50 protein-coding genes, 1 pseudogene and 1 other annotated feature (1 of these 52 running past the window's edge) are annotated in these 57,671 nt (G+C 45.6%); of the genes and pseudogenes, 38 read left to right on the plus strand and 13 right to left on the minus strand.

The genetic code is table 11. The features are described 5' to 3' along the window. The 3 genes from AMS66_RS33650 to AMS66_RS10885 all read left to right on the plus strand — a co-directional run. Nucleotides 1-968, plus strand: a 968-nt coding sequence (locus tag AMS66_RS33650) for a glucose PTS transporter subunit IIA (protein ID WP_236703334.1), incomplete at its 5' end; no start/stop codon positions are given. Between the two features lie 50 nt (nt 969-1,018). Further along, a complete protein-coding gene (locus tag AMS66_RS10880; protein ID WP_053780810.1) occupies nt 1,019-2,482 on the plus strand; it encodes a glycoside hydrolase family 1 protein in 1,464 nt (487 codons plus the stop codon). 124 nt (nt 2,483-2,606) lie between these two features. Beyond that, on the plus strand, nt 2,607-3,200 hold the full coding sequence (locus AMS66_RS10885) for a 5' nucleotidase, NT5C type (RefSeq protein ID WP_053780811.1): 594 nt from the start codon (nt 2,607-2,609) through the stop codon (nt 3,198-3,200). 37 nt (nt 3,201-3,237) lie between these two features. Here the strand turns inward: AMS66_RS10885 and AMS66_RS10890 are convergent, their stop codons facing one another. Then, on the minus strand, nt 3,238-4,113 hold the full coding sequence (locus AMS66_RS10890) for an AraC family transcriptional regulator (protein ID WP_053780812.1): 876 nt from the start codon (nt 4,111-4,113) through the stop codon (nt 3,238-3,240). A 138-nt stretch (nt 4,114-4,251) separates the two neighbouring features. On the opposite strand from AMS66_RS10890, the gene AMS66_RS10895 reads away from it, so the two are divergent. The 19 genes from AMS66_RS10895 (at nt 4,252) to AMS66_RS10980 (ending at nt 29,377) form a co-directional block, all read left to right on the plus strand. After that, nucleotides 4,252-6,966 carry an alpha-L-rhamnosidase gene (locus AMS66_RS10895; RefSeq protein WP_053780813.1) on the plus strand — a complete coding sequence of 905 codons (2,715 nt, stop codon included), beginning with the start codon at nt 4,252-4,254 and terminating at the stop codon, nt 6,964-6,966. 620 nt (nt 6,967-7,586) lie between these two features. After that, a complete protein-coding gene (locus AMS66_RS10900; RefSeq protein WP_053780814.1) occupies nt 7,587-9,113 on the plus strand; it encodes a helix-turn-helix domain-containing protein in 1,527 nt (508 codons plus the stop codon). Nucleotides 9,114-9,156: 43 nt separating this feature from the next. After that, nucleotides 9,157-11,001 carry a sensor histidine kinase gene (locus AMS66_RS10905; protein WP_053780815.1) on the plus strand — a complete coding sequence of 615 codons (1,845 nt, stop codon included), beginning with the start codon at nt 9,157-9,159 and terminating at the stop codon, nt 10,999-11,001. Continuing rightward, nucleotides 10,973-12,511, plus strand: coding sequence for a response regulator transcription factor (locus AMS66_RS10910; protein ID WP_053780816.1), 1,539 nt, complete (start codon nt 10,973-10,975; stop codon nt 12,509-12,511). Before AMS66_RS10905 ends, AMS66_RS10910 begins: the two co-directional genes overlap by 29 nt. Nucleotides 12,512-12,629: 118 nt before the next feature. Next, the gene (locus AMS66_RS10915; RefSeq protein WP_053780817.1) at nt 12,630-14,306 is read left to right on the plus strand and encodes an ABC transporter substrate-binding protein; all 1,677 of its coding nucleotides are present in this window, start codon (nt 12,630-12,632) and stop codon (nt 14,304-14,306) included. A 140-nt stretch (nt 14,307-14,446) separates the two neighbouring features. Then, complete coding sequence (locus tag AMS66_RS10920; protein WP_053780818.1) at nt 14,447-15,412, plus strand: ABC transporter permease; 966 nt, start codon at nt 14,447-14,449, stop codon at nt 15,410-15,412. A 113-nt stretch (nt 15,413-15,525) separates the two neighbouring features. Then, the gene (locus AMS66_RS10925; protein ID WP_236703354.1) at nt 15,526-16,365 is read left to right on the plus strand and encodes a carbohydrate ABC transporter permease; all 840 of its coding nucleotides are present in this window, start codon (nt 15,526-15,528) and stop codon (nt 16,363-16,365) included. Continuing rightward, nucleotides 16,366-17,922: a glycoside hydrolase family 43 protein gene (locus tag AMS66_RS10930; RefSeq protein ID WP_053780819.1), complete on the plus strand. Its 1,557-nt coding sequence runs from the start codon at nt 16,366-16,368 to the stop codon at nt 17,920-17,922. Between the two features lie 63 nt (nt 17,923-17,985). Next, a complete protein-coding gene (locus AMS66_RS10935) occupies nt 17,986-19,008 on the plus strand; it encodes an endo-1,4-beta-xylanase (RefSeq protein WP_053780820.1) in 1,023 nt (340 codons plus the stop codon). An 80-nt stretch (nt 19,009-19,088) separates the two neighbouring features. Further along, the gene (locus AMS66_RS10940) at nt 19,089-20,075 is read left to right on the plus strand and encodes a glycoside hydrolase family 43 protein (protein WP_053780821.1); all 987 of its coding nucleotides are present in this window, start codon (nt 19,089-19,091) and stop codon (nt 20,073-20,075) included. Between the two features lie 234 nt (nt 20,076-20,309). Then, on the plus strand, nt 20,310-20,486 hold the full coding sequence (locus AMS66_RS31705) for an S-layer homology domain-containing protein (protein WP_160319682.1): 177 nt from the start codon (nt 20,310-20,312) through the stop codon (nt 20,484-20,486). Nucleotides 20,487-20,751: 265 nt separating this feature from the next. Further along, on the plus strand, nt 20,752-21,207 hold the full coding sequence (locus AMS66_RS10945) for a putative immunity protein (protein ID WP_053781040.1): 456 nt from the start codon (nt 20,752-20,754) through the stop codon (nt 21,205-21,207). Nucleotide 21,208: 1 nt separating this feature from the next. Further along, nucleotides 21,209-21,736, plus strand: coding sequence for a GNAT family N-acetyltransferase (locus AMS66_RS10950; protein ID WP_053780822.1), 528 nt, complete (start codon nt 21,209-21,211; stop codon nt 21,734-21,736). A 151-nt stretch (nt 21,737-21,887) separates the two neighbouring features. Next, entirely contained in the window at nt 21,888-22,976 is a 1,089-nt protein-coding gene (locus tag AMS66_RS10955; RefSeq protein ID WP_053780823.1) for an acyltransferase, read from the plus strand. A 180-nt stretch (nt 22,977-23,156) separates the two neighbouring features. Next, nucleotides 23,157-23,717, plus strand: a complete 561-nt coding sequence (locus AMS66_RS10960) for a DEAD/DEAH box helicase family protein (RefSeq protein ID WP_053780824.1) — start codon at nt 23,157-23,159, stop codon at nt 23,715-23,717. 23 nt (nt 23,718-23,740) lie between these two features. Further along, nucleotides 23,741-24,046: a DUF456 domain-containing protein gene (locus tag AMS66_RS10965; RefSeq protein WP_053780825.1), complete on the plus strand. Its 306-nt coding sequence runs from the start codon at nt 23,741-23,743 to the stop codon at nt 24,044-24,046. 733 nt (nt 24,047-24,779) lie between these two features. Continuing rightward, entirely contained in the window at nt 24,780-25,619 is an 840-nt protein-coding gene (gene licT / locus AMS66_RS10970) for a BglG family transcription antiterminator LicT (RefSeq protein ID WP_053781041.1), read from the plus strand. Between the two features lie 364 nt (nt 25,620-25,983). Continuing rightward, entirely contained in the window at nt 25,984-27,900 is a 1,917-nt protein-coding gene (locus AMS66_RS10975; RefSeq protein ID WP_053780826.1) for a beta-glucoside-specific PTS transporter subunit IIABC, read from the plus strand. A gap of 34 nt (nt 27,901-27,934) precedes the next feature. Continuing rightward, a complete protein-coding gene (locus tag AMS66_RS10980) occupies nt 27,935-29,377 on the plus strand; it encodes a 6-phospho-beta-glucosidase (RefSeq protein ID WP_053780827.1) in 1,443 nt (480 codons plus the stop codon). Nucleotides 29,378-29,636: 259 nt separating this feature from the next. On the opposite strand, the gene AMS66_RS10985 is transcribed toward AMS66_RS10980, so the two are convergent. Beyond that, a complete protein-coding gene (locus AMS66_RS10985) occupies nt 29,637-30,797 on the minus strand; it encodes a S8 family peptidase (RefSeq protein WP_053780828.1) in 1,161 nt (386 codons plus the stop codon). Nucleotides 30,798-31,069: 272 nt separating this feature from the next. Between AMS66_RS10985 and AMS66_RS10990 the strand changes: the two genes are divergently transcribed. The 4 genes from AMS66_RS10990 to AMS66_RS11005 all read left to right on the plus strand — a co-directional run bounded on the left by AMS66_RS10990 (nt 31,070) and on the right by AMS66_RS11005 (nt 33,469). Further along, the gene (locus tag AMS66_RS10990) at nt 31,070-31,543 is read left to right on the plus strand and encodes a GNAT family N-acetyltransferase (protein ID WP_236703336.1); all 474 of its coding nucleotides are present in this window, start codon (nt 31,070-31,072) and stop codon (nt 31,541-31,543) included. A 297-nt stretch (nt 31,544-31,840) separates the two neighbouring features. Next, the gene (locus AMS66_RS10995; protein WP_053780830.1) at nt 31,841-32,701 is read left to right on the plus strand and encodes a Cof-type HAD-IIB family hydrolase; all 861 of its coding nucleotides are present in this window, start codon (nt 31,841-31,843) and stop codon (nt 32,699-32,701) included. A gap of 33 nt (nt 32,702-32,734) precedes the next feature. After that, nucleotides 32,735-32,995: a hypothetical protein gene (locus tag AMS66_RS11000; protein ID WP_053780831.1), complete on the plus strand. Its 261-nt coding sequence runs from the start codon at nt 32,735-32,737 to the stop codon at nt 32,993-32,995. 291 nt (nt 32,996-33,286) lie between these two features. Continuing rightward, complete coding sequence (locus tag AMS66_RS11005; RefSeq protein WP_053780832.1) at nt 33,287-33,469, plus strand: YjfB family protein; 183 nt, start codon at nt 33,287-33,289, stop codon at nt 33,467-33,469. Between the two features lie 131 nt (nt 33,470-33,600). Here the strand turns inward: AMS66_RS11005 and AMS66_RS11010 are convergent, their stop codons facing one another. The 4 genes from AMS66_RS11010 to AMS66_RS11025 form a co-directional block, all read right to left on the minus strand. Further along, entirely contained in the window at nt 33,601-34,341 is a 741-nt protein-coding gene (locus tag AMS66_RS11010) for an HAD family hydrolase (RefSeq protein WP_053780833.1), read from the minus strand. Between the two features lie 71 nt (nt 34,342-34,412). Continuing rightward, nucleotides 34,413-35,462 (minus strand): zinc-dependent alcohol dehydrogenase, encoded by a 1,050-nt coding sequence (locus AMS66_RS11015; protein WP_053780834.1) that lies wholly within the window; start codon nt 35,460-35,462, stop codon nt 34,413-34,415. Between the two features lie 34 nt (nt 35,463-35,496). After that, nucleotides 35,497-36,735 (minus strand): aspartate aminotransferase family protein, encoded by a 1,239-nt coding sequence (locus AMS66_RS11020; RefSeq protein WP_053780835.1) that lies wholly within the window; start codon nt 36,733-36,735, stop codon nt 35,497-35,499. Nucleotides 36,736-36,824: 89 nt separating this feature from the next. Continuing rightward, the gene (locus AMS66_RS11025) at nt 36,825-38,033 is read right to left on the minus strand and encodes an MFS transporter (protein ID WP_053780836.1); all 1,209 of its coding nucleotides are present in this window, start codon (nt 38,031-38,033) and stop codon (nt 36,825-36,827) included. Between the two features lie 347 nt (nt 38,034-38,380). Here AMS66_RS11025 and AMS66_RS11030 point away from each other — a divergent pair, with 347 nt between their 5' ends. Further along, a complete protein-coding gene (locus AMS66_RS11030; RefSeq protein WP_053780837.1) occupies nt 38,381-39,409 on the plus strand; it encodes a nitroreductase family protein in 1,029 nt (342 codons plus the stop codon). Nucleotides 39,410-39,506: 97 nt separating this feature from the next. Here AMS66_RS11030 and AMS66_RS11035 read toward each other — a convergent pair whose 3' ends face one another. After that, on the minus strand, nt 39,507-40,391 hold the full coding sequence (locus tag AMS66_RS11035) for a hypothetical protein (protein ID WP_053780838.1): 885 nt from the start codon (nt 40,389-40,391) through the stop codon (nt 39,507-39,509). Between the two features lie 199 nt (nt 40,392-40,590). Here AMS66_RS11035 and AMS66_RS11040 point away from each other — a divergent pair, with 199 nt between their 5' ends. Further along, nucleotides 40,591-41,283, plus strand: coding sequence for a pseudouridine synthase (locus AMS66_RS11040; protein WP_053780839.1), 693 nt, complete (start codon nt 40,591-40,593; stop codon nt 41,281-41,283). Between the two features lie 161 nt (nt 41,284-41,444). Here the strand turns inward: AMS66_RS11040 and AMS66_RS11045 are convergent, their stop codons facing one another. The 3 genes from AMS66_RS11045 to AMS66_RS11055 all read right to left on the minus strand — a co-directional run bounded on the left by AMS66_RS11045 (nt 41,445) and on the right by AMS66_RS11055 (nt 44,539). Next, the gene (locus AMS66_RS11045; RefSeq protein ID WP_053780840.1) at nt 41,445-42,368 is read right to left on the minus strand and encodes a DMT family transporter; all 924 of its coding nucleotides are present in this window, start codon (nt 42,366-42,368) and stop codon (nt 41,445-41,447) included. Then, nucleotides 42,365-43,216 (minus strand): AraC family ligand binding domain-containing protein, encoded by an 852-nt coding sequence (locus AMS66_RS11050; protein ID WP_053780841.1) that lies wholly within the window; start codon nt 43,214-43,216, stop codon nt 42,365-42,367. Before AMS66_RS11050 ends, AMS66_RS11045 begins: the two co-directional genes overlap by 4 nt. 198 nt (nt 43,217-43,414) lie before the next feature. Continuing rightward, nucleotides 43,415-44,539, minus strand: coding sequence for an NADH:flavin oxidoreductase (locus tag AMS66_RS11055; protein WP_053781042.1), 1,125 nt, complete (start codon nt 44,537-44,539; stop codon nt 43,415-43,417). A 226-nt stretch (nt 44,540-44,765) separates the two neighbouring features. Here AMS66_RS11055 and AMS66_RS11060 point away from each other — a divergent pair, with 226 nt between their 5' ends. Then, nucleotides 44,766-45,362 (plus strand): TetR/AcrR family transcriptional regulator, encoded by a 597-nt coding sequence (locus AMS66_RS11060; protein ID WP_053780842.1) that lies wholly within the window; start codon nt 44,766-44,768, stop codon nt 45,360-45,362. 60 nt (nt 45,363-45,422) lie between these two features. On the opposite strand, the gene AMS66_RS11065 is transcribed toward AMS66_RS11060, so the two are convergent. Then, nucleotides 45,423-46,676: a cytochrome P450 gene (locus AMS66_RS11065; protein ID WP_053780843.1), complete on the minus strand. Its 1,254-nt coding sequence runs from the start codon at nt 46,674-46,676 to the stop codon at nt 45,423-45,425. 183 nt (nt 46,677-46,859) lie between these two features. Between AMS66_RS11065 and AMS66_RS11070 the strand changes: the two genes are divergently transcribed. The 3 genes from AMS66_RS11070 (at nt 46,860) to AMS66_RS11080 (ending at nt 48,977) form a co-directional block, all read left to right on the plus strand. Beyond that, nucleotides 46,860-48,017: a YhgE/Pip domain-containing protein gene (locus tag AMS66_RS11070; protein WP_053780844.1), complete on the plus strand. Its 1,158-nt coding sequence runs from the start codon at nt 46,860-46,862 to the stop codon at nt 48,015-48,017. Nucleotides 48,018-48,091: 74 nt separating this feature from the next. After that, nucleotides 48,092-48,637: a PadR family transcriptional regulator gene (locus AMS66_RS11075; protein ID WP_053780845.1), complete on the plus strand. Its 546-nt coding sequence runs from the start codon at nt 48,092-48,094 to the stop codon at nt 48,635-48,637. Nucleotides 48,638-48,677: 40 nt separating this feature from the next. Beyond that, nucleotides 48,678-48,977 carry a Dabb family protein gene (locus AMS66_RS11080; RefSeq protein ID WP_053780846.1) on the plus strand — a complete coding sequence of 100 codons (300 nt, stop codon included), beginning with the start codon at nt 48,678-48,680 and terminating at the stop codon, nt 48,975-48,977. 144 nt (nt 48,978-49,121) lie between these two features. Here AMS66_RS11080 and AMS66_RS11085 read toward each other — a convergent pair. Then, nucleotides 49,122-49,738, minus strand: a pseudogene (locus AMS66_RS11085) (YczE/YyaS/YitT family protein). A gap of 248 nt (nt 49,739-49,986) precedes the next feature. On the opposite strand from AMS66_RS11085, the gene AMS66_RS11090 reads away from it, so the two are divergent. The 6 genes from AMS66_RS11090 (at nt 49,987) to tyrS (ending at nt 57,370) form a co-directional block, all read left to right on the plus strand. Then, entirely contained in the window at nt 49,987-50,787 is an 801-nt protein-coding gene (locus AMS66_RS11090) for an HAD-IIB family hydrolase (protein ID WP_053780847.1), read from the plus strand. Nucleotides 50,788-50,867: 80 nt separating this feature from the next. Next, complete coding sequence (locus AMS66_RS11095) at nt 50,868-51,506, plus strand: sugar O-acetyltransferase (protein ID WP_053780848.1); 639 nt, start codon at nt 50,868-50,870, stop codon at nt 51,504-51,506. Nucleotides 51,507-51,884: 378 nt separating this feature from the next. Beyond that, entirely contained in the window at nt 51,885-53,201 is a 1,317-nt protein-coding gene (locus AMS66_RS11100; protein ID WP_053780849.1) for a nucleobase:cation symporter-2 family protein, read from the plus strand. Between the two features lie 341 nt (nt 53,202-53,542). Then, the gene (locus tag AMS66_RS11105; protein WP_053780850.1) at nt 53,543-55,012 is read left to right on the plus strand and encodes a protein adenylyltransferase SelO; all 1,470 of its coding nucleotides are present in this window, start codon (nt 53,543-53,545) and stop codon (nt 55,010-55,012) included. A gap of 96 nt (nt 55,013-55,108) precedes the next feature. Continuing rightward, nucleotides 55,109-55,570 carry an Imm63 family immunity protein gene (locus AMS66_RS11110; protein WP_053780851.1) on the plus strand — a complete coding sequence of 154 codons (462 nt, stop codon included), beginning with the start codon at nt 55,109-55,111 and terminating at the stop codon, nt 55,568-55,570. A gap of 198 nt (nt 55,571-55,768) precedes the next feature. Beyond that, nucleotides 55,769-55,990, plus strand: a binding site (T-box leader). A gap of 120 nt (nt 55,991-56,110) precedes the next feature. Then, nucleotides 56,111-57,370, plus strand: coding sequence for a tyrosine--tRNA ligase (tyrS, locus tag AMS66_RS11115; protein WP_024630487.1), 1,260 nt, complete (start codon nt 56,111-56,113; stop codon nt 57,368-57,370). 155 nt (nt 57,371-57,525) lie between these two features. Here the strand turns inward: tyrS and AMS66_RS11120 are convergent, their stop codons facing one another. Beyond that, nucleotides 57,526-57,671: the 3' portion of a YxcD family protein gene (locus AMS66_RS11120; RefSeq protein WP_024630486.1), read on the minus strand. 133 nt of this gene lie beyond the right edge of the window; the window shows 146 of its 279 coding nt (coding positions 134-279); the start codon falls outside the window, past its right edge; the stop codon is at nt 57,526-57,528.

Raw genomic sequence — 57,671 nt, forward strand, 5'->3', positions numbered from 1 at the left:
CATTAGGCTTTGACAAATTCCTGCCACTGACGTTCATCTCCAACATGGGTCAAGCAGGAGCGACTTTGGGCGTATTCTTCCGTGCGAAAGATAAAAAACTCAAAACGGTTGCATTATCCACCAGCTTCACAGCTCTCATGGGTGTAACCGAACCGGCAATGTATGGCGTAAACATGAAATATAAAAAACCGTTTGCCGCAGCCATGATTGGTAGTGCGGTAGGTGGGGGCTTCGCTCTTGCATTTGGAGCCAAAGCTTATGTGCTTGCAGGTAACGGTGGTCTTCCAGGTCTGCCTTCCCTGATCGGACAAACCTTCTGGTACTCCCTTGGTGGCATGATTCTTGCCTTTGTAGTCGGTGCAATCATGTCTACGGTGTTTGGGATTAAGGAAGAAGAAGGTGACGCCGAGTCATTGGCTCAATTTTCACCAGGTGCTTCTACTGCACAAGCGGCTGCACCTTCCAGCAATGCTGCAACCGTAAACGTGGACGATATGGGTGCTCCAACACCAACAAGTGATGCGGTAGCTGTTGCACCGATGACGGGGAAAGCGATCGCACTTAAAGAAGTCAATGATCCAACGTTTGGCGATGAATTGATGGGTAAAGGCGTGGCATTTGTTCCAACGTTGGGCGAACTGGTGTCACCTGTTACGGGCACGATCATGAATGTGTTCAAAACGAAACATGCAATCGTGGTCCGCAGTGATAACGGAATGGAGCTTCTGATTCATGTTGGGATCAACACTGTGAAACTGCGCGGTCAGTATTTTGAAGCCCATGTTGCTACGGGGGCACGTGTACAGGCCGGAGACAAGTTGCTCACGTTTGAACTTGATCAAATCGCGAAAGAGTATGACATAACAACGGCCATGGTCGTTACGAATACAGCTGATTACAAGCAGGTTCTGCCTGTGAAATTGGGTGCAATTACGACGGGTGAAGAAGTATTGCAAGCTGAAATTTAAAGCCTAAAGACAAACTAAAGACAGCATCAATAAGAAGAGGAGAGATACGCATGATCAATCGACAAGGGTTTCCAGAAGGTTTTCTGTGGGGCGGCGCAATTGCCGCCAACCAGGCTGAAGGTGGATTTGATGCAGGGGGTAAAGGCTGGTCCACGGCGGATATGGTTCCTTATTTTGAGAAGAAGGATTACACCAACCTTAGAGAACTGATGCACGTGACCAGTACAACGGTTGAGAAAGCGATGGCTCACCACAGTGCGAAGGGATACCCGAAGCGTTACGGTATTGATTTTTATCACCGCTTCAAAGAGGACATTGCGTTGTTCGCCGAGCTGGGCTTCAAGACATTTCGTCTTTCCATCAACTGGCCGCGTATTTTTCCGAATGGGTACGATGCTGAGCCCAATGAAGAAGGGTTGCGTTTCTATGATGAAGTGTTCGACGAATTGCGAAAGCACAACATTGAACCTCTCGTGACGCTCTCTCACTATGAAATGCCGATGTCATTGGTATTGAAGTACAATGGCTGGGCAGGGCGGGAAGTTATCGGACATTTCGTAAGATACGCCGAGACCGTAATGAATCGCTATAAAGCCAAGGTTAAATACTGGCTGACGTTTAATGAGATCAACACAACCATTATTGAGCCATTCACGGGCGGAGGCATCATTGAAGATCGTGTCGATAATGTGATGCAAGCTTCCTATCAAGCACTTCACCATCAGTTTGTTGCCAGCAGTCTGGTAACACAGAAGGCGCGTCAGATTAACCCTGAATTCCAGATTGGTTGTATGCTTGCGCGCATGATTCACTACCCGGCAACGTCGAAGCCGGAGGATGTATTGCAAGCTCAGATTGATAACCAGCTGAATTTACTGCATACCGATGTACAGGTGCGAGGCAGTTATCCAACCTTCATGGATCGTTATTGGGCTGAGCATGGCATTTCCATTGCGATGGAACCTGAAGACAAAGCCATTCTGAAAGAGCATACGGTTGATTTTATCTCGTTCAGTTATTATACGTCTTTGGTATCTGCAGTAAATCCGGAGGAATATGGGGTAACTGGAGGCAACCTGTACAGCACAATTAAGAATCCGAACCTGGAGCGTACAGAATGGGGCTGGCAGCTTGACCCGATTGGCCTTCGTGTGGCATTGAAAGAGCTGTATGATCGTTATCAGCTGCCATTGTTTGTAGTGGAAAACGGACTAGGCGCCAAGGATACGGTAGAGGCGGACGGTTCCATTAACGATGATTATCGGATTGATTATTTGAGAAAACATATTACACAAATGAAAGAAGCAGTCATGGATGGGGTAGACCTTATGGGTTATACCAACTGGGGGGCAATTGATATCATCAGTGCGTCCACTTCGGAAATGTCCAAGCGTTATGGCGTAATTTACGTCGATCAAGACGACAATGGACAGGGCACGTTGGATCGCTATAAGAAAAAGAGCTTTGGTTGGTATCAGAACGTCATTGCTACGAATGGCGAAGATTTGGATTGATTTCGGGGGCAGCCCTTGCGCAGCAGTTATTGCAGCGCAGGGGCCGCTTTTTATTTTGAACTCAAAAAGGATAGCGCTGTTACATCGATGATGATATACTGTGATCCTATTGGAGGGGATAAAGATGAAGAAGCCTATTATTGCTGTAGATATGGATGACACCATATGTCATCTGGTCAAGCGTGCCATATATCACAATAACATCAACTTTCCAACCCATCCGCTGCGATATGAGGATATGATTCATTGGGACACATCCCATATGCGCCATCCGGAATGTACGCACGATGTATTTTACGGTCGGCAAGGGCTGTTTGAGGAACTGGAGATTTATGACGAATATGTTGTAGAAGAGGTGGAAAAGCTCCACCAAGCCTACGATCTGCTTATACTAACGGCAGCTGAACCCAAAACGGTTGTTGAGAAGTGGAATTGGCTCCAGAAGCATATGCCATACATATCTCCAGAACAGTTTATAACCTGTAAACGGAAGAACTTGATTAACTTCGATCTGTTAATTGATGATGGAGCGCATAACCTGATACCGGCGATGAATGACGGGAAAAAAGTCATTTGTATCCCTCATCCATGGAATGTAAACGAGCGGGAGCAACATCAGTTTCCGTTAATGACCTCATGGAAAGGTGCAAAGGCTTATGTGGATCGTCTGCTCGAAACAGAACATGCAGAGAGCAAGCTTGATCCTGTAAGGAGATGACCCTTGGGAAAGGAACAGAAAGCAGGAACACTTAATTCTATGGTTCAGCTCTGAAGTTCCTGCGATAGCCCTGCGGGGTTTCTCCCGTAATTCGTTTGAAGACGGCGTAAAATGAATCTACATCCCGATAGCCTACAAGTTCAGCGATAAAACTGATTTTATGTTGTGAATTCTTCAGCAATTCACAGCTTTTTTGTATGCGCAAATGTTGCAGATAGGCACCAAATGTCCGCCCGGTATGGGTCACGAACATACGTCCAATATGTCTTTCGCTCCAACCAGAGATATTCACGAGTTCGCTTAGACGGATTCGTTCGTTAACATGTTGGTCCAGGTAATGAAGAATGTGTTCCATATCAGTTGTATTTTCCTTCTCATTGCAGGTAGCTTGATAGATATGTCTGTAAGTCGTTACGACGAGTTGGCTAACGAGCGTATACAGGATCGTGGAAGAGCCGATTCTCGGAATGGCAGATTCGCGGTACAGCTTCACCATTAATTCTTCCATCCGTTGGCTGTAGTCTAGGATGGATACATAAGGAATTTGATTCTTTTCCAGGTCTGTCAGATGGTTTCGAATCTCCGCCTCCTGAATCATAATGGACAGGGTGTGGATCAGTTCGGAATTGAACAGACAGTTATAGATAATGAGTGGATGCTCTGATACATTTGCTGTAGCCGGGCGGAATACATGAGGAACGCCGACCGGATTGACAAATAACATCCCTTTGTGTACCGGAATAATATCTTCACCAATATGATGAAAGCCCTTTCCTTCTGCCACATAACTATACTCAACAAACTCGTGTGCGTGAAAGGGGACCACAAAATCCTCGGAACATCGGTTCACGAACAGCTTCAGATTATTCTGGAAAAAGGATTCGCTCTTGAACAGTTGTACGGTTGGATTCACGAGATAGCCTCCTCAGTTGGGAATGACCAGATTACCGGGTTAAACAGTCCTCATCGCCGGGTATTTCCGATCACAGAATCGATATAATTATATCGTAACCTTGAATTGGAAACCACGATGGAAAGGGATGTTTCTCTGATGTTGACCGTAAGTCATCTGCGTTGTGAGTATAAAATAAATCCGATTGGACTAGATATCACGTCTCCCAGGATAAGCTGGCATTTGCAATCCGATCGCAGAAATTGTGTACAGTCAGCTTATCAAATTCAGTTGTCACGGACGGAAGTTTTTGATCAGGTTGAATGGGATTCCGGCAAAATGAGCTCTGACCAGTCCATTCATGTTGAACTGGATCAGTGGATACCCGAAGCGCGAACCCGCTACTATTATCGCATTCGTGCCTGGGATCGTGCAGGAGATGAATCGAACTGGTCGGAGACAGCGTATTTCGAGACGGGATTCATGGGAAGTGAAGATGCCTGGCAGGCGGAGTGGATCACAGTCGATCCTTCTTCACAGCAGGATGAGTCTTGCCCACGACTGCGTACCTTGTTTGAACTGAAAAAGCCTGTCGCGTCGGCAAGAATATATGTGACTGCACTTGGATTGTACGAACTTCATCTGAATAATCAGAGAGTGGGCGAAGCATACTTCACCCCGGGCTGGACCAGTTATAGTAAGCGATTGCAATATCAGGTCTATGATGTGACCAATCAGCTTCAGAATGGACAGAACCTACTCGGTGCTTATCTGGGTGATGGTTGGTATAAAGGACATTTGGGATGGGATAAGGGGCAGAATATCTACGGAGCAGACCATGCTTTGTTGCTGGAACTTCATGTTCAGTATGGGGATGGTTCGGAAGAACGCATTGTATCCAATAAAGACTGGGAGAGTGCGCCCAGTGCCATCCGCATGTCCGATATCTATATGGGTGAAACGTACGATGCCCGCCTAGAGTCCGAATGGACAGATTCATCCTCAGTAGTATGGTCACCCGTACGCGTGTTGGATCATACGAAAGAGATTATTGTTGCTCAGGAGAATGTCGCGGTAACAAAAGTACAGCAGCTGAACCCGATTGGTTTGCTGACAACGCCTCAAGGAGAGCGTGTGCTGGACATGGGGCAGAACATGGTCGGCTGGGTGAGATTCAGCATTCAGGGTGAGTCGGGTCATACAGTTGAATTACGACATGCCGAGATTTTGGATCATGCAGGTAATTTTTATACAGAAAATCTCCGCAGTGCCACCCAGTGTATTCGCTATACCCTAAAAGGCAACGGTGTGGAGACGTATGAGCCGCATTTTACGTTTCAGGGATTCCGTTATGTGAAGCTCATCGGGTTCCCGGATCACGTCAACCTGGAGGATTTCACAGGAGTTGTACTGCATTCCGATATGGAGCATACAGGTAGCTTTAAGACCTCAAGTCCGCTCGTGAATCAGCTTCATCACAATATATTGTGGGGGCAAAAAGGGAATTTCGTTGACGTACCGACAGATTGTCCGCAGCGTGATGAGCGGCTGGGCTGGACGGGAGACGCTCAGATGTTTATTCGAACCTCTTCATACCTGATGAACACGGCGCCTTTTTTTACCAAATGGCTCAGGGATCTGCAGGCAGATCAGGGAGAGGATGGAGGCATTCCTTTCTATGTTCCTGATCTGAGGAGTTCAACGTCAGAGGGATGGGGAGATACCAGCCATTCTTCAGCCGCCTGGGGTGATGCTGCTGTCATCTGTCCATGGACGATCTACGAGATGTATGGGGATGTCAGGCTGTTGGCTGAGCAATATGACAGCATGAAGCGCTGGATTAATTACATCCATGCTCAGGGGGAGAATCCATATCTGTGGAATACAGGTTTCCACTTTGGCGATTGGCTCGGGCTGGATTCCAAGCCGGACAGCTATATTGGGGCTACAGACAAGGATTTTGTAGCGACAGCATTTTATGCCTACTCTGTTTCTCTAACAAGGAAAGCGGCTGAGGTGTTGGGGAAGGCGGAAGATACAGTGTATTATGATAATCTGCATGACAACATTGTTACTGCATTTCAAGATGAATTCGTGACACCTGCGGGCAAACTTGCAGTCCCCACACAGACGGCGCATATACTTGCTTTGCATTTTGATCTATTGGATGCTACAGCTCGGAAACGTACTATTGATCAATTGGGGAAACTGGTCGCGGACGCAGGAAACCACTTGACCACCGGTTTTGTTGGAACACCTTATCTGAATCCGGTATTGAGTGATACGGGACATCATGATCTGGCCTATACGCTACTCTTTCAGGAAGACTATCCATCCTGGTTATATCAAGTGACAAAAGGCGCGACTACGGTTTGGGAGCATTGGGATGGAATCAGGGAGGACGGCAGTCTGTGGAGTGCTGATATGAATTCATTCAACCATTATGCATATGGCGCCATTGGCGAGTGGTTATATCGTTATGTTGCTGGGATTAATACGGATGAACAACAGCCTGGCTTCCACGTCGTGCACATCGAGCCCAAACCAGGACCTGGGCTGGAGTGGGTGGAAGCGAGTTTTGAAACGATGTATGGTTCTGTTACATCAAACTGGTATCGTCGTGAAAATAACGAGATAGAAGTTCAGGTGACCATTCCTGCCAATACGACGGGCACGGTTCTTCTTCCTGGAGCAGATGCGCAGACGGTTCTGGAGAACGGGAAACCTTTGAACCAAGTATCGGATATCCATGAAATTCGAGCGCAGGGAACGGATGTGCAGATTGCTCTGGGATCAGGAAGCTACCAATTTACGTATCTAGCTGCTGTGTCTGAGAAAGAAATTGATGCGCAGCAACCTGGACAGACTGGGTGATGTGGCAGGGCGAACCTACAGTTTGACCGGTCTACAGGAGTCGATTCAGAAGATTGTCATAATAATCCCAATGACCCAGATTTCGAGGATCATTGGCTTGCACTGCGGGATTTTCAAAAATTCTATCATTTCCACGATTCGCAATACTGGAGCAGATAATGTGATTATATCATTAGGTTAGCCAGATACAACGGGCTAGCCTTTTGGCTATTCCTTGATCCGAGCTGCCCTCTGGCACGGATCGAAGGGATTTAATTGTTCAAAGGCCGTAAGATGAGGGACAATACCGAAAAAAGCTATATAAGAGTAAAGCTTTGCATACTAAATCAAGTATTGTCTATTGTATAAGAGCTAAAAACTCTAGATAATTAAAAGGGTACACTTTTCCAGAGGTGAAGTAGTCGATAGTGTTGAAAATCGATGGCATGAATGGCAGCTTGCTTCCTCTTTCACTGAAAGTTGAAGATGTCAAAGGGAGAAAAATGATTTTTATTTACCAGGTTAAAAGATAAGCATCATATAATAGTAGTGATTTGAAACGAAATGAAACGTGATGAATCCGCTCTTGAACGCAATACAACACAACACAAGCCTCATTCAATTGGAAGGAGAAAACCTGAATGATGAATGTTTTATTGGTGGATGATGAGCCATGGGTGCTGGAGGGCATGCGAACCATGGTCAATTGGGACAAATACGGTTTTCGAATCTGCGGAGAGGCCGAGAACGGAAATGCTGCCTGGGCCATGATTAAGGTTCTTCATCCTGATCTGGTGTTTACAGATATTCACATGCCTTCCGTGAGTGGCCTTGAACTGATTGACCGTTCAATGCACGAGCTGACCAAACCACCGCGATTCGTCATATTAAGTGGATACGATAGCTTCGAATATGCGAAAACGGCGCTGGAACAGCGTGTGGAAGACTATTTGCTCAAGCCTATAGATGAAGTTGAGATTGAAACCATATTGGAGCAGATGGGTCGTAAAATTCAGGAAGAGCATGCTTCAGAGGAAATGCATCAACGCGAGCGTGCCTTATATGTAAATTGTTTGTTCAACCGCCTGCTTCAGGGTGAAAACAGCAGTGACCTGGAAGCGGAAGTGGAAGGAATGCTGGTAATGGAAGGTCATGAGAACATGGCCTGTCTTCTGTTTGAAATAGATACTGGCAAAGAGGACGTGCAAGCACGAGTGCGCGATCTTGCTGAGGCCCATTGGTCCGAACCCTTTACGGATGCAGAAGGAAGAATTGGCGTTTTTGCCGCTGAAATGAAAGGTTCCCTGGAACTGCTTGAGACGTTGGGGGAACGTCTGTTTGAGATCTACTCTGCTCAAACGTCAATCATTGTAGCATTCGGACAGCACTCAGGCGGAGCAGGTGCTATGCGGACAGCGTATGATAAAGCCTTATCTGCACTGAAATGGAAGCGTTATCAGAAGAAGAGCGGTATTGTTCATTATCAGGATTTGCCATTAAATGAGGGCAAAGCGAGTGTGAATCAAAAAGCTTTGACGAATCTGCTGCAGACGATTTTATCCGCCGAACAGGACAGATTGGAAGGTGAGGTGCTCGCGCTGCTTATCAATCCTGCCTCAGGGCTGCCTATGTCGGATGTAGAATACGTTCGGGTTCAATTGCTTGCCCTTGAAATGGGTGTTCTGAAGCAACTGAAGGAGCTAGAGGGGGATGTGGACAGCTTCAAGCAGCACATTCAAAATACATTGGGTGGCATTACCGGAATCGGTTCTTATCCTGAACTCCGGGAATATGCGCTCATATTAAGCCTCAACGCTTTAAAGGTATTGCAGGAACAGCGAAAAGAAAAGGAATGCAGCACGATTTTTCGTGTGGTGCAGTATGTCAATCAGGAGTTTCGTGAGAAGTTGCAGCTTCAGGAACTTGCACAGAAATTTCATATGAATGCCAACTATTTGGGGCAAGCGTTCAAGCAGCAGACTGGCAAGGCATTTCGAGAGTATTTGAATGATAAACGGATTGAGGAGGCAAAGCGGCTATTGCGCCAAAGCCGTTTCAGCATTGCAGATGTCGCAGTGAATTCAGGGTATCCCAATGCCGACTATTTTGTAAGTCAGTTCAAGCGAATGACTGGCATGGCTCCTTCGGCATATAGAAAACAACAATGAATTCGACTTGAAAAGTAACGAATGAAGGATGGAGATAGCAAAGATGTTTAGAAAATTCCGATTTCCCAGCATCGTGAACGATATTCCTTTGAACTACAAGTTTATGTTGATATATGTTATAGGGATTTTGCTACCCATCATAGTGAGCAATTATTTGTTCATGGATCGCATGTCCGTGCTGATCAAGGAGAGGGAGGAGCAAAATTTGCAAATATCGCTGGAGCGGGCCAGAAAGGACATTCACACCATGATTGACGGCGGGATAGCTGTCAGTCACACCTTGATTACGGACAAGCTGTTATCTGAATCCATGGATCGGGTGTACAACGGCCAATTGGATTTCTACAGCACGTTCGATGAGCAGCTTCGCCACAGGGTGACTTCCTATATGCCCGTGAACAATCAGATTCAGCGCATCGGCATCTACACGGACAATCCCACCATTGTGCCCGGAGGGGATTATTATGTGCTGGACGAATCGACGCGCTCCAGCAACTGGTTCAGGCCATGGGAAGCGGCTGGAGAATCATTAAGTGTGCTCGCTTACCGGGATCAGGCCGCGAATGACCAGGCGGCGACATCCTCATATTTTAGCGTTATCGAAAAAATGGACTACTACAACGAGGACAGCTCTTACCAAAAGCTGGTGCGCATTGATTTTTACATTAATCGGTTCTATGACGTGATTGCGAGAGAGAAAAGTTCGCTGGATCTGTATCTGGTCAACGCTCAGAATCAAATCATCGTGGCCGCGGATGACAAATATCAGGGCGAGGTAGACAGTCATTACGCGTTGTTTGATATGAGCAAGGCCGCAGACAAGGACCTGCATATCGTTCCTATTGGTAATGCCAGTTATGTGAAAGGCTGGAAGCTGATTGGGGTGCCCCAGGAAACACGTGTCAAACAAGCGATGCTGTCCATGCAGCTCTATTTCGGCATGCTCGCCGGCATCATTACTTTGATTACCTCCATCTTCATCTATGTCATGCTGCGTTCATATAATTATCGGGTGAAGCGTCTGTCCAGGCATATGCAAAAGGTAGGGAACGAGAAATTTGATCTGATCAACATTGATGGCGGGCAGGATGAGATAGGTCATCTGATTCGCAATTTCAATATGATGACTGCTCAGATCCATTCCCTGATTAATAATGTGTACAAGCTTGAAATTCAGCAACGGAGCCAGGAGGCTGAGCGCGTTCGCGCTGAATTGAATTTGCTGCAAAGCCAGATGAATCCCCATTTTCTGTTCAATACGCTCAATGCGTTGCTTGTGGTCAGCACCAAAAACAATTATGCGGATGTCAAAGATATTATCAAGGACCTGTCCAAGCTGCTTCGCCGTCTGTTGAATTGGAAGGACGACGTGGTCACGTTGGAAGAGGAAATGAGCTTTACGGTCATGTATCTGGGCATTGAAAAATTCCGTTTTCGAGACAAGTTCGAATATTACATTGACATCAGCGATGAGGCGAGACAGTATAAAATTCCCAAAATGAGCATCCAGCAATTGGCTGAGAATGCCTGCAAACATGGCATACAGGCTATTGAGGGACTTGGCTATGTGAAGATTCGAGCGGAAGTGGTGAGCGATCGTCTGCGCGTTGTTGTATCCGACAATGGCAAGGGCATGGACAAGGAGCGGTTACAGGAGGTTCTGTATCATATGCGAAGCAAGGAGGAGAGCGGGGGGAGCAATATTGGCATACGCAACGTATATCGCCGTCTTGAATTGTATTATGACGATAAAGTGAATTTTAATCTGGTGAGTACAATGGGTGAGGGGACAGAGGTGTCCTTCGAAATTCCATTGCAACTGCTGGACGACGATCAGGGTGGAGAGGGAGGCAGGGACAATGGCATTCAAAGTGCTGCTGATCGATGACGAGCCATGGGCGCTGGAGGGCTTGCAGCTCTGGATTCCATGGGAAAATCTTGGCTTTGAGGTGTGCGGCTTGATCGGAAACGGTGCAGAAGGATTGAAACAAATGGAAGAGCTGAAGCCGGATCTTGTTATGGTTGATATTCGTATGCCAGTGATGGATGGACTGGAGATGATTGAAGAATGGCGACGCAGAGGGAACTGGTTGACCAAATTCATTATACTCACGGGGTACAGTGATTTCGAGTTTGCACGAAAGGCTCTTAAATTCAAGGTTTCCGGTTATCTGTTAAAACCATTAGATGAGGAACAGGCAGAGTCCGAGGTACGCAGAATGGGTCTGGAACTGATCAAGGAGCAAGAGCAGCTATATATTGGACAGATTGCATTAAGAGAGCAGGAAATGTTGACGATGAAGCAGACTTTATTGGGCAAAGTGCTGTCTGCAGAAGGTGCTGAGCTAATGGAGTCTCTGTCCCGGTCAGCTGAAGCCTGGAATGTATGCCTGGTTCAGGTATCCGAAGAGGAGTATGGCCGGTGGAGCAGCCTTGCTGCGGAGGTTCTGAACGGACCGAATGTCATCTATATAATTCGTATGCGAAATGATCTTGTATCCATTGTGTTCGGCGATGTTTCCCCTGACCCTCAGGGAACGAGCGGAAAATTAAGAAAACAATTAGAGGCACTGGCTCGCCGTCTGGTGAGCTTTCGTACATATATGGCCATAGGCACTACGGAATTCTCCCTTAATCGCATTAGCAACTCCCGAATAACAGCAGAGAAAGCGTTGCTGCACGCCTTTTATGAAGCCGAATGGAACGGCATTATGGAATATACCTTTCTCCAGAACCATAATTTTCAAAGGCACTACAATCAGGTTGAACTGTCTGAGCACGTACTGGGGGCATTTCAGCTTATTGATTACGCCTCCTACCGGTCTGCAGTGGAATTTATTGAGCAGTCCTTCCGCCAGACCCGTGTCCACCCCGATGAAGTCCGAAAATTCGTAATTTATCTTCTTCATGAAATACGGGCGTACATGGGGGCACAAATGGCAGAGAATTCAGAACATTCCTATCGCTTGTTCGAGATTCCTGATCTGGATGAAGCGTTGCTTACCTTTGAGGATTGGATTCGGATGCTGCATTCATGCGGCAAAGTCTGCTTTGAGCTTTTGCTCAAGGAAAATACCTTTGAGGCGCAAGGGATTGTACAGGACATCAATGATTATATACATGTGCATTTTCGGGAGGGTTTGACTATCAAGCTGCTGGCCGAACGATTTTTTCTACATCCGGCCTACTTGGGACAATTATTGATACGCAAAAATGGAATGGGTTTCAATGAACTGCTGCATAATCTGAGAATTGAGGAGGCTTGTCGACTGCTCCAGATGAATCAGTATAAAAATAGCGAAGTGTCGGAAAAGGTTGGATACGCCAGCTATAATCATTTTCTAAAACAATTTGAGAAGCGCATGGGCATGTCTCCGAACGAATACAAGAAAACCTGAGCTTTTCCCGGAAAGAGCTATAATTCGAATATAGTTTCCATAGTGCTATAAATTTATAATGAAATTATTCAAATGAAAGGGCTTTCATTGAAGTGAGATCAAACTATGGAGGTGCTTTATGGGGGACAGTAAAAAAACATTTTTTCGTATGGGAGCAACACTTTTGCTAGCAATGAGCGTTGTCCTTGCGGGCTGCTCAGGCGGCAATGAGCCAAGTAATGGAGAGCAGAGCAGTGCAGGCAGTGATGTTGGGCCTGACAATCCGGTAGAAATATCGGTATTCCTGAACGAGGCCGGACAGCAGCCAACCGCTGACAACAAGATTTACAAGAAAATAAAGGATGAGCTTGGCGTTACATTCAAATTCGAATTTTTGGCCGGTGACAAAAACCAGAAGCTTGGGGTCATGATTGCCGGAGGTGATTATCCGGACCTAATCTCTGCGGACACCAAACTGACAGCAGCCGGTTCGGTCATTCCGCTTGAGGATCTGATTGAGGAACACGCACCTAACTTGAAGAAGCATTACGAGAAATACTGGAACCAGATGAAGGACCCTAACGATGGACATATCTACTACCTGCCCAACTACGGCGCATACAACGGTGAAGTAGCAGATACCTATTACAGCGGACCAGCCTTTTGGATTCAAAAGGCCGTGCTGAAAGAGTTTAATTATCCAACTCCAAAGACGCTGGACGAATACTTTGACTTGATTGCTAAATACAAAGAAAAGTATCCAACCATTGACGGCAAGCCGACGATTGGCTTCGAGGTGCTGAATTATGACTGGAAGAACTGGGGACTGCTGAACCCTCCGCAGCATTTGATTGGTCATCCGAACGATGGCGGCGTGGTGGTAAACGATGGCAAGGCCGAGATCTTTGCTGACAAGGATTATGCCAAAACATACTATCAGAAACTCAATGAAATCAATGCCCAAGGCCTGCTCGACAAGGAAGCGTTTGCGCAAAACTACGATCAGTACATGGCCAAATTGTCCAGCGGTGCAGTACTTGGCATGTTCGACCAGCATTGGAACTTTGGCAATGCAGATGATTCTCTGAAAACGCAAAATAAAATCGAACGCACGTATGTCGGCTTCCCGCTGGTATACGACAGCAGTACAAAGGACTACTATCGCGATCGCGCAGCGCTGAACCTGAACAACGGCTACGGTATTACCGTAAGTGCCAAGGACCCTGTGAAAATTATTAAAGCGCTCGACAAACTGATGGAAGAAGACTGGCAGAAAACACTCACTTGGGGCGTAGTGGATCAGGACTATTACGTCAATGAAGAAGGCCGTTTCATGAAAACGCAAGAGCAGCGCGACAATGCCGCGGATGCGGCTTGGAAGCTGGCTAACAAAGCAGACGCGTTCTATGGAACTGCACCGAAGATTGAAGGTTATTTCAGCGATGGCAATGCCACTTCGGCAAGCAATCAGCCGGAAGAATATCAGACCAGCTTGAAACCGTTTGATAAGGAAGTACTGGATGCATATGGATTCAATAGCTTTGTGGATTTCTTCAGTGATCCACCGGAGAATCCGATTTACTACCCGGCTTGGTCTGTCGACATCGTCGAGGGTTCTCCAGCCAAAATTGCCAACACGAAGCTGAATGAATTGTCCACTAAATACTTGCCGAAAGCGATTTTGGCCAATACATCCGAATTCGATAGTGTCTGGAGTGAATACGTTTCCGAAATTCAAAAGCTCGACATTAAAGCTTTCGAAGACCGTATCAATGAAGTATTACAGTGGAGAATCGATAGCTGGTCCGTGAAATAAAGTAATTTCCGTCAGGAAGGAAGGTTTCCCTCCTTCCTGATTTTGCGAAAACATGTTGCTGGAATCAATCTGTCATCGTGGAAGATACGTTGCTCGACGTTCTTCCTTTCATTATAAAGATGGATAGGGAGTTTGATATTATGGAGGAAATTGTAGTGGGAACCAAGCCGCTCAGTCCAAAGAAAAAACGGAAAAATAAGCGGCTGACCTGGCAAAACATCAAAGCACAGAGACAACTCATATGGATGTCTGTTCCTCTGCTTGCATACATTATCACCTTTGCTTATGTGCCTGTCTGGGGCTGGACGATGGCCTTTCAGGACTACAAGCCTGCAAGAAGTTTCTCGCAGCAAACATGGGTGGGATTCAAGCATTTTCAATTTTTGTTCACTGATGATAACTTCCTGCGTGTGCTTCGTAATACGCTGGCCATGAGTGTCATCAACCTGATATTAGGTTTTGTAACCGCCATTATTCTGGCCCTTCTGCTCAATGAGATCAAAAAGGTGATGTGGAAGCGGACCGTGCAGACGATCTCTTATCTGCCGCACTTTTTATCGTGGATTATCGTTACCGGCATCGTGGCGACATCGCTCGCTTCCGATGGTATTGTCAACGATATCCTCATGAAGTTGCATTTGATAAATGAGCCCATTCTTTGGTTGACAGAAGGAAAGTATTTCTGGGGGGTCGTTGCGGGCTCTCATATCTGGAAAGAAGTTGGCTGGAACACGATTATTTACTTAGCGGCCATAGCCTCTATTGATCCTGCGCTGTATGAAGCATCTGATATTGATGGGGCCAATCGCTACCAAAAAATGTGGAACATCACATTACCGGGGATCAAGCCTACTATTGTCATCCTGCTGATTATGTCAATCGGGCATATTCTGGAAGCGGGCTTCGAGGTTCAATATTTGCTGGGCAACGGTCTGGTTGTTGACTGGTCGGAAACGATTGATATTTTCGTCCTCAAATACGGGATCGCCCAGGGCAACTACTCGTTGGCTACTGCCGGCGGCATATTCAAAACGGTAGTCAGCATTACCATGTTACTCCTCGCGAATTGGACGGCCAAGCGGCTTGGGGAAGAGAGGCTGTTATAATGACGAAAAAAACACCACTTCTTGGTTCAGGAAATACAGCGGCGCTTTCCACTCGCCACTCTGGTGACAGGGGCATTGAACCGGTCTTGTTTAACACCTTCAATACGATTTTCATGATTTTGCTGGTCATTGTTACGTTGTACCCGTTTCTGAATACTATTGTTGTTTCATTTAATGCAGGGAACGACACGATCCGGGGAGGACTGTATTTATGGCCCCGCGATTTCACGTTGCAGAATTACAAAGCCGTATTTGCTTCAGGTACAATTTATAACGCGTTTTTGGTTTCCGTGGCACGTACGGTACTGTCCACCTTGCTTAATATATTCCTGACCACAATGCTGGCGTATACACTGAGCCGGCGGGAATACCTTTTCCGCCGGCTGATTACAACCATTTTTGTACTGACCATGTATTTCAACGCAGGGCTTATTCCGGGGTACTTCCTGATGAAGGACCTGCATTTGATCAATTCCTTCTGGGTGTATGTCCTGCCATCGCTGATCAGTGCGTTCAACCTGATCGTTATTCGTACTTATATCTACACGATTCCAGAAAGCTTGATCGAATCGGCCAAAATCGACGGTGCGGGAGATTTCAGAATTTTCTGGAAAATTATCTTCCCACTATGCAAGCCTGTGCTGGCAACCATTGCACTGTTCGTTGCAGTAGGCGCGTGGAACTCCTGGTTCGATGCTTTTCTGTACACGTCCTCCCGCCAAGAACTGAGCACGCTGCAATATGAATTGATGAAGCTGTTATCCTCCAGTATGAATGCAAACAGCAATCCTTCGGTGGCCAACGGCGTGGGAATGGAGCACTCAACACAAGTCACACCAATATCCATACGGGCAGCGATTACGATTGTTGCTTCGGTACCGATTCTGCTCGTGTATCCGTTCATGCAAAAATACTTTGTCGTCGGACTTAATGTTGGGAGTGTGAAGGAATAGATGCCACAGCTTCAATCGCATACGATCCGTTATGCCAATCCGATCCTTCCCGGATTTTATCCCGATCCGAGCATCGTAAGGGCGGAAGACTATTTTTACCTCGTTTGCAGTTCGTTTGAGTATTTTCCCGGAGTGCCGATTTTTCGGAGCAGGGATCTGATTCATTGGGAACAGATCGGCAACGTATTGGATCGCATCAGCCAGCTTGATTTGACCGATCAGAAGAACTCGGACGGAATTTATGCTCCTGCGCTTCGTTACCATGAGGGCACGTTTTATATGATTACGACAGCTGTGAGAGGCATCGGCAACTTCTACGTTACGGCAACCAATCCTGCCGGACCGTGGTCCGATCCGATACGCATTCCATACGGGGGCATCGACCCGTCGCTGTTTTTTGACGATGACGGCAAAGTGTATGTTACCGCCCAGCAAGGTGCGGATTACAATTCTCACGCCATTCAGTACGAGATCGATATTACGACGGGAGAGGCGTTATCCGAACCGCAAGTCGTATGGCATGGGGATGGAGGGCCATGGACCGAAGGGCCGCATCTGTACAAAATCAATGGCTTGTATTATATGATGTCCGCTTCCGGCGGGACAGCCAAGGAGCACCGTGAGATCATCGGGCGAAGCGATCGACCTTATGGTCCATTTGAACGCTATCCCGACCCCATTCTGACCCACCGCCATCTGAATCATCCCATTCAGTATTTGGGTCATGCCGATCTGGTGGAGGATCATCACGGCGAATGGTGGGCCGTATTCCTTGGTGTTCGATTGACCAAGGACAGATACAGCGTGCTTGGACGAGAAACGTTCCTCGCACCGGTCGTTTGGAACGATGGCTGGCCGCACATTGACAACAATGAAGGAACGGTAAGTCTGGACATGGCGGTTCAGCGCTTGCCGTTGACAGCGCCTTCTACGCCGGAGAACCATGCAGCAATTGTATTGGGCCGAGACGACTTTAATGAAGAACTTGGGCCGCAGTGGCTATTCGTGCGCAATCCGTCAGATAGAGCATGCTCGCTTACGGAAAAACCAGGTTTTCTGACATTGTATGGTGAGGAGACAGGTCTCGGGGAGGTTGGTCAGATCACATTTGTTGGCCGGAGGCAGCAGCATCTTCATGCCAGCTTTACAGCTTGCATGTCATTCATTCCGGTCTCCGATGGAGAAGAAGCGGGATTATGTATCCGCCGGGATGAAGATGCGCACTATGAGCTTGGCGTAAGACGGTCAGGAGGCCGAAATGTGATTTTTGCCCGCCTGACGGTGCGCAGAGAGTCGCTGATTGTGTACGAAAACGAGACTAAAGCGGAGCAGCTATTGCTTCATATCGAATCGACAGAGAAGGAATACAAGTTAGCTTGTTCAGAGGATGGACAGAACTGGTTAAGCTTGGGTTCAGGCTCGGCGCGTGCAATATCTCCAGAGGATTTTGTGCATAAAATGTGCTTTACCGGAGCAGTGGTAGGGTTATATGCTACTGGCAATGGTCAGGCAAGCAAGACTCCTGCACGCTTCGATTGGTTCGAGTATGAGATCTAGTTCGGCAGTAATGGGCGGGAGTTATAGGTATGGCAGTAAACGGTAATATAGAGGAGGGAAATCATGACCCAGTTGCGAGCAGAGGCCCCATTGAAGATATTGTACAAGGATGCTTTTCACATAGGAGCAGCAGTGAATCCGATAACGATCGAAAGCCAGCGTTCATTGCTTGCATATCACTTCAATAGCTTAACGGCAGAAAATGAAATGAAATTCTCCAGCGTGCATCCGCAGGAGGAGTTGTACACGTTTGAGAATGCAGATGTCATAGCTGCATTCGCCAGAGAGCATGGCCTGGCGCTACGTGGTCATACGTTAGTCTGGCATAACCAAACTCCGGATTGGCTGTTCGAGAATGAAACTGGTGGACTGGTGGAACGCGGTGTATTGCTGGAGCGATTGAAGGCACACATTCAGACTGTCGTTAGCAGATATAAGGATGTTATCTATGCATGGGATGTAGTGAACGAGGTTATTTCCGATGATGCAGATGACCAGAACGCATACCTGCGGCCCTCTAAATGGCTGGATATCGCCGGAGAGAATTTTATTGCCAAAGCGTTTGAATTCGCCCATGAAGCAGATCCGCAGGCACTTTTGTTCTATAACGATTATAACGAATCCGATCCGCATAAGCGGGAACGCATCTTTCGGCTTGTTCGTTCATTACTCGATCAAGACGTACCGATTCATGGCGTTGGTCTGCAGGCACACTGGAATCTGTATGATCCGTCCCTGGATGATATGCGCGCCGCAATTGAACGGTATGCGCAGCTTGGCCTGCAGCTTCAGCTTACCGAACTGGATGTGTCGGTATTTCGCTTTGAGGACAGGCGTACGGATCTTGTTCAACCTTCGCAGGAAATGCTGGAATTGCAAGCCGAGCGCTACGAATCCATCTTCCGCTTGCTTCACGAATATAAGGAACATATTAGCGCTGTAACATTCTGGGGGGCGGCCGACGATTACACCTGGCTTGATAATTTCCCTGTCCGTGATCGGAAAAACTGGCCATTCCTGTTTGATGAGTCGCATCGTCCCAAGGAAGCCTATCAGCGTGTTGCGCGAATCGTTTCACCTGAGTGACATGACCCGATCAATATTATTTACAATAAAATACCGAGAAGCTGTTCGGGGTTACATATCTTTTGGAAGGAGCCATTTGTATGTCCGAAGTACCTAAACCGCAGCAACCTTTAGTTACTCATATATTTACTGCTGATCCATCAGCGCATGTGTTTGAGGATCGTATTTATATTTACCCCTCCCATGATCTGGATCACGACGGTCCGGTGAATGACAATGGAGATCAGTACAAAATGGAGGATTATCACGTTTTATCCATGGCGGACACGGAATCACCCGTGAAGGATCATGGAGAGGTGCTGCATGTGAAGGATGTTCCATGGGCATCGCGTCAAATGTGGGCACCGGAAGCAGCATTCAAGAACGGCAAGTTTTATTTGTTTTTCCCTGCAAGGGACCATAAAGACATTTTCCGCATCGGCGTAGCTACGTCGCCGTCTCCTGCAGGACCATTCAAACCGGAGGAGCAATATATTCCGGGCAGCTTCAGCATTGACCCCGCTGTGTTCTTGGACGAGGACGAGCAGGCCTATATGCTTTTTGGCGGGCTCTGGGGGGGACAGTTGGAGAAATGGCAAACAGGAAGCTACGTCGAACATGCGGAGGGCCCTGCTCCGGATGCTCCGGCTCTCGGACCAAGAGTAGCGAAGCTGAGTGAAGATATGCTCTCAATGGCTTCGGAGGCGCTGGAGATCGTCATCGTGGATCAGGAAGGAAAGCCGCTGACCGCGGGCAACGAGGATTGCAGATATTTTGAAGGACCATGGATGCACAAATATAATGAAAAATATTATCTGTCTTACTCCACAGGAACAACGCACAAGCTGGTGTACGCCATCAGTGACAATCCAATGGGACCGTTTACGTTCCAAGGCACCATCTTGCCGCCAGTCATGGGCTGGACAACACATCATTCAATTGTACAATTCCGGGAAAAGTGGTATTTGTTCTATCACGATTGTTCCCTCTCCGGCGGCATCGACTACAAGCGCTGCGTCAAGTTTGCTGAGTTGACGTACAATCCGGACGGCACGATTCGCATGATTGATCCATATCCAGAGAAGTAAAATAGTTTGAAATGGCAAACTGCATTCTTTTCCCCGCAACTGTGCCCCTGGCCTTGAATGAAATACGCATTCTAGGGCAGGGGCACAGTTTTTTTAGAGAAAAGGGAGTTAGCATTCAAACAGGTTCTCAATTAATATTTTATTGTAAGCGATTCATTATGGTGGAAATCAATATTATTCCTGACAGCGCGGGCATTACAAGTCGCCGGTAAAGAATTCGTTGGCCAAGCCGATTTGGGCGCATATCTTGATGCATCCGATGTGGCAGGTTATGCACTGGACAGTGCTGCGATACTTATAAAAGCAGGGATTGTGGGCGGCAAAAGCGGTAGATTAGCGCCAACTGGATATTTGAACCGTGCCGAGACGGCAGTGATTTTGTATCGTGCTCACAGCTATAACAAGAGATAGCATAGAGTTGCCGCTTCATTGAATCAATAACCTCCATGCCACGATCACGAGGCATGGAGGTTATTTTGCGTTGCAGCCGGGAGGCAACGCATACCAAATATACAAATCGACAGTAATACTGAACCGAAGGAACGAGGAGATGGTTGCTTTTCTGGGGAATTGAAAATGGATTACAGCAACTACTCCAGATTATAAGAAGATATAATAGTGTTAACTGAAAATCAGGATGGATTGACGACATACATAAAAAGAAAGGTTGATGAACATGGCTACCTCTGTATTCAAGGATACATCCGTTGCAAAAGATATAGAGAATCTGTCAAGGCAGCTGGATCATCGCACGTTAGCCCGATGGGCTGCGGTTTGCGCTGAGCATGTATTATCATTATTTGAGGAGAAGTTCCCGGATGACCCGCGTGCGCGTCAAGTGATTGAGGCAGGGCTTGGGTGGGAGCGCGGTGAGATCACCGTGGTGGACGCTCGCAAGTCGGCGTTTTCCGCTCATGTTGCGGCCCGGAATTCGGGCAGTCAAGCCGTCGCTGCTGCATCTCGGGCTGCGGGACATGCGGCTGCAACGGCCCATGTGAAGCAACATGCAGTGCATGCTGCAACATATGCAGCGAAAGCAGTCTTTTACAGTTGTGCATTGGAAGATCAGGCGCATCGTGTTTCGGAGGAAAGAGAATGGCAATATCGATATTTGTCAGGAGGATGCATTTAAGATGGAAAAAGAAAAAGTCAGACTAATCAAACCTTCAGCAGAATATAAGGAAACGTATGTAGCATTTTATGAAGACTGGCTCGCAAGTGGAGAATTAATGGTACCTTGGGTGATCGCCAAAGAACCGTACCCATTTGAAGATATGATAGCATCTCTCCAGCGCAGTGAACAAGGCAAGGATATTCCTGATGGCTGGGTTAGGGACAGTACCTACTGGCTCGTGACGGAGAGTGATCGAGTGGTTGGAGCCGTAAATATACGGCATGAGTTGAATGAGAAGCTGCTCCATAGCGGAGGGCATATTGGTTATGGAATTCGTCCAGGCGAGCGGCAAAATGGGTACGGTGCCGAGATACTCAAGCTTTCCTTGGAAATCACAAAAGATCTCGGGATCACCAAAGTATTAGTCGTATGTGACGCGCATAATGAGGCATCCAGAAGAGTTATTCTTCGTAACGGGGGCATCCAGGATCAAGATTATGTTGAGCCTGACGGGAATATCGTTGAACGGTTCTGGATAGGCAAATAGCTAATGTCGAATAATGCAGAATGTTGTTGTAATTTAACGAAAATAATATGGATCATGATTGTAATACCCACGTCTGCTGATTAAAATAAAACTTAGAATCTGGATTGCGGCCGGAAACTATTATTCTATCAGGCATAAGTGAGGTTTTATTATGAATCAACCGGTTAATCGGCCCCGGCGTATTGAGTATCTGGATCTCTATCGTGCTTTTGCAATCATGGCTGTAGTTGCCATTCATGCGACTTCAACGGCAGTTGCACATTATCCCAAGCACACGTTAGATCATAACTTTTATTATTTTTGGAACAGCTTTCTGCAATTCGCCGTACCTGCATTTCTGTTCCTTTCCTCACTGGTGTTGTTCTACAATTACAGCTCCAAGATGAAGGAAAAGGGCTGGATGCCCGCTTTTTATAAAAAGCGATTATTTTATGTTTTTGTGCCTTATCTGGCCTGGTCACTCATTTATTTTATCGTCAAACAATGGCTAGCAGGCAAAGAGCCTCTGGCGCATGTGAAGCAGTTCTCGGAGCAATTGTTAACCGGTACTGCACACACGCATCTATATTTTTTTCTAATTATTTTGCAATTTTATGTGGTGTTTCCACTGCTTCTTTCATTAACACGTTATCGTTTATTTAATCAATATTTACCGTTGTTCTTTATTGCGGCACAGGCTATTTTTTACGCGCTGCATCTGCAGTTTCATTTCTCGCGGATGGGGAGTTTGCTGCCCAGTTATCTGATTGTTATTGGATTCGGTGCCTGGATTGGGTTGAACTTTGATGCGGCAATGAAGAAACTGTTCTCCTACCGTTATGTGCTGATCGCTGCATTGTTGAGCGGAGGGGCCGTCTTTATTTATGGCAATACTTATGTGAAAACCGCTTTCGCCTCATCTCCGACCCTAACCTATACGTTGCTCTTTCTTTTCCGTAATCTGTTTACCCTTTCGGCATGCTTGCTATTGCTGATCGCATGTGAACGAATGGGCGCATGGAAACACAATGGATCTAATCGGGCAACTCGCATTCTGAACTCTTTGGGTACTGTGGCATTTGGTGTATTCTTAATACACCCATTAGTATTGTTATTCTGGAGAAGAGAACTCACCGTGGAGCTCGCCCCACATTTCAGCCTTGGTATTATGCTGTCTTATGTTGTGGCGATTTTGCTCTCATGGACTATTGCCATGGGACTTCGACGAATGAAGTGGGGATGGGTCCTGATTGGACGTTAACGTTGGGCAGACTGTGAAACTATGGATATAAAGTCAAACTGAAAAAAGAGATTTCAAGCCCTGAACATTCAGCGGATGACTTGAAATCTCTTTTTTATTTGTCCAAGAGGCGTTATTATGGGCTAATGTCCATAAAATTCAAGTAATGGAATACATATAGTTGAAGTCAGGAGTGGTGGAATGAAATTCATCATTATTTTTGGTCCACAGGCTGTAGGAAAAATGACGGTCGGTCAGGAATTGGAAAAGATCACCGATCTGAAATTGTTTCACAATCATATGACGATTGAACTGGTGTCCCCTTATTTCAGTTATGGTACGCCTCAAGGAAAGAGGCTTGTTAATCTGTTCCGTCAGGAAATTTTTGAAGAAGTGGCGAAGAGCGAGCTGCCCGGTTTGATTTTTACATTTGTGTGGGCTTTCGATATGAAAGAGGATTGGGAGTACATTCGCAAAATCAGTGCGTTGTTCAAGTCCGGAGGTGCTGAGGTGTGCTATGTTGAACTGGAAGCTGATTCGACGGAACGTCTGGTTCGTAATAAAACTCCACATCGGCTGCTGCACAAAGCAACGAAGCGGAATGTCGAATGGTCTGAGCAGGATCTGATTTCGAGCATGGAAAAATATCGATTGAATTCAGAGCCCGGAGAAATTACGCACGAGCATTATATTCGAATCAATAACACAGATAAGAGTGCGACAGAGGTTGCTCAACTAATCCAAGAACGATTCAATCTGTAATTGAAAGGGGAGGCGAAAAAGGCATGTACATTATTTTGGTTTTAGTCGTAGGAATTGTTCTGTGTCTCCTGGTTCCGTTTGGTCCGATTCTGGCGGGCGCCATTGTATTTGCACTCATCGCAGACAACTACCGCCAGACCATGAATATGCGTGAGGACATTCGTGCCATCAAGAATCATCTGGGACTGATGAACAAGGGAGAAGCGGAAGAGTACAAGATAGATAGACAGTTAACTGATGTCAAACACTTGGATTCGGATCAGTTGAAAGTAATCAATCGAAGGATTGAAGCAGAACTGGAGAAGGAAAGCCGCAACAATAAATCATGATGAAACCATACTTATCCAAGAGATGGAGCGTCTATTACATACAAATGGTTTCGAAATATTACATCTCTATAAGGATTGGCATGGTACGCCGTTGACTGAAGAGTGTTATGATATGATATATGTCTGCAAAAAAGTGAGCAAAGCGTGACGAAATAAAAATAAATAATTTTTTTTGTATCCAATTCTTCATCATTCGGACACATGAAGTCCTCTTCTATGGAGGGCTTTTTTTGTTTGCTTTTTGAGCGGAATTTAATTTTATTTTACAAATCATTATAGAAAAAAAGGTGAATAAGTGCAAGCGTTTTTAGTCTGGAATGAAGCGGAAGTATTCATGAACGTATCTATCAATTTTGGCATATATGGACGAAGTGGAAGGCGAGTAAAAAGCTATATGATACAGACAGGTCATTGAAATTCTGAATTTGGCGTTCTTGGTAAGTATAATTCCCTGGATAAGGCGTCATGCTAAGGGAGTCTTTTTTATGGGAATGTAGGAAGATACAGATTGAATATGCACAAACAGAAAAAAATGCAAAGCCGTTGAACAGGTTCATTTAGCCGTTCAAAGTGTGGTTTGTTAGTGATAAAGCATCAACGATTTTTTTGTTGCACATTGTAGAAAAATGTAATACCATGAACGCACATTAGTTAACAATGAAGTGAAATGGGCAAGGCCAGTGACCTCGTGGAAGGTACGGTTTGCCTTTTTCTGTATATTGGAGTGGATAAAGTGAAGATCGAGAAGGTGTTAAACAATAATGCTGTAGTAGCGATTAAAGACGAACGTGAAGTCATCGTCATAGGCCGGGGGATTGCTTTTCAGAAGCGAGCTGGCGATGAGGTGTCCGAGCAGCATATTGATAAGATATTTACTTTACAGAATGAAAATATTCAGGAAAATTTCAAGGCATTAATCGCGAGCATACCACTGGAATACATGAAAGTGTCTGAGGAGATTATTGCCTATGCCAAGCTAAAGCTTGGGAAAAAGCTCAACGAGAGCATCTATCTGCATCTGACGGATCATATTCATTTTGCCATTGAACGTTATCGCAACAATCTGCCGATCCGTAATGGATTGCTTTGGGAGACCAAGCAGCTCTATAAGGACGAATATGAAGTAGGGCTAGAAGCGCTGAATATGATTTGTGATCAGTTTGGTGTGCTTTTGCCGGAAGATGAGGCGGGTTTCATGGCACTGCACTTTGTGAATGCAGCACTAAACGAAGAGATGCCTAACATCCGAAGCATGACGCAGGTCATGCAGGAGATTTTGACGATCATAAAATATCATTTCAAAATGGACTTTGACGAGAACTCATTGAATTATTATCGATTTGTGACCCATCTGAAGTTTTTCGCCCAACGGCTGGTGAAAGGCAAGCATTACAAGAGTAACAACGACGATGAGTTATTTGAGATGATTCAGAAGAAGTATCCTGAGGCGCACAAGTGCTCGGGGAAAATTAAAAAATTTATTGAAAATAACTACACGTATCAACTGACTAACGAAGAATTGATGTATCTAACCATTCATATTGAGCGTGTGGTGCATGCCACTTCAGAGTAAATCGGAGTTGTAATGTTATTCTCAAAAAAACGCTTGCAAAAGGATAGAATTTATTATATTATGAATCCATAAAGTAAGCGCATACATCAATCGGATTGTAACTGTTCAATCAGGCAATTCCGAAAATTCCGACCACTCTGGGTCCGTAAAGATGGGTTGCAACTTACTTTAAGATGAAGTTGTTAGTGTAACAACTGAATACGCTGTGTACAGCCTTACAGGGTTGCAACCGTTAAGGGCAAAACCTGAATTGCTGAATATCACGACTTGTTTCCGGATCTTCCGGTGCGTTGTGTATGTTCAGTAGTTCAGGTTTTCTTTGTTTCACAAGCATCGGGAGTCTACTTAGAGAGGGAGAATTACTATGAACTACGATCAACTAGCCAAAGACATCTTGTCTGGTGTAGGTGGAGCCAAAAACGTAAACAGTGTATTCCATTGCGTAACCAGATTGCGTTTTAAACTCAAAGATGAAAGCGTTGCTAAAACAGAGGAACTTAAAAATTTGCCAGGCGTTATTACCGTCATGCAGAGCGCTGGACAGTACCAGGTCGTTATCGGCAATGAAGTGCCGGATGTATATAAAGCAGTTGTAAAGGCAGGCAATCTGCCTGCTGAAGGACAGGTTGCAGAAGAACAGGAAGATTCAGGTAACAAGGGAAGTTTGTTCAGTCGCTTTATCGACATGATCTCTGGTGTCTTCACACCTCTACTCGGTCTGCTCGCTGCGACAGGGATGATCAAAGGTTTTACAGCGATGTTTATATCCTTTGGATGGATAACGAATACATCAGGAACGTACCACCTGTTGAATGCAACGGGTGACTGTCTGTTCTACTTCTTCCCGGTATTCCTTGGTTATACTGCGATTAAGAAATTTGGCGGCTCACCGTTCCTTGGTATGGCGATCGGAGCTACGCTGGTTTATCCAACGCTGTCCGGGTTATCTACGGGAGATCCGTTGTACACCTTGTTCACAGGTACATTGTTTGAATCACCAATTCACATTACGTTCCTGGGTATTCCCGTGATCCTGATGAATTATTCATCATCGGTTATTCCAATCATTATCGCTACATTCTTTGCAGTGAAAATAGAGAGATTCTTCAAAAATGTCATTCCTAAAGTGGTTAGTACGTTCCTGGTTCCATTCTTTACATTACTTGTTATCGTTCCGGCAACGTTCCTTGTGATTGGTCCGATATCCACATGGGCAGGTCAATTGATCGGCGCAGGAGCAACAGGCATCTATGAATTAAGTCCGCTCGTTACAGGTTTGGTTATCGGTGGTTTGTGGCAAGTGTTTGTACTGTTCGGTCTTCACTGGGGATTGGTTCCAGTTATGCTTCTGAACCTTAGCACGTCTGGATCGGATCCGGTGGTAGCGATGTCGTTTGCCGCTTCCTTTGCTCAAATTGGTGCTGTACTGGCTGTCATGTTAAAAACGAAAAATGCCAAATTGAAATCGTTAAGTATTCCAGCCTTCATTTCAGGGATTTTCGGAGTCACCGAGCCGGCCATTTACGGCGTGACGCTTCCGCTGAAAAAACCGTTTATCATGAGCTGTATTGCGGGTGGTATTGGTGGCGCCATCTTAGGGTTCTTCGGGTCTAAAATGTACATGTTTGGCGGACTTGGCGTATTCGGTTATCCAACCTTTATCAACTCGGCCACTGGCGTTGATTCCGGTTTCTATATGGCACTAGTAGCGACAGCGGTTGCGTTCATACTTGGTTTTGTGCTTACCTACATCGTTGGGTTCAAGGACAAAGTAGAAGCAACGCCAGTATCAGCTCCAGCACCCGTGCTTGATCCAAACCCGAACAACAGATATGAAATTTTCAGCCCAATGGCTGGTGAAGTGGTTGAACAGAAAGAAATCAACGATGTTACCTTTGCTGGAGAGCATATGGGTAAAGGGATTGCCATCCGTCCAACCAGCGGCAGAGTAGTATCCCCGATTAATGGAGTTGTGCAAACCGTGTATCGTACGAAACATGCGATTGGGTTGGTTACTGACGATGGTGTTGAGATGCTGATTCATATCGGACAGGATACGGTGCAACTGAAAGGGCAGCATTTCACAGCTCATGTAAAAGATGGCGACCGCGTTAATGTTGGGGATCTGATCATGGAATTTGATCTGCAAGCGATCAAGGATGCCGGATATGAGACGGTTACACCAATTATTATTACGAACACGTCCAATTATCTGGATGTGGTGGGCACGAAGGATGCATCTGTGAAAGAGAAAGACAAATTGCTTACAGTACTCGGTTAATTGAATGTTCAATACGAATAGGAGGAACACCTCGATGTTAGAAAAATTAACAGCCTTCCCGGAGAATTTTCTCTGGGGAGGAGCAACGGCAGCGAACCAACTGGAGGGAGCCTATCATGAAGGAGGAAAGGGATTAACTACGGTTGACCTGATTCCAACAGGTGCTAATCGATTCCCTATTGCCATGGGAAACCTGGATTCTTATGATCCGAAAGAGGGAGAGTTCTACCCTTCCCATGAGGCAATTGATTTTTACCATCGGTATAAAGAAGACATTGCGCTATTCGCGGAAATGGGATTCAAGTGCTTCAGAATGTCCATTGCCTGGGCACGGATTTTCCCAAATGGTGATGATGCGGAGCCGAATGAGGCAGGATTGCAATTTTACGATGATGTCTTCGACGAATTATTAAAATACAACATTGAGCCTGTGGTAACCATCTGTCATTTTGATGTACCTGTGCATCTGGTTGAGACTTATGGCGGATGGAAAAACCGTAAGATGATTGGATTTTTCGAGACTTATGCAAAGACGCTGTTCAATCGTTACAAGGGCAAAGTGAAGTATTGGATGACGTTTAACGAGATCAACATGCTGCTGCATCTACCGTATATCGGCGCGGGTATTGTTCTTCAGGAAGGCGAAAACAAAGAGCAGGTTCTCTATCAGGCAGCTCATCATGAACTTGTGGCAAGTGCGCTTGTGGTTAAGGCTTGTCATGAAATGATCCCCGGTGCTCAGATCGGTTGTATGCTTGCCGCAGGAATGGTCTACCCTTACACATCCAATCCGGATGACGTATGGAAAGCGATGGAGCAGGATCGTGAGTCCTTCTTCTTCATCGATGTTCAGTCCAAGGGAGCTTATCCAGGTTACACGAAGCGTTTCTTCAGAGAACATGAGATCATGATTGATATGCAGCCAGAAGATGAACATATTCTCTTCCAAAATACAGTCGACTACATCGGTTTCAGTTATTATGCCAGTCGCTGTACTAGCGCGGATCCAGAGATTTTAAAGAATTCCACAGAAGGCAATGTGTTTGGCTCGGTGAAGAACCCCTATCTTCAAGCATCGGAGTGGGGATGGACCATTGATCCCAAAGGACTTCGGATTACATGTAACCAGCTGCATGACCGTTATGGTAAACCATTGTTTATTGTGGAAAACGGACTTGGTGCTACAGATGTATTGCTGGACAATGACACCGTTGAAGATGACTACCGCATTGAATATCTGAATCGTCATTTTGCCGAGATGGCTGAAGCCATTCAGGATGGGGTTGAGCTTCTCGGCTACACTAGTTGGGGGCCTATTGATCTGGTCAGCGCAGGTACCGGGGAGATGAAGAAACGGTACGGCTACATTTATGTAGACCGGAACAATGATGGAACCGGCACACTTCGCAGAGTGAAGAAGAAAAGTTTTCATTGGTACAAAGAGGTTATCGCCAATAATGGCGCACAATATTTCTAAGTTTGATTCATATGCCAATTGAAATGAACGGAAGGGGGCAGTCTCGTTAAATGGGATTGCTCCTTGCTGTATGAAAATAGAAATAGTGAGGTGAAAAAGATCGTTTCCTGAAGGGAAACATTTCTTTTACCTCACGTTCATAGTTGAAGTCATGTTAGAAAAGAAGAGGCATGAGCGAAGTAAACATAGTATAAGCCGTAAGCAATATGAAATAAAATTCAGCCACTGTTATTTGTTTTATGCTAGGGAGAGAAGAGTATTAAGGTACCTGCAAACTGCGCTCGGCATTCAGTCGCCCATACGTCCAGTAGATCCCGGAGCCTGATACAGGATCCGAAGCGAAGCATAATGCATCCCGAATCTGAGCATTCGTTTTTCCTTGTGCAGCGAGTAGAGCCGCAACTCCCGCTACATGGGGAGCAGCCATGGACGTTCCACTGAGATAGGCATAAGAACCAACCAGGTATGTGGACAAAATGGTATCCCCTGGCGCAGCCATATCTACCCAAGATCCATAATTCGAGAAGTTCGATTTGAGATCGGAAGGATTGGTTGAAGCTACTGCAATGACGTTGGGATAAGACGCGGGTACGATTGGATACGAAGTATTATCATTACCTGCTGCCGCGATGATGACAGCGCCCCGATCCCATGCATACTGCACGGCAGCCTGGAGAAAGGCTTCTCCCGTAGGCCCGCCGAGACTCAGGTTAACGACTTGAATACCATTGTTGGCGGCGTAAACAAGTCCGTTTCCGACGTTGCCAGTTGTACCTTGTCCATTGTTGTCCAGTACACGCAGCGGAACAATGGAAGCAAGCGGGGCAGTACCTGCAATGCCCACTCCATTGTTGGTAATGGAAGCGGCGATTCCGGCAACATGAGTGCCATGCCCGTTACCATCTTCGGGCACATTGTCGTAATCGACGTAATCATAACCGGGCAGGATCTTGCCAGCTAGCTCGGGGTGATTCAGTTGCACGCCAGTATCAATAATGGCAATTTTCACAGAGCTGTTACTCTGGGAAATATCCCAGGCAGCGGGAGCATTGATTTTTTGCAGGTTATATTGGTAGGGGAAAAAGGGGTCATTTGGCGTAAACGATGACTGAAGATAATAGTTGGGTTCAGCGTGGTCGATAAGCTTATGATTCTTGTAATGCTTTAACATACGGTGCATTTTCTTTCTTGATTCAACGCGATACCAGCCCAGATCTTCATATGTTTCGGCTACGTTGCATTTTGCTTTTTTATGCAGCGTGTGCATCTCGTCGGCTGTCGTACCTTCCTTGAACTTAATTAACAACTGCTTGGGCGCATGGGGATGAAACTTTTTGGCTGCACGTTTATCCGCCACATAACGATAGACAAACCCCAATGCCAGCAGGGCTGCAGCAGAGATCCCTAGTGATAACCACATATGTTCTTCCCCCTCAAATTTGATTGGTGACACGCCTTATAGTATGCGATCCCTATCAAATCGCGCGGGCTTTCTTCTATTTTGGTTATGAGTTTAGATAGATTGATAGGGAAGGATAAATTCGGTAAGATGAAAAGCAGAGGGCGAACTTGCGAGCTGAATGGGTTCGTATATGGAGTTGTAATCAGTCTCGAATATAACGGATAAGGAATGTGGTTTTTTTGGCACAGTTTCAGACAAAACCGAGAGTGATCGCTATTCAGGAGCACCAAATGAATGATGCAATTGATTTTGCCATGCGTGTCCGCAAAGAGGTGTTTCCCATGCTGGATCATGAGAGATTACCTGCTGATTTGGAGCAATTTAGAGAACATTATCTGGATTCAGCCGATGCGGTCTTTCTTGTTGCAGTCATGGAAGACAATCGGATTGTAGGTTCCATTGGCATCCTGCCGTATGATGGGCGTATTGAAGTAATGGCAGGACGCTATCCTTCGCAGTCTACGGCGGAAATTGTGAAATGCTATGTGGATTTAGAATATCGCAGATATGGTATCGGTTCACTTCTCGTGAGAGAACTGGAGAAGGTGGTGGCAGAACTGCACTATATAACGTTGTATTTACATACACATCGCTTTTTGCCTGGGGCCGTCGATTTCTGGAAACGTCAAGGATATACGGTTATTGCTGAGCAGGACGATGACTGGCAAACCGTACACATGGACAAATTGGTGAGAAATAAGTGATTTGTATCAGGTGGAGGAGCGGGAGAGTACGTTGTTACCGTTGAAAGTGATGTTGAGATTCGCAATCTGTTTGATTCTGGCCATAATGAAGAAGATTTCGCAGAACTTACGCTGGGTGGTCAGGCCTGCGAATATCCAATGACCTATCTGGTGAATCTGGAGATGGTGAAGATGGCGATAATAGAGATATTCTTTGATGCTGCCGAACAATTAGACTGGGAAATTATAGTGAAATAGATACCTGGATTAGAATGAATAATATAACTTAGGAAAGATACATGATGGGGGCAAACGCAGATGAGCACTACGAATCGAAGGATTGTTTTTATAGATATTGATGGCACACTGGTAGATGATGACGGCAACATTCCAGTGTCTGCACAACAGGCGTGCAAAAAGGCACGTGAAAATGGACATCTGCTCTATTTATGTACAGGACGATCGAAGGCGGAAATCTATGATTCCATCTGGGATGTAGGATTTGACGGTCTGATTGGTGCCGGTGGCGGCTATGTGGAGTTCGGCAAGGATGTGCTATATCACAAAAGGGTAACGGCTGAAGATGTACGGCATATGGTCGATTTCTTCAATGAACACCAGATCGATTTCTATTTGGAATCCAATTCGGCCTTATACGCCAGCACCAATCTTCAACCGCATTTGGAACGTCGCATCTATGGTGATGTGGAGAATGATGCCAGTGCCAGAGCGAAAAAAGAACAAAAGCCACATCCGTTTATTGCCGGTTTGACGTATGGCGAAGCCGATTTATATAAGGATGACGTAAACAAGGTTTGTTTTCTGGAAAGCTCTACGATTCCGTTCGATCGAATCAAGCAGGAATTTGAGGGCAAATTCGAAGTCATTCAGTGCACAGTGCCCATCTTCGGTGAAGGCAGTGGTGAGCTGATGATCCCGGGCATTCATAAAGCCATCGCTATTGCGGATTTGTTGGAGCATCTGGGTATGTCCCGTAAAGATACACTCGCCATCGGGGATGGCATGAATGATGCTGAGATGCTGGAGTTTTGCAACGTAGGGATTGCGATGGGAAATGCCAAGCCAGGTCTCAAAGCCATTGCAGATGATATAACCGGAACAATTGAAGAGGACGGGCTATACCACAGTTTTGTGAAGTATGGATTGATTGAGTCCTAATCAATCTCAAACGAGTGAAAGAGGTGAAAACAAATGTCGGAAGGAATAAAAGTTGAGCTGGAAATAAGTGCATTCGGTCAGGAAACAGTTCCATCGTACGACGATTCGTTTCGTAAACATGAGATCGCAAGAACTCGTATTTTACCTAGAGAAACAACATTGGCACAGCTTGAAGAAATGGTAAAGGAAATGATGGCAGAGATTAAAGTGGACTTCCAGCAACCGGAACAGTTATTAGCCAAAGTAACCCTGAGAGCCAAGGAAACAGATGGGGAATTAAAATATTTGGGTTAAGGTGTCTGTTTACATAGTTTTAAACCTTGGACAAGACCCAGTAAATAAAACAACCAAATGTCCCAATGCAAAGTCCGGCAATGACTGTAAAAAGGATAACAAATTTTTTCCCGTTCATAAACAGTCTCCTCCAACAGTGTATTGTAACATACAAATATTTCATATTGTTTGTTTTTAGGTAGGAACATGGTTGAGCTTGAGAAGATAAAGGAGTGAATTACATAATTCCTCCCATCTTTCCGATATAAAATAGGTATGTCTATTTACTAGTAAACGAGAGGAGTGCAGAATATGGATATTGCAGCATTATCAATGGCCATGAGTCAAGTCTCAGTGGCGCAGTCGGCGAGTTTGCAAGTCCTGTCCATGTCGAAAGACATGGCAGAGCAGCAAGGTCAGCAATTGACGGAGATGTTAAAATCGGTTCCTGCTCCGCATCCCAATTTGGGTGGAAGTCTGGATATTTCGGTCTAGACGATATTCGAGTTTGCGTTCTCACGTTAAATTTGCAGCAAGCAAAACCCAAACGGCTCCAATTCCAAAGAATTGAAGCCGTTTGGGTTTTTATTTTTTGATCGGATAAGTTCAATTCGTACAGATGATTCTTATAGATTTAATTGCGATAGACTTGGCAATCTGAACTCAAACGGCAGTGTATCCTTCAGAGTCCATAGCTCATCATAACTGGAGATCTGAAGATCGGCTTTGGACAAGTCCTGATTGCCTGATCCCGGATTGCGATATCCGATACAGTGCATGCCTGCACTTTTGGCAGCCTGGACACCATTGCGCGAGTCTTCGATCACAAGACAATTCAATGGGGATACCCCTATCATTTCAGCTGTGGTCAGGAAAATATCCGGTGCTGGCTTTCCGTGAGCGACTTCTTCACCTGTCATTCGTACCTCAAAGAATCGTCCCAGTCCGGTCTTGTCCATGATCAGATCGATTAGTGCGCGTGGAGAGGAAGAAGCAACGGCTATCGGAATGTGCTGCTCATGCAGCCAGCTTAACCAGCGTTCCACAGAAGGTATTGCCGTCAGGTTCGGATGGGAGAGCATCGTCTGCATCACATTATGCTGATGGTAGGCGAGAGCTTCTTCCACTGTATTCGTCAATTGGTGCTTGTCCAACACTTGCCGCCACATCGATTCAAGCGTAACTCCAACGTAGGTGTGATGTTCTGCCTCCGTCATCATTGCGCCAAAATGGGCAAAGGAGTCGCGCTCAATCTCGAAATAAATCGGTTCGCTGTCAATCAGTACGCCATCCATGTCAAAAATGACCGCTTGAATGATGCCGTCATCCGCCTCTCCCAATCCGCCAAACTCCTTATTTGCTACCATGTTGTATTCCTCCTCCAGGATTCTGTAAGCAATTATCTCTAATTTATCTCAATCATGGCGAACATTCCACCTTAGAAACTGGAACCGCTGGATTGCAGCACCACTTTGATGGCATGGGAAGAGGCTTGAAGTGTGCGCCCCTGAATATCGCAGCCGAGCGTACGGAACGCCTCTTCGTAATCCTCCAACGGGAAGGAGTGGGTGATGATTTTTTTTGCTGGAATGATCTGCTGCTCAATCATGTAATGTGCTGTTGCAAATGTTCCCAGGGAGTCGATGGAGCCGATAATTTTCAGACTGCGGTCCACGACTTCCTTGGGATTGAACGACGTGTTGCCATCTCTCAGACCAACGAGCATGAGATAACCGCCGCTGGCGAGCTGTGAAAGCACTTGTGTGCCCACGACGCCAGTCGTATCCACAATCATATCGACTTGATTAGTTGTGGGTGCCAGTGAGTCTATCGCATTTTCGAAGGAGGAATGAACCTCCCAACGATCTGGTGCAATTGATCCGGCAATGGCTAACCGTTCTTCGGAAATGTCGACCAGACATCCGGTAACTCCTTTGGAAGCGAGTGCGTAGCTGTATAGAATACCAATCGGGCCCGCACCGAGGATAATTGTTCTAAAATTCGGCAGCAGATGGATCTGGTTAATGCCTGTAAGCATGCAGCTAAGCGGTTCCGTCAAGGTCGCTTCCTCATAGCTCACATGATCCTTCAATTTATACAGAAAGCGATCCTCGGTCACATAATAATCCGTAAATGTCCCGTCAGCACTCACACCCGTCTCCGTAACCGACTTATGCGTGCAGTGATTCTGTCTCCCTGTTCTGCACATGTCGCATTGCCCGCAATAATAGGTGGGATCGATGACAACCCGATCGCCTGGTTGCAGTGTCGTTACAGCAGAGCCCACGGCAATGACTTCCCCGGCAGACTCATGACCAAGAATGACGGAAGGAACCGCATGATATTTTCCGCTGACAATACCGAGGTCGGTACCACACACACCTGTTGCTCGGATTCGAACCAACACCTGATTGTCTCTTGTGATTTGCGGAACAGGCCGTTCCTCAAGTGCTACATCCCATGCTGATTTGTATACCAGTGCTAACATGTTAAAACCTCCTTATAATAATTTGAATTACGTACTAATGAACGCTGGCAAGCACCGAGTCCAGTCGCTCTACAATTTCAACCAACTCATCTTCTGTCGTGGTAAGCGATGGTCTGACCTTAACTACGTTTCCGAAGCCGTAACGGGATCCTCTTAAAATCAGATGCTCATCCGTGAAGGCACGGTCGATAATGGCATTTGTTTTATCCGTATCCGGTTCATTATTGTCACCTACCATTTCTAATCCCCACATCAGCCCGACCCCGCGAGCTTCACCGATGCTTGGATATTTCATCGCCAAATCCTGCAGCAATCCGCCCAAAATTTCACCTTTGCGTTTCACGTCATCCAGGAATCCGGGTTCGGATACAACCTCCAGGGTAGATTTGGCAGCGGTTACGGAGATCAGATTGCTTCCTGAGGTGAAGGAATGTTCATGCTTTTCCAGTACATTCAATCGGGACTGCATCAATACCGCAGCAACAGGTACGCCGATTCCACCGAGACCTTTGGCGAGGGTAATCATGTCAGGCTGGATATCGAACAGTTCACTGGCGAACATATATCCGGTACGTCCGATTCCGGTCTGCACTTCGTCGGCAATGAGAATAATATTGTACTCATCACACAGTTTGCGCAGGCGTTTAAAGTATCCCGCAGGAGGGATAATATTGCCGCCATTACCGAGAATCGGTTCAATAATCATGCAGGCAACCGAGCCGGAGCTTGCGTATTCTATCGCATCAGAGATAGCTTCAACGCATTGATATTCGCAGTCTCCGCTTGAGGATTTGAACGGGCATCTATAGCAATACGGTGCAGGTACATGAACGGAGTTGGCAACAGCCGAATTTGGAAACCGTTTCCGCCGGAAGGCATTTCCCGAAATTCCGGTTGCAAATTGGGTCTGCCCATGATGGGACAGGTAGAGGCTGATAATGTCAGTGGACTGCGTATATTTCTGTGCAATTTTGGTCGCGCATTCGTTTGCGGTTGAGCCTGTAATATCCCTCATCCATCCGGCGTTAATGTCGTTTGGAGCATACTCAATCAGATGATCGAGCACTTCATCCACATAAGGTTCTGTGAAAGAGGAAGACATATGCGTCAGATTGCCGACTTGTTCCTGAATTTTGCTCACGACATGCGGATGATTGTAGCCCAGTGACAGATTGAACGTACCGGACACGCCGTCCAGATATTCAACGCCTGAATCGTCAATCAACTTAATCCCTTTTCCGGTTCTGAAACGGTTTGTGGTTAAAGTTTGCATACGATTCCCTCCATAGTGTGATGTACTAGCCTCAATAAAGTTCAACAATTCCGGATTACGCAGGCATCACCCCTCTCAATAAGCAGCGTTTAGATCTCTTTACTTGGATGTGCGAGGGTCCCACTTAAGGTGCTATTCCTTACGTTCCAGAGCTGAGAGAGAAAGAGGGTGAAGAGCAGTATCAGACAAAATCCGGCTAAAATCCAGATCGTATTCACTACAGGCCATGCACTCATGCTCCATCCCGTTACATATTGCAAGATGGCACCACCAATACCGCCTGATGCAATCAGGATGCTGGTTGTTCTCTCGGTCATGCCGGGAATTAAAATGTTGGCATAGACCAATGCGATACAGAAAAGCCCTGACATGAATAATCCGGTTCCGAAGATCAGTACGTACGTTGCCCATTGGCCTGTCACGAACACCATGGCGACCGTGAACAGAAGTGTGCCCACCGTACTCCAGATCAGGAAAGACATATAGTTAACGGCTTCTGCAATTTTTCCGGAGAAAAGACGGCCGATAATCATCGCGATCCATAGAATGGACACACTCAGTGAAGCGACAGACTCCTGCAACTGCAATCGTTCTACGAGGATGGAAGGCAGGAAGTTCATCAGCCCCAGCTCCAGCCCCATATAGATGAAGAAAAAGATGACGAAAATCGTTAGCAACCCCAGATGTTTTCTGGCATACCGTGCTCTGCCTGCTGCATGTGAAGCTGTATTTTCACCGGCTTGTTTCAGATAAGAAGCGGCGGAGGTGGGCATGGTCACCCATACTAGCATCAGAATAAGTGATAACGCGGAAACGGTATAAAACGTGAGATGCCACAGGTCCAACCAAATGTATAAGGCGGCAACTGCCGGAATGAGGAGTGCGCCCAGAGCGAAAAACACATCTAGCTTGGACATCGCGACCGCTTTTTGATTTTCAGTAAATTCTATCGTGAATGCACCAACGGAGGGCTCAATGATACCTGAGCCAAAACCAACGAGAATTGTCAGAAGAAGAACCACACTCCAGGATGGTAAAAATCCGAGAACGGCATAAGCGGCCACAATACAGATCAGTGCAATGGTCAACATGGATTTTCGACCGATGCGGGTAGTCATGGAAGGAGCGACGAGCACCCCGACAAGAAAACCGATGAACTGCAAAAATAACAAAAATCCGCCATCACTGTAACCACGCTCATAATGTGTCAATAAAACAGGTAGAAGTGCACCGAGTACAACGCTGGTTATGCCGATTAACAGATAGAAACCGCAGCTTAAAGCGAAAATTCTTCTCATGAGTTGCCCTCCTAAGATGGATATAAATTTTATATTTTCTAAAAAATGTTTCTTTGTTATATAACTTATACCATAATTATGCAATTGTACATGCTTTTTATTGTAAAATAATGTTAAAATTTGACGAATGGTTGATCTTCCTCACACAATGTTCATCCTAAAACGATTTCGTGTCGAATTTGGTGTAGGAGAACAAAAATGATGTATTACAGGATATTTGCATTGTAGTAAGGCATTTTTTAACATATAAATATAATTGATCATGATAATCATAATCATTAAAACTAGAAGAATGGATATATTAGTATATTTACGTTCATTCAACAAGATGAAGGAGCTGCCAAATTATGAGTATTGCTGGAATTGTTCAGGAGAGCTGGTCTCGCCCTGTATATAATGGAACAGCTGTTACAAGAGAAACGTTGTTAACACTGTTGAATATTGCAATTTGGGCGCCAAATCATCATCTGCGAGAACCGTGGGTGTTTACCTGGATGGAGGGACTGGAGACAGGAACTGAAAAGCAAAAGGAGCATCCAGCGGAATCTCCTATCCTAGCTCCTGGTTATTTGGCAGTTAGTATGAAGATCAGAACAAAACCAAAGGAATTGGCAGAAGACGAAGCAGCCGTATGGTGTCTCATTCAAAACTTGAGGATTCTGGCGAAGGAACAAGGCATTGGTATCCATATACAGCAGCCGGAAACAGCCTTTGAGGCAGGTTGTGAGGAATTGTGGCGAGCTAATTCAGGTGAACAGATTGTCGCAATCCTGGGCATCGGTTATACAGATACTCGCTTGCAACCCAATGAAAATGCTGCAAAAATTATTCGGGAACGACGAACGGTACGCCAATTCACATCTGCGACATTGGATGATGAGACGGTGCGTGGGTTACTGGAGGAAAGTCTTCCTGAGCTTGGACTCCAACCGAAAAGCTGGAGAGTGATAGAAGCGGGAAGTGAAGAAGAACGTAGTCGCTGGGCTGATTTGATGATGGGATTTGCCAAGGATATGTTGACCTACAAGCTTATGCCCGGCAAGGTCAAAAATATATTCTGGAAACGTACATATGATATCCCGTTCAATCTTGTCTTTGTTCTTAAACACCAACCGGAGCAACCGGGTGAGCCGAAGGGCTCAGCACATTTTGGAGAGGTATGCAGTGTAATGCATATTATTCAATTGCTAGCCTGGGAAAAAGGCATCGGGATGACCTGGTCATCCAGTGATGTCATAGAGGATATGGCTTTTCGTAAAGGACTAGACATTAAACCGGATGAGCGAATTATCGGTATTTTGCATATGGGGTATACGGCGAAAATACCAAAAGGTAAGGAGAGAACACCGGCAGAAAACAAAATCAGATGGGTATAAGCAATTTGCTTGAATGATTCGGGATGGAGAAGGAAATGTGTGTATCACTTCAAAAAAATGTTTCCTGTCTGTAGAGACGGGAAACATTTTTTAATTGTTAACCTTTGACATGAATCGCATCCCCAAATAGCTTGCGCGCATTGCCCCAATTAACGCCAAGTTTACCTTGCCAGCCCGCCCAAGGCATCTCCATATCGGAGCGGCCTTTGGTATTGTTAAGCTGGAACTCACCATTCAGGATCTCTTCATTGTTTATCCAATGTTCTGGACTGAGGGAGAGAACCTGATTGGGCAGAACACCTACCCTGGACAGCGCTTGAAGGATACTTCGGCGAATTCCGGCGTGTCCTTTAACCAATTTTTCAGCAGTCAGTCGTTTCTCGAATTTGCCTGGAGTCTCTTCGTCTTCTGCCTGATCCAGCATGTGAAGCAGTTGATTAAATGTGGTGATGTCCTCTGGAGTCGGTATAATGGGCCCTTTCTCAAGTAAGGTGATAAACTCTGTCAAATCGGCGTATGCACCTACGCTTGTCCCGCTGTAATCATAACCCAGGTGTAAGGAGTATCGAATATTGGATAGATTTTTCCAGCCCTCATCGCTATGACTGAAGCCGCAAATTCTGCAAGCGAGAAATCGTTCCGTCTCTTCATAAGCGTGCATCTGTGAGTGAATCATCCTATGGTAGCTTGCGAGCGTAGATATGCCTCGTGGATAACTGCCCCCGACCCCTGCAACAAATGCCTGGGCAATCGTGGACCAGGAAAGACGTTCATTTTGCTGGAAAGCGATTAGTTGTTGCGTGATATCATCATGGTGGATCATCTCCAGATCATTAGCTATCCAGACTTGTGTAGTAAGTAGATCCTGTTCGGCAAGAGTTAGTGTATCGGCTTGATAGATCATCACTTCTCGTTCTCTGTCATACTCACCATTGCTGTGCAGGTATAACTTTTTAAGCACTCTCATACACTTTTTGTCCATGGTTAACTCCTTTCCAAAGTTTAATTTGGATTTTCGGTGAGCTCTCGTATAACAATTCATTGCTTCGTTTCATTATAAGTGAGATGATGTGGGATGAAAATCAGTACAAGGTACTAACCTATTTTACGAAGTGAATCAAATGAGGATATGGACTCGCTAATGAAACAGTGGCAATATTAAAGATGAGAGGTGGTGGAACATGCGAATTAACAAATACATAAGTGAAACGGGATACTGTTCCCGCCGGGAAACCAACCGATTAATTGCAGCCGGGCGCATTACGATCAATGGCAAAGTATGCGAAAAAGGAGCGGATGTTGAATCCGAGGATATCGTGCTCATTGATGGCAAGGAAATTCCTCATGACGATAGTGAGCCTGTTTACCTTGCGCTTAATAAACCGATAGGTATTGTCTGTACAGCAGCAGAACAGGTGGAGGGAAACATTATTGAGTATGTGAATTATCCATCGCGCATTTTTGCCATCGGCAGACTGGATAAAGCGTCAGAGGGTTTGATTTTGCTTACGAACGACGGAGGCATTGTGAACAAGATGATGCGTTCGGAGCATAACCATGAGAAGGAATATGTGGTGACCGTAGACAAACCAGTGACAGAGGAATTCGTGCGCGCGATGTCGCAAGGGGTTGAGATTCTGGATGTGGTGACGAGGCCGTGTGAGGTGTATAAGCAAAGCGAGAACGTATTTCGTATCATTTTGACTCAGGGGCTTAATTTGCAAATCCGCAGAATGTGCAAAGCCTTGGGTTACAGAGTGCTCAAGCTGGAGCGCATCCGCATTATGAATGTTACGCTGGATGGAATGGAACGTGGACAATGGAGACATCTGGAGAAGCAGGAATTGGAGCACCTTCTGTCCATGTTGAACTAGAGAATTGAATCCAAGCAATGTTCCCGGCACAATGAAGAGAGGCACGAATCCATCATGGATTATGCCTCTTTTTGTTGAATGGCTCAATGAGTTAATCTAACTTTATATCCATTATTCAAAACTACCATTCATAACTACAGTTCTGGACGATTAACCATGCCTTATTGAACTTTTGGCAACATATTAAGGCATTTTTTGCTTCGTACTTTCTTCTCTGAAATAAACGATCCGAGCAACGTTAACAACGTTCCAAGCAGTGTTATCCATGTAATCCGTTCATACAGAATCAGAGCAGAAGAGACGACGGTAATGACAGGTACCAAATAAATGTACACACTTGTTTTGACGGCTCCCAGTAGCCTCACTGCCCGGTTCCAGGTCACAAAACATAAGGCAGAGGCACCAAGCCCGAGAAATAGAAGGTTCGAGAGGTTGGCCATGTTGGCAAAGCGCCCAAGATCGAAGTGAAATTCAAATAGAAACAAGGCCGGCAGCATGAATAATAGTCCATAAAAGAACACTTTGCGTGTAGCACCGATGGTGTGATACGGAAGCTCACCAATTTTTCGCATGAGTACAGAGTAGATCGCCCATACGGCAGGTGCCACGAAAGCGAGCAGGTCTCCCAGCGGATTCAGTTGCAGAATGACACTGCCGTTGAGTCCAATAAGGATGATACCGGTCAAGGCAATGCCGAAGCCCACGATAAACTGCCTGTGCAATCTCTCTCCATCCAGGAAGAAATGCGCAAGTACAGCGGTAAAGAAAGGGGCAATGGAGACAATAACGCCTACATTGGATGCAAGTGTATACACCAGTGCAATATTTTCAATGAGAAAATATAACGTGACCCCGCATAATCCAGCTCCGATAAACAGTAATTCTTCTCTGAACGACGTAATCCTCATTGAACGGGGATAGATCAGGAGCAGCACCACATAGCCGATCAGGAAGCGAAAAAACAGAATTTCAACAGGCGTAAAGTCGATCAGCAGAACCTTGGTGGAGATAAACGTCGTTCCCCAGATCAGAATTGTAAGCAAGGCCAGCAGGTGTCCGGCGGAGACTTTGTTCTGATCTGTCATGACAGATCAACCACTGTGCGCTTTGAATCCACTTCATGGTTGAAGATGCGTCTGTATTGCTTGGGCGTCAAGCCGATCAGCTTTTTGAAAAAATTCGTAAAGTGACTCTGATCGCTAAATCCTGTTTGCGCGGCCACCTCAATCGGGCGCTGTCCATGTTCCAGTAACCGTTTGGCCTGATTTATGCGAATCGTTTCCAGGTAGCGGTAGGGAGATATTCCTTTTTGGCGAGTGAATAAACGCAACAGATGGTATTTACTTAATCCTGTTAACTCCACCAATTGGTTCAGCGTAATGCTCTCCATGTAATGAGACTCTATGTACTCGCATATGCGTCTGATCTCGATGGTGACGTCCTGGGCGGAAACGGGTGGTTCAGCATCCGCGTATTCTCTTAGCAGCTGTTCCAGCAGAAAGAGTAACAACTCTTCTTTGTAGAAGTCGGATTGCTCTTCCAAAATCTTCTGATGCAGCTCATGTAAGGATGCGACATGTTCGCTTTGGTAGAGAACAGGGGAAGTAAACCGCGGCAGGTAATCTTGTCCGGTAATTTCCTGTACATATTGGCGCATGACCTCAGGCTGAATATTGATGCAACGATAATCTAGGGTTCTTCCGTCGACCTGCTCACAGGCATGGGGATCATGCGGATTAAACACGATCATATCTCCGGTGTTCAGGACATATTCCTCGTTATTACATACGAGATGACGTTTGCCTTGCTCAATAAAACCAATGACGTAATAGTCATGAAAATGATTGGGGAATTTCTGCATTATACCTTCGAACTGATAGGCTTCAAGTTGTAGATCGGTATCAAATACGACAGTTCGCACTTCGCGAGTCACCTGCTGCACCTTCCTTCTGGTAAGTTAATGTCATTATATTATGAAAAGAAGGAACTTTCTTGGATGATATTGCTCGCTCCGTTATGGTGGAAACGCGTAAAAAACCAAAGTACCCGCTGCCTTCAAGGCTATTCGAGTACGTTGGTTCATTATAGTTCAATTATAAGAATTAAACATGAATTTCGACCCAACAACCTTTTAATGCAATGTGGCAAGCGCTTCTGGTGTAAAAGCTTGAATCTCATCTACGCGGCCTTCACGTATTTTAACGGCCCATGCAGGATCTGCGAGAAGGGCACGTCCAGCAGCTACCAGATCAAATTCCTGCTGTTCCAGACGATGGAGAAGATCTTTCAGATCCTTGTGTCCTGCACCTTTACCCTGTGTATAGAGACTGGTAAATTCATCATCCAGCCCAACGGAGCCCACGGCTATCGTTGGTTTGCCTGTCAGTTTTTTCACCCAGCCGGCAAATCCAAGCTCCGAACCTTCATATTCTGGCTCCCAGAAGCGGCGTGTTGAACAGTGGAATATATCCACACCTGCCTGTACCAGCACATTCAGGAATTGTTCCAGCTTTACCGGTGTATCCAATGGTTTGACGTAATAATCACTCATTTTCCACTGTGACAAACGAATGGCAATCGGGTAATCAGGGCCCACGGCATCACGAATGGCCTGAATAAGTTCCGTTGCGAATTTCGTACGCTTAATAAGATCGCCGCCGTAGCGGTCTGTCCGTGTATTCGTTTTATCCCAGAAAAATTGGTCGACCAGATAGCCATGTGCTCCTTGAATTTCGATGCCGTCAAACCCAAGCCGTTTGGCATGGACTGCTGCATCCACAAAGGCTTGAATAATCATAGCGATTTCTTCTTCGCTCATCGGATCACCGACTTGATTTCCTTCCAGATCGATGCCTGACGGACCGATGGACAGGGCATCTGGATGGGGCTGTGATCCCGCAGGACGAGCCATACCCATATGCCAGAGTTGAGGGAAGATTTTTCCCCCAGCTTCATGGACTTGTTGAACGACTTCTGCCCATCCGTTCAGTGCTTCTTCACCATGGAAACGGGGCACGCGCGGTTCGCTGGTAGCGGCCGGATGATCAATGGTTACACCTTCGGTAATAATAAGTCCGACGCCATTTTCGGCACGTCTGCGATAATAAGCTGCTACATCGGAACCTGGCACACCATCCGGTGAGAAAGCCCGGCCCATAGCGGGCATTACGATACGGGACTGTAGAGTTAGGTTATGAATCGTATAAGGTTGAAACAGATTTTCCGTGGATTGAACTTGCTGTTGTTGATTATTCAAATAAAACACCTCCATAATAGTGCACCCTCAAGCGGGGTACGAGTGCAATATTATCAATGGAGAGTGCCTGTATCAACCGACGATTTATGCAATGTGTTGCTTAAGCGAAGCGTCCATCATAATGTTGGTTTAACACCGGATCACTTGTTGATCCAACAGGAGCTATTTATAATAGGGACATCCAAAAGTTTGAATTACAAGTTCGATAAGAAGGAGCATTTTGATTATGTCAGGTGAGTTTTCTCCAAATCCCAATGATCCACGGGTAATCCGAACCCGTCAATTAATTCAGGATGCGTTTTTCTATCATTTGAATCAAAAGGATTTCTCAGCCATTACGGTCCGGGATATTACGCAAAGGGCGACGATTAACCGGGCTACATTTTATGCGCATTTTGCAGACAAATATGAACTGCTGGAGTCCGTTTTGTCCTTTGCCTTTGAAGAATATGTGCTTAAGCAAATTGATGTACAGGCACATTTGACAGAAGAGACCCTGAAACAACTGGTGATCTCGTTATGTAACTATCATGACTCAAGCAACCAATGTATCAAGAAATATGAGTCCGTAGCGCCAATCTTTGAAGAAAATATTAAGGCCCAGCTTGAGAAACTCATTCTTGAGTTGACTACGAGTCAGACAGATGGTGCAGAGCCACCCAAAACATTGGCCTATTTGGCAACTATGTTAAGCTGGTCCATCTATGGGGTGACGTATCGCTGGAATTTGGAAGAGAGACAGGAATCCCCGGTTGAATTGGCCGAGCGGGTAGTTCCTTTTATGTTGAACGGGGTCGGAATACTGAATAAAATAATGCCATAGAAAAAGAGCAGATGATCTGCTCTTTTTTTGTTATCTATAAGAAAATTCTACGGGATTTCATTACGTATATAGTTTAAGCGGCAAATGACCTAAGGATTGTCCGGCGGCGGCTGGAATAAGGTTGTCCTCCAGAATAAATCCCTCAACGTTCTCAATGCGTGAGAAGGTCTGCACGAAGGTAGAGAGTGCGATTTTGGCCTCTAAACGGGCAAGTGGTGCGCCAAGACAGAAGTGTGTGCCATACCCAAATGCAAGCTGTTTGTTATTGTTGGAACGATGAATATTGAATGTGAATGGATCTTCAAATACGCGTTCATCCACATTGGCTGCACTCATCCATGCAACAATGGCATCTCCTTTTTTGAGATCAATCCCCAGCAGGTTATTGTCTTTTTTGACCATACGATCCATCTTGCTGATGTTGAAACGATATCTTAGCATTTCTTCCACCGCGTTCGGAATCAGTTCGGGATTGTTTCTTAGTTCCGCGTAGACTCCTGGTTGGTCATACAACATGGCATAGAACGAATTGGCAAGCAGGATACTTGTCGTTTCCACACCAGCTCCCAATATAAACATCGTTGTCCGTACGATCTCTTCATCTGAAAACTGGTCACCATCTACCTCGGCCCGGATGAGATCAGATATGATATCTTCTCCCGGATTCAATCTTTTGGCGACAACGATGGGATACAGGTACTTGAAATATTCTTCTCCGGCCGTTCTTTTCATTTCGTTAATTTCAGCAAAAGTGGTATGGGTGGAGGGTAGAAAGAGCTGGTTTACCCATTCCTTGAACAAATGATGATCCTTCGATGGAACGCCCAGCAGATCTGACATGATCATGACGGGGAATACGCTTGTATATGCTTCGACGATATCCACGACAGGTTGATGAGCGAACTTGGCTATCAGTTGTTCGGCGAGTGCCTGAATCCGTGGTTCCCATAATCGCAAACTTCTTGGTGTAAACGCTTTGGCAAGCAATGATCTCCGTTTACGATGTTCCGGTGGATCCACATTATGAATATCCAATCGATCCGGGATATGATGTTCCCCTTCGTTGTTGTTATCATCCTCGCTGATATACCCTACATTAACAATGGTTCTTTTGCGTTCACTGGAGAAATGCTCATGGTCATTAAGGACCGTTTTCACAAGATCATACCCAAATACATGCCAGGAATCGGACGCTTCATTATAAACGACAGGGTCTTGCTTCAGCATGCGGCGATACCAATGGTGAGGGCTGAATTCGTCTTCCTTGGACTGAAAGTCGGTCATTTCGGATAAAGAAATAATCGGGTTGCTCATTCCTTACGCCTCCTTGGTTCGAAGATTGGATGAATCTGATGATGAGGTCCTGCTTGATCGGATAGCAGATAGGGAGCAGGGCCATTATAGCTATCTTACTAAACTATCCTTGTTGACAAATATAACAAATCAGAGTACTTTAATTCAAGTATTATAAATAGAAATATTGAAGGTGGAGTAAACGTGAAGAGCATACTGAAGAATAAAGGTGTCATCGCAGGTATTTTTATGATTGTTTTGTATCAGATTCTCATGTTGACGATTTTCATGTCCGGTTACAGCGCAATTCCTAAGAATGTTCCACAATTGACGGTTGCCATCGTGAATGAGGACACGCAATCCGGCGCTTCATTTGTTGAGAATTTGGAAAAACAGTTACCTTTCAATATCATTACCGATGATTCATTGGAAGAGGCCAAAGTAGGTCTTGAAGATCGGAATATTCATATGGTCATCCATATTCCGGCTGATTTTACGAAAAACCTGTCTGCACAGGATGCACACGCACAGTTGGATTATCTGATCAATGAATCGAATCCAACGACCGTTACAAGCATGATGAAAACAGTCTCCACTGAAATCACAGCCGGGCTTCAAGCGCAAGTCCAATCCCAGAGCTTCGAGGGCGTGCTAAACAGTATGCAGGTTCCTGCGGATCAATCCAAACAGATCGTGGAAGCCACGATGGGGAAAGTTTCCTCTAATCTCGTTATGACCAACCCGCAGCCAGCAGGTATGCAAAATCAGATGGCCCCGATGTTTATCACCATGGCGCTATATGTAGGAGCGATGATCTATTCCATGCAAAGTGTGGGGGGATTAAGATCGCTGCAACATCAGATGGGGAAATGGAAGGCATTTTTCTCCCTGCGTATGGTTAACTTGCTCATCTCACTGATCGCTCCACTGATCGCCATAGGCATATATTATATGGTTCAGGGGTATGGGATGGAGACATTTATGAAACTATGGTTACTACACAGCGTTCAGTTATTCGTTTGCATTGAATTTACAAGTATCTTTATCATGCTGCTGGGTCAGGGAGGCATGCTGCTTAACTTGCCCATTCTGCTCAGTCAGACGATTGCTAATGGCACAACCTTACCTCCCGAGATGATGCCAGGATATTTTAAATTCATGAGCCATATCACACCGATGTTCTATTCCACTCATCTGGACTACAATATTCTCTTTGGCGGGGGAAAAAGCTTCGATTACGGAATAGGTTTGGCGTTGGTTGGTCTTGCAGCATTTGCAATCAACATCGTAATCCATCATTTCAAAAGTGCCCGCCAACCCGATGCTGTGAAGGAGACTGTACAACAGTCCGTTATGGTTTAAAATAGAGAGAGAGGGCTGGTTCGTTGTGCTTCACTGTACTCGCCCTCTGGATTAGCAGAAATGGGGGCAGTCACATGTCGATTCAAATTTTTATACTTGGTACGTTAAGCGAGGAACAGTGCCATCCCTATGATATTAAGAAGAGAATTCTTAAACATCTGGATCAAACCGATGCCAAAGTAACGGAAGGCACGATTTATTATAATTTTGAAGTGTTGCTGAAGAAGGGTCTGATCGAGAAGATTGAAATTATACAAACCGATAATCGACCAGATAAAACGACTTATGGTATTACTGAAAAAGGACGGGATGCCTTACAAGAGGGGATCTATGCGGCTTTTCAAAAATTCACGAACGTGCAATCCCTCTATGCAGCGCTGGTCAATCTGGATAAGGTGGACTTACACAAGATTGCATATCTGATTGAGGATATTCTTCGTAAACTGGAAAAAAGAATTGCATATATTAAACCTGATAGGCCAGAGATCGAGGAGTTCGAGGTGGATCTGAAAGATACATTGTTATTAATGAAAGATCATGCCTACCACTCTATTCAGAGCGATATCACCTGGTTGCAGAAGCTGCTGCATCATGTTCAGAGCAGAGCTTTGAAGAAATAAGCATGAACATTTAAGAAACGTAGACAGGAGGAATGAAGAAATGTTCGAACATTTGGTTGTATTTAAATTCAATGATAAAATTACACCTGCGAAACAGCAGGAATTCGTGAATCAATTGTTGTCCCTGAAGGAACAGATTCCGGGAATCACAGCACTGACTGCGGGAATTAACGTGACTGAAGAGACGAATAATATACGAGGTTATACCCTTGGATTGAGAGTTACTTTTACAGATCAGGAAGCGTTGCGTTCCTATGGCCCTCATCCTGCCCATCAAGCATTCGTAGCTTCACTCGATGGTTGGCTAGAAAATGTGATCGTGGCCGACTACCCGATCTAAAAGTTCGGTTTTGGCTGTCGAAAGCCGGAAGACATAATCAGCGTCACAATCGAAGTCGCCATTAGGCGACTTTTATTATTTTTGGGAAGGACCAAATGGTGGTTCAGATGTGTAAACACAAATCCATTTGGGTATGCAATATTTCTATGATTTCTGGGCTGTAATGATATTATTACGATTCAATCTTCCCGTGAAAAAATGAAGGATGGCTCCTCCGAAACATACAGTCAATACGGTTCCGATCCCAATGGGCCCATGAATCAAAAGGAGAGAATCAAAAAAACAATATAGATCAACGTTCTGGAGTACATCACACTTTTTTTCGTTAAGATCTGAATGATGACCATTAGATGATCGACGGGTACACGAGCAAAGCGACGTAAATACATAGCTGTACCCCATCCGGAAACAAGCATGCCGACAATAAAATAAATGAAGTTGACAAAGTGTCCTACCTGAAGCCAGTGTTCAATAACCCAGAGCCAAGTATCAATACACAAGCCTGTTGCAAGAGCAGTAAGCAATCCCTTGAATTCAGGTTTCTGTCTAATGAGGCCAGCATTGAGAAAAATCATGATCAGAGCCAGCAAAATCTCCCAACTTCCTACAGTAAGCCCCACATGCACGGATAACCCCACCAAGGCATCAAAAGGAGAGACGACAAGCCCGGCTGATATGGTTAATGAGATGCCCAGGGATAGAAGGATAATTCCGGTCCAAAAGTCAACAATTCTAGGTGATCTAAGTATAATGCGATTCATGCCAGAGCGTCACATCGGAGGGTGTTGACATGAAACCAGTTACATGAAATACAATGATGTTGTAGCAGATCGGCTCCCTCGGATTGACAAAGCGTGCCTCTCACTACATTATTTTATATATACTTAATAAATAAACATTATAAAGTATATATATATTCTTATTGCTTCTGAACTTATTTGAGAGGAACGGGTATGGAGTGGAATAAATGACACTACATTCTTGCAGCCACTAATTGGAGGAACTATTTATGATTAAACTTGTTGTTACTGATTTAGACGGTACTTTTCTCAACAACCGGGGTTTGTTCGATACGAAGCTTTTTACTGATGTACATGAACAAATGCAGAAAAAAGGAATCATTTTTGCTGCATGTACGGGAAAACAATGTGAGCGTGTGGAGAAATTGTTCGGGGAACATGGAAAGGGAATCTGGATTCTTGGAGACAGTGCAGCCCGAATCAAGAAGGACGGAAAAGTTGTGAAGGAATTCAGCATCGAGCGGGATCTCGCTCTGCGTGCTCTAGAAGAGATTCAACGATTCGCCGATAACATGACCATAATTGTATGCGCTAGTGATGCTGCATATGTGCATTCTTCCATCCATGAAGACATGTATGAGGTTGTTAAAGGCTCCTATGAACAAGTCATTAAAATAGGCTCCTTCTCTGAAATCGATAGCCCACTCATTAAAATTACGGTGTATGATCCTAAAGAGCGGAGCAGTGCACTGAGAGAATATGTTGAATTGACGCTGGATGGGCAAATCTACATTGTGGATTCAGAAGCAAGATGGCTTGATATCACGGCACTGCACACACATAAAGGCGAGACAGTAAAAAAACTGCAAGAAATGTTGGGCGTAACAGCTGAAGAAACAATGTCATTTGGGGATGGAGAGAATGATGTGGAACTGATGGCAATTGCTAAATATAGCTTTGCGGTTAGTAATGCCTGTGAAAATACTAAAAAAGCAGCAAGTTTCATTACCAAATCTAATCAGGAGAATGGAGTTCTTCTTACCATTCAAAAAATGATGGACCTGTTCTAAATGTGCGCGGTTACGAAATAATAATTTACGTGATCTGAATCATACTGAATTTCAAAAAAAGGATAACAGGAGCTGAAAATATGACTGAAGAAGAACGAATATTGAAGGGGATTTTGTTTAGTCCAAGTGATTCGGAATTGAAAGCGCTGAAACGGCGCTCGCACAATCTAAGCAATCAATATAGCCGTACATTTGAGGATCAAATCGAGGAACGAGAATTGTTACTGAAGGAATTGCTTGGTCGAAAGGGACAGGGGTGCTTCATGCAAGGACCGATTTTCTTTCATTACGGAGTTCATACCGAAATCGGTGATTATTTCTTTGGCAACTACAATCTTACTGTTCAAGATGATGCGAAAGTCACCATTGGTAATCATACGAGTTTTGGACCCAATGTGACCATTGTTACGCCAATTCACCCATTCATTGCTTCAGAGCGCCGACAGATGTTGGATCAACATGGGACACCCAAGTCTCTTTGTTACGCTAAACCTGTCACTATTGGAAACGATGTATGGATATCTGCCAACGTAACTGTATGCGGTGGGGTAACGATTGGAGACGGATGCGTAATTGGTGCAGGCAGCGTCGTGACCCAAGATATCCCGGAGAACTCTTTTGCGGCAGGTGTACCGTGCAGAGTCATTCGTAAAATCACTGAATCAGACAGTATGCGATACAAACCGGAAATATTAGCGGATTGTCTTGTGATAGAATAAATTTTTTGAGGTAGGAATGTTGGCCCCTGTCAGGGAGCGAACCATTTCTGCCTCTTTTTAGTCCCACTAGAACTCGGCAGTTTTCACTCACAACGCTCTAATGGGACATAAGGAAGAGGAAGAGGTTGGGCAAGAATTTGCTTTTCTTCACTTTATTTGGAGTGTATGACTCTTGTTATGTCAATTAACATTACGTGAAAAGAGTGCGAATTATTTTTGTTTTGTACAACACGCCCAAAAACATCGATTCTCTTTATATACTCCAACAATTCTATGTTATGAATCATGGAACTTTCCCCAAATGTTTATATAATGTGAATCAACATAACATGATTTTGCAGCGGTAAATGGATTCTAAATTACAGGGGGCAGGTTGGGATGAGAGAAACCAAGAGAATGAGGATTTTTTCACTGGGAATTCAGCACGTATTGGCGATGTATGCCGGGGCAATATTGGTTCCGCTACTTGTGGGAAGGGCGCTAAATCTGACTGCAGAACAGCTGGCGTATCTGGTATCCATTGACCTGTTAACCTGTGGGATTGCAACATGGCTTCAGGCACGCAAAGGAAAGTACCTGGGAATTGGCTTGCCGGCGGTGCTAGGAAGCTCATTTGTTGCAGTTACACCCATGATTGCGATTGGCTCACAATACGGGATTCCGGCTATTTACGGTTCGATTATCGCAGCAGGGATATTCATCGTCATATGTGCTGTCTTCTTCAGTAAAATCGTCAAGCTGTTTCCTCCTGTCGTAATCGGCTCGGTGGTAACCATTATCGGTCTGGCGCTGATTCCAACGGGTATCAAGAACATGGCGGGCGGAGCAAACAGCGAGAATTTCGGAAGTCTGGATAACTTGGCGCTTTCATTCGGTGTGTTACTTTTTATTCTCATACTAAATCGCTATGCTCGCGGTTTTGTTAGATCCCTCGCAGTTCTCCTCGGCATTATTGTAGGTACCCTTGTTGCTGCTCTCATGGGGAAAGTGAATTTCGCTTCCGTGCAGGAAGCCTCCTGGTTTCACTTGCCGCAGCCGTTTTATTTTGGATGGCCTACCTTCGAACTGGGCCCTATTATTACAATGATTATCGTAGGTACGGTTGTTATTATTGAGTCGACAGGTGTATTTATGGCTCTAAGCAAAATCTGTGATCAACCGATTAACGAAAAGGATCTGGCACGAGGGTATCGTGCGGAAGGTTTAGCGTTTGTCCTTGGCGGTATTTTCAATGCCTTTCCGTATAACACATTTGCCCAGAATGTCGGTTTGGTTCAGCTCTCCAAGGTGAAAACGACCAATGTGGTTGTTGCGGCCGGAGGCATCCTGATATTTCTCGGGCTCATCCCCAAAGTTGCGGCATTTGCAACGATTATCCCCAGCGCGGTGCTTGGAGGGGCAACGGTGGTTCTGTTCGGCATGGTGGTCTCATCCGGGATTAAAATGCTGCAACATGTGGATTTCAGCAAGCAATCCAATCTATTAATCGTTGCTTGTTCGGTTTCACTTGGTCTTGGTGTCACAGCTGTACCTGATCTATTTGCCCAGCTGCCTCAAAGTATTCGCATTATTGTCGGTGATGGCATTATTACAGGTAGTCTGTGCGCTATCCTGCTCAATGTCTTCTTTAACCTCGGATTTAAAAAGGAGAGTTTGCCCGTACAGCCCGTTCAGGCCCAAGAAGCACATACTTGATTTAGTTTTATTTACAGGCTTGTGACTCACAAGAATGGACCCAAGGCGGTTTCAACTGCGGTGGAATGAAGGATTCTGACTCATTCACCAAAAGAACCTCTTGGGTTTTTATTATGATTGGGACGGGGCAGCAATATTGGGTGGGGCTATTCAACAGTCATCGCAAAAATCACTATAGGATGAATGCAAAAGGGATATAAGTATGCTAAAGTTTCATCATGAACATGTTACATGTTCTTTCCGTTGAATTTCCATGCGACTACATAAATGAGCATTGGTTCACAGGGCTAAAATAAAACCAGGGGATGTCCCCTGGTTACAGAAAAGGAGTTGTGATCACCATGCAACAAGAAACGCTGAAAAAAGGATGGCATTTTGACAATAGCTATGCACATTTGCCACAGACCTTTTTTACGAAGCAGGGAGCGGTACCTGTTCAATCACCGAAATTGATCCTCTTCAATACATCACTTGCTACCAGCCTAGGGCTGAATGCTGAGGCTCTTAACAGTGCTGATGGAGCGGAGGTCTTCGCAGGTAACCTAACTCCGGAAGGAGCCGAGCCTCTGGCTCAGGCATATGCGGGTCATCAGTTTGGTAATTTTAACATGCTTGGTGATGGACGGGCTTTGCTGCTGGGCGAACAGATTACGCCACAAGGCGAGCGAGTGGATATCCAGCTGAAAGGTTCGGGAAGAACCCCATACTCCCGCGGAGGTGATGGACGTGCTGCCGTTGGACCAATGCTGCGTGAGTATATTATTAGTGAAGCGATGCATGCACTAGGTATTCCAACCACGCGAAGTCTGGCAGTCGTTTCTACTGGAGAAAACATTACACGCGAAACAGAACGACCTGGTGCAATACTGACGCGAGTGGCTTCAAGCCATTTGCGTGTAGCAACCTTTCAATACGCAGCCAGATGGGGTTCAATCGATGATCTCAGAGCTTTGGCTGACTACACACTACAACGGCATTTTTCTGATATTGCTGAAGCCGACAATCGTTACCTCCTGTTGCTTCAGGAAGTGATTAAGCGACAGGCATCACTCATTGCCAAGTGGCAACAGGTTGGTTTCATTCATGGTGTAATGAACACGGATAACATGGCCATTAGTGGTGAAACGATCGATTATGGCCCTTGTGCTTTTATGGATGCTTATAATCCAGCGACGGTATTTAGCTCCATTGACACACAAGGTCGGTATGCCTATGGTAATCAACCGTATATTGGTGGGTGGAATCTGGCTCGGTTTGCCGAGACACTTCTGCCACTGCTGCATGAGGATGAAGAACAGGCCGTACAAATCGCCCAGGATGCCATTGCACAATTCTCTGAATTGTATCATCACTACTGGCTTTCGGGCATGCGGAGCAAGCTGGGATTGTTTAATGAAGAGGCTGAGGATGAAGCGCTAATCAGGGATCTTCTTGAACTGATGGAGGAGCATAGTGCCGATTACACGAACACCTTCCTCGAACTGACCTTTGACACGCTTAAGGGAACGCCTTTATTCGACACTTCGGAGTTTGCGGAGTGGAATGATCGGCACCAGGCAAGATTGGGCAGACAGCAGGAAGGGAAAGAAGAATCGCAACAATTGATGAGAACTAGCAACCCGGCGGTCATCCCACGGAATCATCGGGTGGAAGAAGCACTAGAAAGAGCGGAGAATCACGGAGACCTTAGTGTGATGGAGAAGCTTCTAGCTGTTCTTTCAAACCCGTTTGCACACTCTCCTGAACAGTCTGAGTACGCAGAGCTGCCTGCTCAGTGCAATACCTCCTATCAGACTTTCTGTGGGACTTGATTGAAGAGATGTTGTGAAGAGGCTGCCATTGGCAGCTTTTTCATTATCATGCCAGAGGCAATAGACGATGTGCAACTTTTGTAGGTGGGTGATTTCATGTCTAACATACAAAGCAAATTAGAGATTGCACAAACTCTGTTACAGTTGCTTGAGCGGACATCCTTCCGCAGGGAACAGATGGATAACTATGTTAACCGCTTGTTTGAGGCCTTTAAATGGGAAGGCGTTCCATATGTAGAGAGCGAAAATAATGCGTATGTTGTTCGTATATACGAACGGGGTATCGTCATGCTTGAGAAACGTTTGAACCAGACGGATGAAGTCATGTACTGGCTACTGGAGGATATCATTTTTACGGCGGTGCATGTAGAATTGCTGGAACGACATGGTGTCGATAATAAACAGACACACTTGAACTATACCGGCGAAGTGAAGCAAGAACTGGATCGAAGTGTTGAGAAGGCTTTCCAACAGATCGGTGATCCATACTTACAATTGCATCTAACGGGTAAACGACAGGAGCTTGAGAGGCTGAAACCAAGAGGTGGACGTCTGTAACGGTGGTTTTGTTCAATTTTATTTGGAACAATGAGGATCAGATTGCAGAGAATGCATATGAATATTATCACGGGAAGTTGAAGATGATGACTTTATAAGTTTGGCACAGACGCTGACCTTGTTGTTCTATCCTAAGATTGCATACTTGCCCTTGCAATGATATTAACGTTCGGCTATACTGGCTATAAATTGAATACATGAATTACGTTGATAGAGCGCAGTAGCGGCTTTGTCCCTGTTACAGAAAGTCAGGGGGTGATGGAACCTGATACATACAAGGGCTGCGAATTACACTCTGGAGTACTTGGGTAATGCCAAGCGGAATGGCAAACGGTATTTTGCCGAAAGCGGTATGGACAGCGTGTGAGCTGTTGTCTGTGCAAGTTGGGTGGTACCACGGTTATGATAATCGTCCCTATGTCTATTGAAGACAAGGCGGCGATTTTTTTGTGTCCAAAAAAGCTTCGCCCGGCTTAGCTCCTTTTGAAATTAACGTAGATCATGGATTAATACCAATGCATAGAGAAGGGGTTGTTTGTTTTGAATATTATTGATGAACTGGAATGGCGCGACGCCATCAATCAACAAACGGATGCGGAGGGTCTGCGTGAGCTGACCGAGACAACGTCGGTTTCCTTGTACTGCGGGGTTGACCCTACAGGAGACAGTATGCACATTGGACATTTGATTCCGTTCATGATGCTGAAACGTTTCCAACTCGCCGGCCACCGCCCGGTCATTCTGATTGGTGGGGCAACAGGAACTATAGGTGATCCGAGTGGTCGTCAATCGGAACGTTCCCTGCAAACGTTGGAAGAAGTACAGGCCAATGTGGACGCTCTGACTGCACAAATGAAAAAGCTCTTCGTAACCGATGGCGACAATCAGGTGCGCATGGTCAACAACTACGACTGGACGCATAAAATCAATGTAATTGAATTTTTGCGTGACTACGGTAAAAACTTTAACCTCAACACGATGCTGGCCAAGGACGTGGTTGCGAGCAGACTGGAAGACGGTATTTCGTTTACCGAGTTTTCCTACCAGATTCTCCAATCGCTCGATTACCTGCACCTGTTCCAACATGAGAATGTACAGCTGCAAATCGGCGGTTCTGATCAATGGGGCAACATTACAAGTGGCCTAGACCTCATTCGTAAAAAAGAAGGGTCCGAAGCGAAAGCCTTCGGTCTGACGATTCCGCTGATGCTCAAATCCGACGGAACGAAATTCGGTAAATCCGCAGGTGGAGCCATCTGGCTTGATCCGAATAAAACGACTCCATTTGAATTCTATCAGTTCTGGGCAAATACCGATGATCGTGACGTAATCAAATACCTGAAGTACTTCACGTTCCTGAGCAAAGAAGAAATTGAAGCCTTGGCTGAAAAGGTAGAAACGGAGCCGCACAAGCGTGAAGCACAAAAGGCACTCGCTGAAGAAATGACGAAATTTGTTCACGGCGACGATATGCTGGAGCAGGCTAAGCGCATTACGGCAGCACTGTTCAGCGGAGACATTCGTTCCCTTACAGCAGACGAAATCGAGCAGGGCTTCAAGGAAATGCCGACCTTCGAAACCGATGGTGAAGCGAAAAATATTGTAGACTGGCTCGTGGATCTTGGCCTGGAGCCATCCAAACGTCAGGCGCGTGAGGATGTAACCAAAGGAGCTATCTCCATGAACGGTGAGAAAGTTACGGAGCTGGAATTCACGGTCTCTGCAGAGCACGCAATCGGCGGTAAATTCATCATCATCCGCAAAGGCAAGAAAAACTACAGTCTGGTGAAATTGAAGTAGCAAGAGGATTATAGAGTATGATTCTGGGGAAGGTAGAGGCAAAAGTTAAATCTTCTTCCCTAGCAACACAAAAGGACCGTCCCCATTCATGTCAATGACATTATGGAGACGGTCCTTTATGCATGCCATCCGCAAATGGCTTATTAGTTATTAATTTATTGATTCACAATCGCTGTGATCTCTTCATCCAGATCAAGTCTTACATTCTCACGGTAAGCCCGAATGTCGTATTCACTGTGCAGGTAGCGCAGGATCGCTTCAATCATGTTAGATTCGACCAGATACTGACTGCGGCCTTGAA

It is taken from the genome of Paenibacillus xylanivorans (assembly GCF_001280595.1).
Taxonomy (GTDB): Bacteria; Bacillota; Bacilli; order Paenibacillales; family Paenibacillaceae; genus Paenibacillus; species Paenibacillus xylanivorans.

Bases quoted from the DNA above. Each gene is read 5' to 3' on its own strand.
- AMS66_RS10880 (WP_053780810.1), top strand. From the start codon at position 1,019: ATGATCAATCGACAAGGGTTTCCAGAAGGTTTTCTGTGGGGCGGCGCA.
- AMS66_RS10885 (WP_053780811.1), top strand. From the start codon at position 2,607: ATGAAGAAGCCTATTATTGCTGTAGATATGGATGACACCATATGTCAT.
- AMS66_RS10895 (WP_053780813.1), top strand. From the start codon at position 4,252: ATGTTGACCGTAAGTCATCTGCGTTGTGAGTATAAAATAAATCCGATT.
- AMS66_RS10900 (WP_053780814.1), top strand. From the start codon at position 7,587: ATGATGAATGTTTTATTGGTGGATGATGAGCCATGGGTGCTGGAGGGC.
- AMS66_RS10905 (WP_053780815.1), top strand. From the start codon at position 9,157: ATGTTTAGAAAATTCCGATTTCCCAGCATCGTGAACGATATTCCTTTG.
- AMS66_RS10910 (WP_053780816.1), top strand. From the start codon at position 10,973: ATGGCATTCAAAGTGCTGCTGATCGATGACGAGCCATGGGCGCTGGAG.
- AMS66_RS10915 (WP_053780817.1), top strand. From the start codon at position 12,630: ATGGGGGACAGTAAAAAAACATTTTTTCGTATGGGAGCAACACTTTTG.
- AMS66_RS10920 (WP_053780818.1), top strand. From the start codon at position 14,447: ATGGAGGAAATTGTAGTGGGAACCAAGCCGCTCAGTCCAAAGAAAAAA.
- AMS66_RS10925 (WP_236703354.1), top strand. From the start codon at position 15,526: ATGATTTTGCTGGTCATTGTTACGTTGTACCCGTTTCTGAATACTATT.
- AMS66_RS10930 (WP_053780819.1), top strand. From the start codon at position 16,366: ATGCCACAGCTTCAATCGCATACGATCCGTTATGCCAATCCGATCCTT.
- AMS66_RS10935 (WP_053780820.1), top strand. From the start codon at position 17,986: ATGACCCAGTTGCGAGCAGAGGCCCCATTGAAGATATTGTACAAGGAT.
- AMS66_RS10940 (WP_053780821.1), top strand. From the start codon at position 19,089: ATGTCCGAAGTACCTAAACCGCAGCAACCTTTAGTTACTCATATATTT.
- AMS66_RS10945 (WP_053781040.1), top strand. From the start codon at position 20,752: ATGGCTACCTCTGTATTCAAGGATACATCCGTTGCAAAAGATATAGAG.
- AMS66_RS10950 (WP_053780822.1), top strand. From the start codon at position 21,209: ATGGAAAAAGAAAAAGTCAGACTAATCAAACCTTCAGCAGAATATAAG.
- AMS66_RS10955 (WP_053780823.1), top strand. From the start codon at position 21,888: ATGAATCAACCGGTTAATCGGCCCCGGCGTATTGAGTATCTGGATCTC.
- AMS66_RS10960 (WP_053780824.1), top strand. From the start codon at position 23,157: ATGAAATTCATCATTATTTTTGGTCCACAGGCTGTAGGAAAAATGACG.
- AMS66_RS10965 (WP_053780825.1), top strand. From the start codon at position 23,741: ATGTACATTATTTTGGTTTTAGTCGTAGGAATTGTTCTGTGTCTCCTG.
- AMS66_RS10975 (WP_053780826.1), top strand. From the start codon at position 25,984: ATGAACTACGATCAACTAGCCAAAGACATCTTGTCTGGTGTAGGTGGA.
- AMS66_RS10980 (WP_053780827.1), top strand. From the start codon at position 27,935: ATGTTAGAAAAATTAACAGCCTTCCCGGAGAATTTTCTCTGGGGAGGA.
- AMS66_RS10985 (WP_053780828.1), bottom strand. From the start codon at position 30,797: ATGTGGTTATCACTAGGGATCTCTGCTGCAGCCCTGCTGGCATTGGGG.
- AMS66_RS10990 (WP_236703336.1), top strand. From the start codon at position 31,070: ATGAATGATGCAATTGATTTTGCCATGCGTGTCCGCAAAGAGGTGTTT.
- AMS66_RS10995 (WP_053780830.1), top strand. From the start codon at position 31,841: ATGAGCACTACGAATCGAAGGATTGTTTTTATAGATATTGATGGCACA.
- AMS66_RS11000 (WP_053780831.1), top strand. From the start codon at position 32,735: ATGTCGGAAGGAATAAAAGTTGAGCTGGAAATAAGTGCATTCGGTCAG.
- AMS66_RS11005 (WP_053780832.1), top strand. From the start codon at position 33,287: ATGGATATTGCAGCATTATCAATGGCCATGAGTCAAGTCTCAGTGGCG.
- AMS66_RS11010 (WP_053780833.1), bottom strand. From the start codon at position 34,341: ATGGTAGCAAATAAGGAGTTTGGCGGATTGGGAGAGGCGGATGACGGC.
- AMS66_RS11015 (WP_053780834.1), bottom strand. From the start codon at position 35,462: ATGTTAGCACTGGTATACAAATCAGCATGGGATGTAGCACTTGAGGAA.
- AMS66_RS11020 (WP_053780835.1), bottom strand. From the start codon at position 36,735: ATGCAAACTTTAACCACAAACCGTTTCAGAACCGGAAAAGGGATTAAG.
- AMS66_RS11025 (WP_053780836.1), bottom strand. From the start codon at position 38,033: ATGAGAAGAATTTTCGCTTTAAGCTGCGGTTTCTATCTGTTAATCGGC.
- AMS66_RS11030 (WP_053780837.1), top strand. From the start codon at position 38,381: ATGAGTATTGCTGGAATTGTTCAGGAGAGCTGGTCTCGCCCTGTATAT.
- AMS66_RS11035 (WP_053780838.1), bottom strand. From the start codon at position 40,391: ATGGACAAAAAGTGTATGAGAGTGCTTAAAAAGTTATACCTGCACAGC.
- AMS66_RS11040 (WP_053780839.1), top strand. From the start codon at position 40,591: ATGCGAATTAACAAATACATAAGTGAAACGGGATACTGTTCCCGCCGG.
- AMS66_RS11045 (WP_053780840.1), bottom strand. From the start codon at position 42,368: ATGACAGATCAGAACAAAGTCTCCGCCGGACACCTGCTGGCCTTGCTT.
- AMS66_RS11060 (WP_053780842.1), top strand. From the start codon at position 44,766: ATGTCAGGTGAGTTTTCTCCAAATCCCAATGATCCACGGGTAATCCGA.
- AMS66_RS11065 (WP_053780843.1), bottom strand. From the start codon at position 46,676: ATGAGCAACCCGATTATTTCTTTATCCGAAATGACCGACTTTCAGTCC.
- AMS66_RS11075 (WP_053780845.1), top strand. From the start codon at position 48,092: ATGTCGATTCAAATTTTTATACTTGGTACGTTAAGCGAGGAACAGTGC.
- AMS66_RS11080 (WP_053780846.1), top strand. From the start codon at position 48,678: ATGTTCGAACATTTGGTTGTATTTAAATTCAATGATAAAATTACACCT.
- AMS66_RS11090 (WP_053780847.1), top strand. From the start codon at position 49,987: ATGATTAAACTTGTTGTTACTGATTTAGACGGTACTTTTCTCAACAAC.
- AMS66_RS11095 (WP_053780848.1), top strand. From the start codon at position 50,868: ATGACTGAAGAAGAACGAATATTGAAGGGGATTTTGTTTAGTCCAAGT.
- AMS66_RS11100 (WP_053780849.1), top strand. From the start codon at position 51,885: ATGAGAGAAACCAAGAGAATGAGGATTTTTTCACTGGGAATTCAGCAC.
- AMS66_RS11105 (WP_053780850.1), top strand. From the start codon at position 53,543: ATGCAACAAGAAACGCTGAAAAAAGGATGGCATTTTGACAATAGCTAT.
- AMS66_RS11110 (WP_053780851.1), top strand. From the start codon at position 55,109: ATGTCTAACATACAAAGCAAATTAGAGATTGCACAAACTCTGTTACAG.